This is a genomic window from Arthrobacter alpinus (assembly GCF_900105965.1).
Taxonomy (GTDB): domain Bacteria; phylum Actinomycetota; class Actinomycetes; order Actinomycetales; family Micrococcaceae; genus Specibacter; species Specibacter alpinus.
On record NZ_FNTV01000001.1, the window covers coordinates 975,651 to 1,033,321 of the forward strand.

At 62.4% G+C, this 57,671-nt stretch carries 50 protein-coding genes and 1 riboswitch (1 of these 51 only partly in view); of the genes, 23 read left to right on the forward strand and 27 right to left on the reverse strand.

Features of this window, described 5'->3' with window-relative positions:
• The 3 genes in view from BLV41_RS04495 to cydC are tightly spaced (at most 53 nt apart) and all read left to right on the forward strand, a layout consistent with a single transcriptional unit that may run on beyond the window.
• Positions 1-767 carry the end of a cytochrome ubiquinol oxidase subunit I gene (locus BLV41_RS04495; RefSeq protein ID WP_074710770.1) on the forward strand. The gene continues 820 nt to the left of window position 1, outside the view, so only the last 767 of its 1,587 coding nucleotides appear in the window; its start codon lies off the left edge, out of view; it ends in the stop codon at positions 765-767.
• Between the two features lie 53 nt (positions 768-820).
• A complete protein-coding gene (cydB, locus tag BLV41_RS04500) occupies positions 821-1,900 on the forward strand; it encodes a cytochrome d ubiquinol oxidase subunit II (RefSeq protein WP_074713100.1) in 1,080 nt (359 codons plus the stop codon).
• Between the two features lie 7 nt (positions 1,901-1,907).
• Positions 1,908-5,240 carry a thiol reductant ABC exporter subunit CydC gene (cydC, locus tag BLV41_RS04505; protein ID WP_074713101.1) on the forward strand — a complete coding sequence of 1,111 codons (3,333 nt, stop codon included), beginning with the start codon at positions 1,908-1,910 and terminating at the stop codon, positions 5,238-5,240.
• A gap of 12 nt (positions 5,241-5,252) precedes the next feature.
• On the opposite strand, the gene BLV41_RS04510 is transcribed toward cydC, so the two are convergent.
• Positions 5,253-7,022: a laminin G domain-containing metallophosphoesterase family protein gene (locus BLV41_RS04510; protein WP_074710771.1), complete on the reverse strand. Its 1,770-nt coding sequence runs from the start codon at positions 7,020-7,022 to the stop codon at positions 5,253-5,255.
• Between the two features lie 127 nt (positions 7,023-7,149).
• Here BLV41_RS04510 and BLV41_RS04515 point away from each other — a divergent pair, with 127 nt between their 5' ends.
• Entirely contained in the window at positions 7,150-8,148 is a 999-nt protein-coding gene (locus BLV41_RS04515) for a GNAT family N-acetyltransferase (RefSeq protein ID WP_074710772.1), read from the forward strand.
• On the opposite strand, the gene BLV41_RS04520 is transcribed toward BLV41_RS04515, so the two are convergent.
• Positions 8,145-8,663 carry a DinB family protein gene (locus BLV41_RS04520; RefSeq protein ID WP_074710773.1) on the reverse strand — a complete coding sequence of 173 codons (519 nt, stop codon included), beginning with the start codon at positions 8,661-8,663 and terminating at the stop codon, positions 8,145-8,147. The two genes, BLV41_RS04515 and BLV41_RS04520, sit on opposite strands and share 4 nt — an antisense overlap.
• Before the next feature lie 114 nt (positions 8,664-8,777).
• Positions 8,778-11,387, reverse strand: coding sequence for a DNA gyrase/topoisomerase IV subunit A (locus BLV41_RS04525; protein ID WP_083360597.1), 2,610 nt, complete (start codon positions 11,385-11,387; stop codon positions 8,778-8,780).
• 84 nt (positions 11,388-11,471) lie between these two features.
• Here BLV41_RS04525 and BLV41_RS04530 point away from each other — a divergent pair, with 84 nt between their 5' ends.
• The 3 genes from BLV41_RS04530 to BLV41_RS04540 all read left to right on the forward strand — a co-directional run bounded on the left by BLV41_RS04530 (position 11,472) and on the right by BLV41_RS04540 (position 16,127).
• Positions 11,472-14,147 carry a bifunctional acetate--CoA ligase family protein/GNAT family N-acetyltransferase gene (locus tag BLV41_RS04530; RefSeq protein WP_074710774.1) on the forward strand — a complete coding sequence of 892 codons (2,676 nt, stop codon included), beginning with the start codon at positions 11,472-11,474 and terminating at the stop codon, positions 14,145-14,147.
• Between the two features lie 65 nt (positions 14,148-14,212).
• Complete coding sequence (locus tag BLV41_RS04535) at positions 14,213-14,908, forward strand: DUF5998 family protein (protein WP_170835419.1); 696 nt, start codon at positions 14,213-14,215, stop codon at positions 14,906-14,908.
• 16 nt (positions 14,909-14,924) lie between these two features.
• Positions 14,925-16,127 (forward strand): alkaline phosphatase family protein, encoded by a 1,203-nt coding sequence (locus BLV41_RS04540; RefSeq protein ID WP_244516730.1) that lies wholly within the window; start codon positions 14,925-14,927, stop codon positions 16,125-16,127.
• A gap of 82 nt (positions 16,128-16,209) precedes the next feature.
• Here the strand turns inward: BLV41_RS04540 and sepH are convergent, their stop codons facing one another.
• Complete coding sequence (gene sepH, locus BLV41_RS04545; RefSeq protein WP_074710776.1) at positions 16,210-17,493, reverse strand: septation protein SepH; 1,284 nt, start codon at positions 17,491-17,493, stop codon at positions 16,210-16,212.
• A 255-nt stretch (positions 17,494-17,748) separates the two neighbouring features.
• Between sepH and BLV41_RS04550 the strand changes: the two genes are divergently transcribed.
• The gene (locus BLV41_RS04550; RefSeq protein WP_044573574.1) at positions 17,749-18,054 is read left to right on the forward strand and encodes a DUF4193 family protein; all 306 of its coding nucleotides are present in this window, start codon (positions 17,749-17,751) and stop codon (positions 18,052-18,054) included.
• Between the two features lie 4 nt (positions 18,055-18,058).
• Here BLV41_RS04550 and BLV41_RS04555 read toward each other — a convergent pair whose 3' ends face one another.
• Positions 18,059-18,556, reverse strand: a complete 498-nt coding sequence (locus tag BLV41_RS04555) for a DUF3093 domain-containing protein (RefSeq protein WP_074710777.1) — start codon at positions 18,554-18,556, stop codon at positions 18,059-18,061.
• Positions 18,557-18,697: 141 nt separating this feature from the next.
• Here BLV41_RS04555 and dut point away from each other — a divergent pair, with 141 nt between their 5' ends.
• From dut to BLV41_RS04575, 4 genes are all read left to right on the forward strand, one after another.
• Positions 18,698-19,186, forward strand: coding sequence for a dUTP diphosphatase (dut, locus tag BLV41_RS04560; RefSeq protein ID WP_044573567.1), 489 nt, complete (start codon positions 18,698-18,700; stop codon positions 19,184-19,186).
• A 93-nt stretch (positions 19,187-19,279) separates the two neighbouring features.
• A complete protein-coding gene (locus tag BLV41_RS04565) occupies positions 19,280-20,056 on the forward strand; it encodes a DUF3710 domain-containing protein (protein ID WP_074710778.1) in 777 nt (258 codons plus the stop codon).
• A gap of 11 nt (positions 20,057-20,067) precedes the next feature.
• The gene (locus tag BLV41_RS04570) at positions 20,068-20,397 is read left to right on the forward strand and encodes a single stranded DNA-binding domain-containing protein (RefSeq protein WP_044573561.1); all 330 of its coding nucleotides are present in this window, start codon (positions 20,068-20,070) and stop codon (positions 20,395-20,397) included.
• The gene (locus BLV41_RS04575; protein WP_050070199.1) at positions 20,398-21,168 is read left to right on the forward strand and encodes a DUF3159 domain-containing protein; all 771 of its coding nucleotides are present in this window, start codon (positions 20,398-20,400) and stop codon (positions 21,166-21,168) included.
• Between the two features lie 69 nt (positions 21,169-21,237).
• On the opposite strand, the gene BLV41_RS04580 is transcribed toward BLV41_RS04575, so the two are convergent.
• Both BLV41_RS04580 and BLV41_RS04585 read right to left on the reverse strand, forming a co-directional pair.
• Positions 21,238-21,897, reverse strand: coding sequence for a potassium channel family protein (locus tag BLV41_RS04580; RefSeq protein WP_074710779.1), 660 nt, complete (start codon positions 21,895-21,897; stop codon positions 21,238-21,240).
• A 2-nt stretch (positions 21,898-21,899) separates the two neighbouring features.
• Positions 21,900-22,571 carry a potassium channel family protein gene (locus BLV41_RS04585; RefSeq protein WP_044573555.1) on the reverse strand — a complete coding sequence of 224 codons (672 nt, stop codon included), beginning with the start codon at positions 22,569-22,571 and terminating at the stop codon, positions 21,900-21,902.
• A gap of 103 nt (positions 22,572-22,674) precedes the next feature.
• Here BLV41_RS04585 and BLV41_RS04590 point away from each other — a divergent pair, with 103 nt between their 5' ends.
• The 8 genes from BLV41_RS04590 to BLV41_RS04625 all read left to right on the forward strand — a co-directional run bounded on the left by BLV41_RS04590 (position 22,675) and on the right by BLV41_RS04625 (position 36,084).
• Positions 22,675-24,645 (forward strand): APC family permease, encoded by a 1,971-nt coding sequence (locus BLV41_RS04590; RefSeq protein WP_074710780.1) that lies wholly within the window; start codon positions 22,675-22,677, stop codon positions 24,643-24,645.
• A 5-nt stretch (positions 24,646-24,650) separates the two neighbouring features.
• Positions 24,651-26,099 (forward strand): class I SAM-dependent RNA methyltransferase, encoded by a 1,449-nt coding sequence (locus BLV41_RS04595; RefSeq protein ID WP_074710781.1) that lies wholly within the window; start codon positions 24,651-24,653, stop codon positions 26,097-26,099.
• An 8-nt stretch (positions 26,100-26,107) separates the two neighbouring features.
• Positions 26,108-28,663 (forward strand): HAD-IC family P-type ATPase, encoded by a 2,556-nt coding sequence (locus tag BLV41_RS04600; protein ID WP_342028172.1) that lies wholly within the window; start codon positions 26,108-26,110, stop codon positions 28,661-28,663.
• Positions 28,664-28,731: 68 nt separating this feature from the next.
• Positions 28,732-31,560 carry an aconitate hydratase gene (locus BLV41_RS04605; RefSeq protein ID WP_074710782.1) on the forward strand — a complete coding sequence of 943 codons (2,829 nt, stop codon included), beginning with the start codon at positions 28,732-28,734 and terminating at the stop codon, positions 31,558-31,560.
• Positions 31,561-31,815: 255 nt separating this feature from the next.
• Positions 31,816-33,807: a 1-deoxy-D-xylulose-5-phosphate synthase gene (dxs, locus tag BLV41_RS04610; protein WP_074710783.1), complete on the forward strand. Its 1,992-nt coding sequence runs from the start codon at positions 31,816-31,818 to the stop codon at positions 33,805-33,807.
• Positions 33,804-34,391, forward strand: coding sequence for a DUF402 domain-containing protein (locus BLV41_RS04615; RefSeq protein ID WP_244516732.1), 588 nt, complete (start codon positions 33,804-33,806; stop codon positions 34,389-34,391). Before dxs ends, BLV41_RS04615 begins: the two co-directional genes overlap by 4 nt.
• The gene (locus BLV41_RS04620) at positions 34,388-35,050 is read left to right on the forward strand and encodes a hypothetical protein (protein ID WP_244516734.1); all 663 of its coding nucleotides are present in this window, start codon (positions 34,388-34,390) and stop codon (positions 35,048-35,050) included. Before BLV41_RS04615 ends, BLV41_RS04620 begins: the two co-directional genes overlap by 4 nt.
• Positions 35,051-35,106: 56 nt before the next feature.
• Entirely contained in the window at positions 35,107-36,084 is a 978-nt protein-coding gene (locus BLV41_RS04625) for an aldo/keto reductase (protein WP_074710784.1), read from the forward strand.
• Here the strand turns inward: BLV41_RS04625 and BLV41_RS04630 are convergent.
• The 10 genes from BLV41_RS04630 to BLV41_RS04675 all read right to left on the reverse strand — a co-directional run bounded on the left by BLV41_RS04630 (position 36,081) and on the right by BLV41_RS04675 (position 46,773).
• The gene (locus BLV41_RS04630; RefSeq protein WP_074710785.1) at positions 36,081-36,533 is read right to left on the reverse strand and encodes a Rieske (2Fe-2S) protein; all 453 of its coding nucleotides are present in this window, start codon (positions 36,531-36,533) and stop codon (positions 36,081-36,083) included. The genes BLV41_RS04625 and BLV41_RS04630 overlap by 4 nt on opposite strands.
• A gap of 116 nt (positions 36,534-36,649) precedes the next feature.
• The gene (locus BLV41_RS04635; RefSeq protein WP_074710786.1) at positions 36,650-38,794 is read right to left on the reverse strand and encodes a 3-hydroxyacyl-CoA dehydrogenase NAD-binding domain-containing protein; all 2,145 of its coding nucleotides are present in this window, start codon (positions 38,792-38,794) and stop codon (positions 36,650-36,652) included.
• Positions 38,791-40,014 (reverse strand): thiolase family protein, encoded by a 1,224-nt coding sequence (locus BLV41_RS04640; protein WP_074713106.1) that lies wholly within the window; start codon positions 40,012-40,014, stop codon positions 38,791-38,793. The genes BLV41_RS04635 and BLV41_RS04640 overlap by 4 nt, the downstream gene beginning before the upstream one ends.
• A 223-nt stretch (positions 40,015-40,237) precedes the next feature.
• Complete coding sequence (locus BLV41_RS04645) at positions 40,238-41,674, reverse strand: HRDC domain-containing protein (protein WP_083360601.1); 1,437 nt, start codon at positions 41,672-41,674, stop codon at positions 40,238-40,240.
• A gap of 84 nt (positions 41,675-41,758) precedes the next feature.
• A complete protein-coding gene (locus BLV41_RS04650) occupies positions 41,759-42,337 on the reverse strand; it encodes a DUF3000 domain-containing protein (RefSeq protein ID WP_074710787.1) in 579 nt (192 codons plus the stop codon).
• A gap of 86 nt (positions 42,338-42,423) precedes the next feature.
• Positions 42,424-43,491 (reverse strand): threonine aldolase family protein, encoded by a 1,068-nt coding sequence (locus tag BLV41_RS04655; protein ID WP_244516736.1) that lies wholly within the window; start codon positions 43,489-43,491, stop codon positions 42,424-42,426.
• 61 nt (positions 43,492-43,552) lie between these two features.
• Positions 43,553-44,257 carry an SDR family oxidoreductase gene (locus BLV41_RS04660; RefSeq protein ID WP_074710788.1) on the reverse strand — a complete coding sequence of 235 codons (705 nt, stop codon included), beginning with the start codon at positions 44,255-44,257 and terminating at the stop codon, positions 43,553-43,555.
• 18 nt (positions 44,258-44,275) lie between these two features.
• Entirely contained in the window at positions 44,276-45,661 is a 1,386-nt protein-coding gene (locus tag BLV41_RS04665; RefSeq protein ID WP_074710789.1) for a DUF6421 family protein, read from the reverse strand.
• A 165-nt stretch (positions 45,662-45,826) separates the two neighbouring features.
• Positions 45,827-46,267 (reverse strand): peptide-methionine (R)-S-oxide reductase MsrB, encoded by a 441-nt coding sequence (msrB, locus tag BLV41_RS04670; RefSeq protein ID WP_044570745.1) that lies wholly within the window; start codon positions 46,265-46,267, stop codon positions 45,827-45,829.
• 14 nt (positions 46,268-46,281) lie between these two features.
• Positions 46,282-46,773 carry a hypothetical protein gene (locus tag BLV41_RS04675; RefSeq protein ID WP_044570748.1) on the reverse strand — a complete coding sequence of 164 codons (492 nt, stop codon included), beginning with the start codon at positions 46,771-46,773 and terminating at the stop codon, positions 46,282-46,284.
• Positions 46,774-46,898: 125 nt separating this feature from the next.
• Here BLV41_RS04675 and BLV41_RS04680 point away from each other — a divergent pair, with 125 nt between their 5' ends.
• Positions 46,899-48,116 carry an alpha/beta fold hydrolase gene (locus BLV41_RS04680; RefSeq protein ID WP_074710790.1) on the forward strand — a complete coding sequence of 406 codons (1,218 nt, stop codon included), beginning with the start codon at positions 46,899-46,901 and terminating at the stop codon, positions 48,114-48,116.
• A gap of 15 nt (positions 48,117-48,131) precedes the next feature.
• Here BLV41_RS04680 and ybaK read toward each other — a convergent pair whose 3' ends face one another.
• The 3 genes from ybaK to BLV41_RS04695 all read right to left on the reverse strand — a co-directional run bounded on the left by ybaK (position 48,132) and on the right by BLV41_RS04695 (position 50,259).
• Positions 48,132-48,647: a Cys-tRNA(Pro) deacylase gene (gene ybaK, locus BLV41_RS04685; RefSeq protein ID WP_074710791.1), complete on the reverse strand. Its 516-nt coding sequence runs from the start codon at positions 48,645-48,647 to the stop codon at positions 48,132-48,134.
• Positions 48,648-48,763: 116 nt separating this feature from the next.
• Positions 48,764-49,222, reverse strand: coding sequence for a SufE family protein (locus BLV41_RS04690; RefSeq protein ID WP_044570758.1), 459 nt, complete (start codon positions 49,220-49,222; stop codon positions 48,764-48,766).
• A 116-nt stretch (positions 49,223-49,338) separates the two neighbouring features.
• Complete coding sequence (locus BLV41_RS04695; protein ID WP_074710792.1) at positions 49,339-50,259, reverse strand: sulfurtransferase; 921 nt, start codon at positions 50,257-50,259, stop codon at positions 49,339-49,341.
• A 194-nt stretch (positions 50,260-50,453) separates the two neighbouring features.
• Between BLV41_RS04695 and zapE the strand changes: the two genes are divergently transcribed.
• Positions 50,454-51,509 (forward strand): cell division protein ZapE, encoded by a 1,056-nt coding sequence (zapE, locus tag BLV41_RS04700; protein ID WP_074710793.1) that lies wholly within the window; start codon positions 50,454-50,456, stop codon positions 51,507-51,509.
• A gap of 94 nt (positions 51,510-51,603) precedes the next feature.
• Here zapE and BLV41_RS04705 read toward each other — a convergent pair whose 3' ends face one another.
• A complete protein-coding gene (locus BLV41_RS04705; protein ID WP_044570766.1) occupies positions 51,604-51,798 on the reverse strand; it encodes an antitoxin in 195 nt (64 codons plus the stop codon).
• Between the two features lie 150 nt (positions 51,799-51,948).
• A riboswitch (guanidine-III (ykkC-III) riboswitch) is annotated at positions 51,949-52,010 on the forward strand.
• A 12-nt stretch (positions 52,011-52,022) separates the two neighbouring features.
• Here BLV41_RS04705 and BLV41_RS04710 point away from each other — a divergent pair.
• On the forward strand, positions 52,023-52,337 hold the full coding sequence (locus BLV41_RS04710; protein ID WP_074710794.1) for a DMT family transporter: 315 nt from the start codon (positions 52,023-52,025) through the stop codon (positions 52,335-52,337).
• 339 nt (positions 52,338-52,676) lie between these two features.
• On the opposite strand, the gene BLV41_RS04715 is transcribed toward BLV41_RS04710, so the two are convergent.
• From BLV41_RS04715 to BLV41_RS04740, 6 genes are all read right to left on the reverse strand, one after another.
• Entirely contained in the window at positions 52,677-53,906 is a 1,230-nt protein-coding gene (locus tag BLV41_RS04715; protein WP_074710795.1) for a tyrosine-type recombinase/integrase, read from the reverse strand.
• A gap of 33 nt (positions 53,907-53,939) precedes the next feature.
• Positions 53,940-54,344, reverse strand: a complete 405-nt coding sequence (locus BLV41_RS04720) for an ImmA/IrrE family metallo-endopeptidase (RefSeq protein WP_074710796.1) — start codon at positions 54,342-54,344, stop codon at positions 53,940-53,942.
• 30 nt (positions 54,345-54,374) lie between these two features.
• Positions 54,375-54,845: a hypothetical protein gene (locus BLV41_RS04725; protein WP_074710797.1), complete on the reverse strand. Its 471-nt coding sequence runs from the start codon at positions 54,843-54,845 to the stop codon at positions 54,375-54,377.
• An 18-nt stretch (positions 54,846-54,863) separates the two neighbouring features.
• Positions 54,864-55,772 (reverse strand): hypothetical protein, encoded by a 909-nt coding sequence (locus BLV41_RS04730; RefSeq protein ID WP_074710798.1) that lies wholly within the window; start codon positions 55,770-55,772, stop codon positions 54,864-54,866.
• 176 nt (positions 55,773-55,948) lie between these two features.
• On the reverse strand, positions 55,949-56,995 hold the full coding sequence (locus tag BLV41_RS04735) for a hypothetical protein (RefSeq protein WP_074710799.1): 1,047 nt from the start codon (positions 56,993-56,995) through the stop codon (positions 55,949-55,951).
• The gene (locus BLV41_RS04740; protein WP_074710800.1) at positions 56,995-57,609 is read right to left on the reverse strand and encodes a hypothetical protein; all 615 of its coding nucleotides are present in this window, start codon (positions 57,607-57,609) and stop codon (positions 56,995-56,997) included. Before BLV41_RS04740 ends, BLV41_RS04735 begins: the two co-directional genes overlap by 1 nt.
• Between the last annotated feature and the right edge of the window lie 62 nt (positions 57,610-57,671).

Below are 57,671 nucleotides of genomic sequence, written 5' to 3' on the forward strand. Positions count from 1 at the left end.
CCATGAAAATGGCCGCCGCCGAAGCCGCCTGCCATGACGGCACCAGTTTCTCCATTCTTTCCATCGGAGACCTGGGCAGCCGCGACTGCTCCGACGTCGTCGCCGTCATGGAATTGCCTGGCCTGCTCTCCTTCCTGGCCCACAACGATTTCGACACAGAAATCAAGGGCGTCAACACACTCGTCCCCGAGTATCAGGAAAAGTACGGCAAATACCTGCCCGATGATCCCATGTACGGCTCGAATGCTGGCCAGGAGATCAACTACGTCCCGGTCATGCCCGTCACCTACTGGGGCTTCCGGATGATGATCGGCTTCGGCGGACTTGCCGCCATGGCCGCTGCCGTTGCGCTCTTCATCACGCGCAAGGGCACCGTGCCGCGGTCCAAGGGGCTGATGCGTCTTGCCCTGATTGGCATCCTTGCTCCGTTCGGTGCCAATGCCGCTGGCTGGATCTTCACCGAAATGGGCCGCCAGCCGTTCGTTGTGGCCCCCAACCCATCCATGAGCGGTGTGGACCAGGTCTTCATGTTCACGGCCGCGGCCGTTTCCCCGGGAGTCTCTGCCGGTGAGGTGATCTTCTCCCTCGTGACCTTGGCGACCGTCTATGCGGTCCTGCTCGTGGTCGAGGTGGTCCTGCTAACCAAGTACATCCGCGGCGGAGTTGTCTCTGCCATGCCCGAACTCGACCAGACGAAGCAGAAGGACGACGGCGCCAGTGGCCCGGACGGGGAGTCCGGCGACGATGTTCTTGCGTTTGCGTACTAATTCACAGCCCCTGACACATTCCCTGATCTGTTGCTGAAGCCAAAGGACTAATGATGGATTTTCTGCCGACACTATGGTTCATACTCATAGCCGTGCTCTGGACCGGGTACCTTTTCCTGGAGGGCTTCGATCTGGGCGTGGGCATACTCATGAAGACCTTTGCCCGCGACGAAAAGGAACGCCGGCTCCTGCTCAATACCGTGGGGCCGGTCTGGGATGGCAACGAAGTCTGGCTCATCACGGCCGCCGGTGCCATGTTCGCGGCATTCCCGTTCTGGTACGCATCCCTCTTTTCCGTACTTTACATTCCGTTGGTGTTCGTGTTGCTTGGCCTGATCTTCCGTGCCGTGTCGTTCGAATACCGCGGAAAGGTGCATTCACACGCGTGGCGCACGGTCTGTGACTGGGCTATCGCCCTGGGCTCAACCGTGGCTGCCTTTGGAATTGGCGCCATGCTCGCATTGACCACCACTGGGTTGCCGCTGAATGAAAATGGTGACCGTGTGGGTGGACCCTTTGCGTGGTTTAGCGGGTACGCAATCCTTGGCGGGCTCGCCGTTGTGGGTTTCGCCGTGGTCCATTCCGCAGCATTTGTGGCTCTGAAGACCGACGGCGAGGTCCGCCACCGAGCACGCCGCCTGGTGGGCCGTTGGTTGCCGGTGGGACTACTGCCGATGGCTGTATGGGCCATTGCGGTGGCCGCCGAGAACGGCAAATGGTTCAGCTGGTTGTTGATCGCGGTTGCCGTGGTGGCTGCGATCGTATCGTGGGTTGCCAGCCGGGCGGGTCGAGAAGGATTCAGCTTCCTTTCCATGGGCGGCTTTCTCTTGGCCGGAGTCGCGGCCATCTTCAGCGCCGTCTACCCGGTTGTCCTGCCCTCTACCTTGAACCCGCTGTGGAACCTGACAGTTGAGAATGCCTCGTCCTCGAGCTACACGCTGGGCTTGATGTCCATTGTGGCTGCTGTCGGTGTACCCCTCGTCCTGGCGTATCAAGCGTGGACTTACTGGATTTTCCGCAAGCGCATCAGCGTGACGCACCTGCCCGAGCCGCATAGCTTCGCCCCGGCCGTAGGCCCGGAGCCCGTTTCGGCGGGTAAGGCCGGACCTGCCGCCACGGGTGGTGACTCCTAGAATGGGCATGCGACCCACACTCCCTTCCGGCCGGTCAACGAAGCTGGCCCTGGCTGGCCTCGGCGGACTGGCCGCACTCAAGGCCGTGGGCCTGGTCCTTGGCCTGGGTGCGCTGGCGCACGCCCTGGCCCAGTGGGCCGGCGGGGAAGCGCTGGATAGCACCAGGCTGCTCGTCCAGGGAGGTGTGGGCGCGGTCCTGCTCGCAGGCGCCGTGTGGGGCCAGTCCATTCTGGCCCGCCGCGCCGCCCTTGGCGCAAAGGAAGAACTGCGAGCCAAGCTCGTGGCCCACCGCCTGGACCGGCGCAACGCCGGGCTGGGCGGCGCCGTGGGCGCCGAAGGCATGCTCGCCAGCCGCGGGCTGGATGGCCTGGACAATTACTTCAGCGCATACCTGCCGGCACTGGTCAGCTGCGCCGTGCTTCCGCTGCTGCTCGGCTTGCAAATTCTCGTGTCCGACTGGGTCAGCGCCCTGATCGTGGCCCTCACGGTACCCCTCGTGCCCGTGTTCATGATCCTCATAGGCTTCCACACGCAGGAACGAGTCGAGGCAGCGGCAAGCGGCCTGGACCGGCTCTCCAACCACCTGCTCGAACTGGCCCGCGGCCTGCCGGTCCTCGTCGGCCTGCGCCGGGCCACCGCCCAGCGCAAGGCCCTTGCCGACGTCTGCGAGGCCTACCGCAAGTCGACCATGGCCACCCTGCGCACCGCCTTCATCTCCTCGATGGCGCTGGAACTCATCAGCACCATTTCCGTGGCCGTCGTGGCAGTCTTCATCGGAGTACGGCTGGTGGCCGGCGGCATGCCCCTGGAGGCCGGGCTGCTGGCACTCATGCTGGCCCCCGAATGCTTCCGTCCACTGCGCGACCTCGGTGCCGCTCACCATGGCAGCGAGGACGGAGTGGAGGCCCTGCGCCGGGCCACCGAAATTCTTGACGGCGAAACCCCGTCCAGGGAGGCCGCACCGGCCGCACCGGGCACCGTGCTGGAGGCCCGCGACTTCAGCGTCCGCTACCCGGGGCGCGGCGAGCCTGCCGTTGCCGGATTTAATGCCACGCTGGCTCCCGGCGGCACCCTTGTGTTGGCAACTCCCAGCGGCACGGGCAAGTCAACCTTGCTCGCGGCCATGGCCGGCATCCTGCCCGCAGCGGGAGCCGGCGCCGCCGATGTGGCCGGGCATCTGGCCGTGCGCAACCCGGACGCCGTGGTCTATGTATCCCAGCATCCGGCCTTCACCGAGGACACCGTCGAGGCCGAGGTGGCGCTCTATGCCGCAGGCCCCGAACAGCTGGAACTCTTGCCCGGCACCGTGCAGCATGCCCTGGCCCGGGTCAACGCCGCACACCTGGCGGGACGGGACGTGGCGGACTGCAGCCCCGGCGAACTGCGCCGTGTGGCAGTTGCCCGCGCGCTGGCCCGGATCGCCGTGGACCCGGCCGTTGAACTCGCGCTCCTGGATGAACCGACCGCCCACCTGGACCCCCTCTCCGCCCAGGCCGTCCGCGAGGCCGTGGCATCCCTGCGGGGGAGTGTTGCCGTTGCCGTGGCAAGCCACGACCCGCTTCTGGTGGCCGTGCTCCGCGGAGACAACGAAGGAACCGGGACCAGCAGCGAAACCTCAGTCCCAGTCGCAGCGGCTAGCGTCGATGAATCCCAGGTGGCCGCACCCGGACCGGGCAATGCCCCGGCCCGCTTCCGCTGGCGCCACCTGCGCCACTTGCCGCTGCGTTCGCCCCGCTTTGCTGCCGGCGTGCTGGTCTCAGCCCTGGCCACGCTCAGCGCCGCCGCCCTAGCCGGGATCTCCGGCTGGCTCATTGTGTGGGCAGCCGCGCAGCCGCCCATTCTGTACCTGCTGACCTTGATAGTTGGCGTCCGGGCCTTTGGAATTGGCCGCTCGCTGCTGCGCTATTCCGAGCGCCTGCTCACCCATGATGCCGTGTTTCGGTGGGCCGCCCAACTGCGCCTGCGACTCTGGGACTCCTTGGGCTCCTCCGTGGTCCACTGGGGCAAGCTGACCCGCTCCGGCGGTGCGCTGGGCACCCTCGTGGCCGATGTCGACGAACTGCGCGACGCCGTGCCGCGCGTCGTGGTGCCCATTCCCTCGGCCGTCATTTCCTACGGTGCGGTGCTGCTGACCGTCTGGCTGCTGGTGCCTGAGGCTGCAGGCGTGGTCCTGCTGCTCGGCGCGTTGACGCTACTGCTCCTGCCAGTGCTGGTGCTGCTGGCCCAGCGCCGCGCCTCAGCCGCGGCTGCCGTGCACCGGGTCTGGCTGGCCGGGCGCACCACCACCCTGTTCTCCGCCGCCGGTCAGCTGGCAGCCAACGGTGTTGGCCCTGCCGAGGCTGCCCGGTTCAGCCGGGCCGACTCCGCTGTGGCCAAGCCACTGCGGCGCCTGGCTTGGGCTGACGGCCTGGGCCAGGGCATGGTCACGTTGATCACCTCGCTGGCAGCCGTCGGCGCGGCGCTGGTCGCCATCACGGCCGGGGTGGACCCGCGCGCGGCCGCTGTGGCGGTGCTGCTTATGCTTGCCCTGGCCGAGCCACTGGGCCAGTACATTGAGGCAGTAAGCGCCCTTCCAGCCCTGGTGGCGCTCATGAATCGCACCCTGCCCCTGCTCGACGCCCCCGCCACGGTCCAGGAGGCTGTGGACGAGTCCGACGCAGGGGAGACCGTGGACACCCTCGCCGTCCAAGGCATCGCCGCACGGTACCCGAACGCCCCGCAACCAGTCTTCACGGGGCTGGACGGCGGCACCGAGCGCGGGCGGTGGTGGAGCGTCAGCGGCCCCTCTGGCTCGGGCAAGTCCACCCTGCTGGCAGTGCTGCTGGGCTTCCTGGAGCCCGAGGCTGGCCGGTACCTGCTCAACGGGCGGCCCACCAGCCCAGAAAGCCTGGGGCGGATCGCCTGGTGCCCGCAGGACGCTTACCTTTTCAACTCCACGCTGCGAGCCAACCTGGCCCTGGCCCGCCCGGCGGCAACCCCGCCGACGGAGGCCGAGCTCACCGCCGCCCTTGGGACCGTAGGCCTGGGCCCTTGGCTGGCGGGCCTGCCCCAGGGCCTGGACACGCGCGTCGGACCCGGCGGGCACCACCTCTCCGGCGGCCAGCGGACCCGCGTGTCGGTGGCCCGAACGCTCGTGGCGGGGGCCGACGTCGTACTTCTGGATGAGCCCACAGCACACCTGGGCGTGGACGAAGCGGCGGAACTGCTGTTGGAGCTGCGTGGGGCGCTGGCCGGCGCCGCCGTGGTCCTGGTGACCCACGACGCCGGGCTGGCCGCCACCGCTGATTCCCACCTTGAGTTGGGCGCGGAAATGGCGGCGGCACAGCCCGCGCGTGCCTAGCCGCAGCTGCCCTCAAGCGATCATGAACTCGCCCGGAGCGAGCGCGCGGGAGACGATGCGGATGTCACCGATGGAGCCGAGCCACATTTTGTCGAGCTCGCCCGCCCACGAGTAGGCGCCGACGGCCCAGGGTGCGCCGGTCTCCCCACCAGCCAGTCCCTTGTTGACGGTTGAGGGGTTGCGGACCACGGAGCAACCGTCCACATACATGGTGGTGTGCCGGCCGTCGTTGACCACGGCCACGTGCCACCAGCGGGACGACCGCAGCTCGTGGCCCCAGTTCGTGACCGAGCGCTCCAGGTTGGCGGGATAGATGCACCACTGCAGCTCGGGGCCACCGCTGACGGACAGTGTTGCGGCGGGCTCGTCGACCTCGCCTTTGACGCGCCCGGCCGCCTTGGCAGATACCCAGCGCGAGATGATGGCGCTCCAGGCGGAGTCGCCGGTGAACGGTTCCGGCAGCTTGAAGAACGCCTCGAAGGTGTATCCGTTGCCGAACGACGCCTTGTTGATGGGGGCGTTGTCAGCCGTGAGCAGGTAGGCGCCCGTTTCCTTGCTCCCAGAGAAGGTCAGTGAAGAACCGGCCGGCTGTGCGGGGTGGCTGTCGCTGGCGAAGGACAGCGGCACGGTTGACGGCCCTGCCACGATGAGCGCGTTTCCGCGGCCCGAGGCATCCGCAACCCGGCTGCCAGTGGCCAGGGGCCCTGTTCCCTCGAAGCGCCAGTACGCCTCGGTGCCGCGGATGAGCATTGCTGCCGCGGGCCGGGGCTCCCGGCGCACCGGAGGTGTCAGCGACGGCGGCAGCGCGAAGGAGAAGCGGTCGGTGGCCGCGGTCAGCTGCAATTCCTCGCGCTCCAACTCGTTGAGGCCGCCCGCTTCGATGTGTGGCACCTCGGTGGACACATCCACCACCCTGCGGTCCAGATCGAAGCGGTACAGGCGCACGGCAGCCGCACCACCGAAGTAGAGCTGCTGGTAGTTGGCCAGGTGCAGCTCAACCGGCCTGCCCGCGGCGTTCTCCCGGGTCAGCCGCCCGGAGGGCCAGAAGTGGCCGTTGATGCTGAGGAAGACCTGCGGGTACTCGTTAACGAGCTTTTCCCAGACCAGCTTGCCGTGCGTGCTCTGAACCCCGGTTCCGCTGTCGGCGCTGACGGAGTCGTGAACGGTAATGATGGTGGGGGTCCCGGCATTGGCTTCAAGAACGGAACGGGCCCAAGCAATCCCTGCCGTGGACAGGCGCCAGTCCAGGGCCAGCAGCAGGAATTGCGTCCCCGCACCATCAACGGTGTAGGCGGAGTTGTAGCCGCCCGCGTCCCGGGCAATGCGCTGCCTCGATGTGAGCGGTGCGAACGCGTCCAGGAACGGGGTGGGCCCGCGCTGGTCGTCCGTGTTGGAGTTTGGGAGATCGTGGTTGCCGGCAATGACGGAGAACGGGATCTTCTTCTTCACTAGGATGTCGAACGGCTTCTTCGCGGCCTCGACCTCCTGGGCCAGCCCATTTTGCACCACGTCGCCGAGGTGGGCCACGAAGACCAGACCCTTCAGGCCAGAGAGAGATTTCATGGTTTCGGCGAGGGGCTCGGGGTGGAGCGACTCGCCGTCGAACAGGTACTGCGTGTCTGGGATGACGGCCAGCGTGAACACGCGCCCGGAAGCGGATGCCGGGGCGGCAGGGGCTGCGGCGCGTGCATTCTGGGGCAGGAGGAAGGGTCCGGCCGCGGCGGCACCGGCACCGGCGAGGCCGCTGGCAAGCATGGAACGGCGTGAAAGTGTGGTTGACATGGCAGAGACCGTACGGGGCTGGGTTGAACGGGCGGACACGGCAGCGTAAACGGCAGGCGAAAATCCGCAGCGGGCGGCCCCACAACCGGTGGGGGAAAATTAACCTCTCACGGCCTAGGCTGGGGACATGACATCGACGCAAACTGTGCCCTGGCCCGTGGTTCCCGGACTGGTGTTTCGGCCATTGACCGTGGCGGATGCCGGCGCGTGGCTGGAGCTGGTGGTTCGTATTGCCGAGGCGGAGGACGCGCCTTGGCACGACCAGCTCTCGGACCTCATGGAGGTGTTGGGGTCTGCGATCAACCCCGCCGCGGAGAACACACTTGTGGGCGTGGATGAATACGGTGTGCCGCGCGTCTACGGCTATGTGGCAAAAAGTGTTGGTGGACCCGTGGCGTTCGTCTTTGGCGGCGTGGATCCGTTGTGGCAACGCAGGGGCATCGGCGCCGCTGTACTGGCGTGGCAGCAGGGTGCGTCGAGGGCCCGATTCGCCGCGGAGGGTCAGGCGGGCGCCGCCGCCCGTTGCTATTCCCGCGAAGGGAATGTGCCCCATGAAGCGTTGCTGGCGGCCTCCGGCTTTGGCATGGTCCGGTATTTCACCGAGATGGAGCGCCCGCTCACGGAACTTCCGGCACCGGTTCCCGTCAGTGGTGTAAGCCTGGTGCCGTTCACGCGTGAGCTGGGTGAGGCTGTGCGACTTGCGCACAATGAGGCCTTTGCCGACCATTGGGGCTCCGAATCCCGCAGCCCGGAAAAGTGGGAGTACTTTCTGGGGCATGAAAGCTTCCGGCCGGACCTGTCCTCCGTGGCGCTTGACGACTCAACGGGCGAGGTGGCCGGCTACCAAATGTCCATGTACGACGCCGATGCCTTCGCCAAGGAAGGCCGCCGCTGCGGATACACGGACATTCTTGGGGTGCGCCGGGCCTGGCGCGGGCGGGGCATTGCCCCGGCGCTCCTGTGTGATGCCATGGCCCGCTACAAGGTCGCCGGCATGGATGCGGCAACCCTTGATGTGGACACCGAGAACCCCAGTGGGGCAGTGGGCCTCTACAGAAATTTGGGTTACACAGCCATCCCTGGGCGAGTGACCATAGCGTGGGACAAGGAACTCCTGCCGGTTTAGGCGTTGACGTCGTGCAGGTGGTGGACCACGTCATGGAGAAAGTAGCCGGCCAGCGTCAGCACCGTGAATTCGGAGCCATTGCTGCGCAGGCCGCGACGGCCCCACTGGCCTTCCTCCACTGCACCAAAGGCGGCTGCGGCGTCGAGCCCGTTTTGGACCAGCTCCTGCGAGACCACCTCGGGGTCGAGTGCCGAGTAGTTGCCATCAAGGGCGGCCTGGTCCTGATCCCAGTTGGCAAAAGTGGGCGTTTCTTCGCGCAGCATGAGTTCCAGCCTTGCCGTGAATACGTCAAAGACGTCCCTGACATGGGCGCCGTACTCCAGAATCGACCACGTGCTGGCGTTGGGACGGATCTCTGCATCTGCCCGACGCAGGGCTCCCTGCCAGCGCGGGAGAATCTCCGGGAGCATGGTGGCCGCCGTGGAGGGGGTGGCCGTCGCTGCGCTGAATCCGCACTCGGGGCACGTCCGTTCCAGTACCCAGGTCCAGTCTTTGTCTTCAGAAATGATCGCCATGCGGCCATTCTAAGCTGACACCGAGAGATCATGCCGTGAGTTACCCGTCAGCCTTGGCTATCCGCTGCCGGTCAGGCAACTGCGGATGGCCAGGGCGCCATGGAAAGTAATATTTCAGTCCAGGGGCAACTCAAAAGCTTCCTGGGTGGTGGCCGGAATCGGCTCGGGATCAACCGCCGGTGCGGACACGGGTGGTGCCGCGGCGGCAGTCGTCGGAGCAACCCCGGGGTTGGCCGGAGCCGCTCCATCCAGGCTTGGTCCCACGAGGTCGATCGCGGCACCAAGGGCCACGCCGGATCCGTCCCGGTGACCATGCTCCACCGGCAGGGCACGCACCACACCCGAGCTTGTGGACGCCTTAGCCGGGCCATGCCCGGCCCACGCCACGAACAGCCGGTCCTCACCCTTGAGGAAACGGTGTGCCCGCACGCCACCGGTTGCGCGGCCCTTGGCTGGGTACTCGGAGAACGCCGTGACCTTGGCAGAGCCCGACGGCGTCCCGGGCAGTGCGTCCTGCCCGCCGGCCACCGTGACCACCACGGCCTCGGAATCGGTGGGGGATACCACCCCGAAGGACAAAACAACGTCCCCTGCGCCGAGCTTGATGCCGGCCATGCCACCGGCCGTGCGGCCCTGGGGCCGGACAATGCCGGCACTGTACCGAAGCAGCTGGGCGCCTTGCGTCAGGAACACGAGGTCGTCGTCGTCCGTGGCGACACCGGCCCCCACCACATAGTCCTTGGGCTTGAGGGAAATGTACTCCCAATCGTCACGGTTCAACGGATACTCAGGGGTCACACGCTTGACCACACCGGTGGCGGTACCTACCGCAAAGGTGCTGTTCAGCGGAACAAAGCCCACGAGCGATTCGCCCTTGGTCAGTGTGATGAAATCTTTGGCCCCGACGCCGCCAGCCAAGTTCGGCAGGGCTGCCGTGGGCGGCAGGACAGGCATGTCCACCACCTGAAGCCGGAGCATGCGCCCCAAGGAGGTGAGCGCGCCAATTTCGGCGCGGGCACTGGTCTTGAGGACGGAGGAGAAGATATCGTGCTTACTGCGCCCGCCGGATTCAACCAGCGGATCTCCCGTGCTGGTCCGGGCAATCTGGCCCGTGGCACTGAGCAGCACCCAGCAGGGGTCATCAGCAATTTCCAGGGCCAGCGGGGCAGCCTTGCCGGCCTTCCCGCCAGGACCGGCCGCAAGGGCCTTGGCAACCGAGGGAGCCATGGCCTCGGACTCCAACAGCACAGTGCGGCGCGGTGTGGCGTACTTCGCGGCCACTTCACCCATCTCATCCGAGACCAGTTGGTGCAGTAGCTCCCCGGAACCCAGAATGGCCTCGAGTGCGGCGATTTCGCGGCGAAGTTCATCCCGTTCGGTTTCGAGCTCCACCATGGAGAAACGGGTGAGGCGGCGCAGCTGCAGGTCCAAAATGTAGTTGGCCTGGATCTCGGAGAGGTCGTAGATGGCCATGAGCCGTTCACGGGCCGCGGCAACCTCATCCGAGGTGCGGATGATCTGAATGACCTCATCGATGTCCACAATGGCGATGAGCATGCCCTCCACCAAATGCAGGCGGTCCTGTTTCTTGCCCAGCCTGAAAGCCGTGCGACGCCGGACCACATCAATACGGTGTGCCACAAAGACCTGCAGCAGCGGCAAGAGTCCCAGGGTCTGTGGCTGGCCGTCCACCAAGCAGACGTTGTTGATGCCGAAGGATTCCTCCAGCGGGGTGTATCGGTATAGCTGTTCCATGACGGCCGCCGGGTTAAAGCCGTTCTTGATTTCCAGGACCAGGCGCAAGCCGTTTTTGCGGTCGGAAAGGTCGATGAAGTCGGCAATGCCCACCAACTTTTTGTTGTTGACGGCGTCCTTGACTTTTTCCTTGACCTTTTCCCCACCCACCAGGTACGGCAGTTCCGTGACCACCAGGCCCACCTTGCGCGGTGAGAGTTGTTCGACGGCGATCTTGGCCCGCGTCTTGAAGGAACCCCGGCCGCCTGCGTAGGCGTCCCGGATTCCCTGCAGCCCCACGATCCGCCCGCCCGAGGGCAGGTCCGGGCCCGGCACGTATGCCATGACGTCCTCAAGGGTGGCGTCCGGGTTCGCAATGAGGTGCTGGGCGGCGGCAATAACTTCGCCGAGGTTGTGCGGGGCCATGTTGGTGGCCATGCCCACCGCAATGCCACTGGCACCGTTGACAAGAAGGTTCGGGTAGGCGGCCGGCAGCACGGAGGGCTGCATCATCTGGTTGTCATAGTTGGGCACAAAGTCCACAACGTTTTCATCCAGGTTCCCGGTCAACTCCAGTGCCGCGGCAGCCATTCGGGCCTCGGTGTAACGCGGGGCGGCGGGGCCGTCGTCGAGCGAGCCGAAGTTGCCGTGCCCATCGATGAGCGGCAGGCGCAGCGTCCAGTCCTGGGCCATGCGGACCATGGTGTCGTAGATTGCCGTGTCACCGTGCGGGTGCAGCTTTCCCATGACCTCGCCCACCACACGGGCACTCTTGACATGCCCCTTGTCCGGGCGCAACCCCATCTCACTCATCATGTACAGGATGCGTCGCTGCACAGGCTTGAGGCCGTCACGGGCGTCAGGCAGCGCCCGGGAGTAAATCACCGAATAGGCGTACTCCAGGAAGGAGCCTTCCATTTCACTTGAAACATCGATGTCAACGATGTTTTCAACGAAGTCGTCGGCTGCGGGAGGTTGGCGCTTGGCCATGATGGCAGTGGTTCCTTTTCTACATGGGGTGTTGCGAAACAGGCATGGACGCTAAAAAGTGCATCATGTCGGTACAGTGATTCTATGGTGAAGCCAGAGCCCGCACCCGTATATCCGGCCCATTGGGAGGCCGATGTTGTTCTCCGCGATGGTGGAACCGGGAATTTGCGCCCCATGACCGCCTCCGATGCGGACGCTGTCCAGGCATTTCACATGTCCCAGTCCCAAAATTCCATCTATATGCGCTTTTTTACGTTCAAATCCAAGCTCACAGTGAAGGAATTGCGTCGCTTCACCGAGCTTGACTACTTTGACCGTGTGGCATTTGTCATAACCCGCGGCGGAGAGATTATTGGGATCGGACGCTACGACAGGCTCGATGACCCCACGGAGGCCGAGGTTGCCTTCAATGTCTCCGATGCCAATCAGGGCAGGGGTGTGGGGTCCATCTTATTGGAACACCTTGCCGCGGCCGCCCGGGAAAACGGAATCTCCAAGTTTTCCGCCGAGGTCCTCCCGGAAAACCGCAAGATGATTCAGGTATTTTCCGAGGCCGGTTACGAGGTTCATCGCCACTTTGACGACGGCGTCATCTCCTTGCACTTTGAGATTGATCCCACGGACAAGTCCCGGGCAGTCATGGAATCTCGCGAACACCGTGCCGAGGCACGCAGCGTTGCCGGTCTCCTCGCGCCCAAGTCCGTGGCCGTGATTGGTGCCAGCCGTGCCTGGGGCAGCATCGGGCAGCAGCTGCTCGAACATGTGGTGGAAGGCAAGTTTTCCGGGGCCGTGCACGCCGTCAACCAGGACGCGCTGGAGGTCTCCGGCATGATGCCTTATGCCAGCATCGCGGAGGTGCCCGGACCTGTTGACCTTGCCGTCATTGCCGTGCCTTACGATCAGGTTCCAGGCGTGGTGGACCAATGCGGGAAGGCGGGCGTCAAGGGTTTGGTGATTGTCACCGCTGGTTTCGCGGACGACGGCGAACGCGGCCTTGCGCGGCAGCGCGCCCTGGTGCGCCAAGCCCGGGCGAACGGGATGCGGTTGGTGGGTCCGGCGTCGTTGGGCCTGGCCAACACGGATCCGGCGGTATCGCTGAACGCTTCCATGGCACCAGTTCTGGCACGCCAAGGCGGGCTGGGGATCTTCAGCCAGTCGGCGGCGTTGGGTGTCTCGCTCTTTGCCTCGATGACGAGGCGTGAACTAGGCATGTCCACGGTGCTTTCCGCGGGCAACCGGGCTGATGTCTCCGGCAACGACATGATGCAATTCTGGGAGGACGATCCCCAAACAACCGCGTGCGCCTTATATCTGGAATCCGTGGGCAACCCGCGGAAGTTTTCCCGCATCTCACGCCGACTCTCACGCAGTAAACCCGTCATCGTCGCCAAATCCGATTCCATGGGTTTGCGCCTGCCGCCGGGCCACGCGGTGCGCACCACCGCGGCGCCCGCAGGTGCCCTGGACGCCATGCTGCGCCAGTCCGGCGTGGTGCGTGTCAATACGATCGAGGAGCTCTCCGATGTGGCCCAGATTGTGGCAGGCCAGCCGCTGCCCAAGGGCCCGGGGCTGGCCATCATCGGCAATTCCGCCGCGATGGGCACAGTGGTGGCCGATTCGGCCGAACGGCACGGGCTGAAGGTAGTGGCCGTCCATGCCCGGCTGGAACTGGACACTGGTCAATCGCGGGCACTGCCCCTGCTTAAACGAACTGTCCTGCGTGCGCTGGGGGAGCCGGGCGTGGATTCGGCCATCGTGACCCTGCTGCCCGTGATTGGGCTGACCCTCGAGGCCATCGCGAAGACGCTGCAGGAGTGCTCCGTGGACTCGGGGAAACCAGTCATCGCCACCTTTACCGGCAACATGAACCCGCAGATCCAGGTCAACCGCCAGATGGCCGGCTCACTGCCGGCGTACTCAAGCCCTGGCGCGGCCACCGCAGCCCTCGCCGCCGTGACCCGCTACGTCCATTGGCTGACCCTGGACGCGCCGGTCTATGAGCAACCTGCCGGCGTCAACCCGCAGGCCGCCGAGGCGCTCCTTGACGCGTGGCTCAAGGACGTCGCGGGCGATGAGCTGCTCACCCTGGCCCCGGCACAGGTCAAGGCTCTTCTGGGTCACTACGGAATTTCGGTGCTTGAATCGGTGCCGTTTCGCACAGTGGATGAGGCAGTCACCGCGGCGGAGCGGCTGGGTTGGCCCGTTGCCATCAAGACCCTGGACTCGAGCCTGCGGCACCGCCTGGACCTGGGCGGCGTGCGCATCAATATTGAGAATGCGCAATCGCTACGGCGCAACATTGTGCAGATGCGCAAATTGCTTGAACCCTACGGGCAAAAGGAGCTGGAGGTGCAGTCCATGGCGCAAGTAGGTCAATCGTGTACCTTGCGCGCCATCGAAGACCCTCTCCTGGGGCCCGTGGTCTCTTTTGGCCTCTCCGGCGACGCCGTCGACCTCCTCGACGATTGGGCTCACAGGGTGCCGCCCCTGTCCACCGCGGACACCGCAGAGCTGATCAGGTCACCCCGGGCCTCCATCAAACTTTTTGGTTACGAAGGTCTGCCGCCGGGAAACATTGCGGCGTTGGAGGACCTTGTGGCCAGGGTTGCCATGCTCAAGGACGAACACCCCGAGGTTGCGTTTGTGGAATTCCGGCCCATCCTGGTGGGTCCCACCACCGTCACCGTCCTGGCCGTTGATGTGCGGATCGGCAATCCGGCCCAACGAACCGACAGCGCGCGGCGGGCCATGATTTCCTGAGGTCGTGGCCAGCGGCTGTCACTTCTGAGCCGCCCGGTTCGCAACGCTGCCGGCAAAGTGCGAAAATGGAGCATATGAACAGCTTCGGAGCCGGTGCCCCGGCCAACACGACGGCCCGTGAATTGGAAGCCGCTCTCCAGCGCTCGGGGTTTTATCCCCGACTTGTTGCGGATGTGGTCAATGACGCCTTGGACGGCCAGGAAAGCCTCTCGCACCTGGTCCATCTGGAAACCCACTTTGAGCGCAACGAAGTGCACCGGCACATCACGGTTCTGGCACTGACCGCGGAAATGCTCGTCATCACCCACGTTGACGATCATCAGTTGGATGAATCAGGCGAGCAGATGGTGGCCCAGGTGTCCACCGAATCCGTGCCGGTCAGCCAAATCAAATCAGTGGTGCTCAGCTATATTTACGCGCAACCACAGGACTACAAGCCTTCCGACCCCGCCCGTGAGCTCACGCTCGCCATCGCCTGGTCTGGAGGACAGCGGGTGGAGATGGGTCCGTCGTCGTGCGGGGATCCGGACTGCGACGCTGACCATGGCTACTCCGGCACCATCGCCCAGGAAGACATCGCCCTGCGCATCAGCGCCGAGGCGGAGGGCCTCCAGGCTGTTGCGGATGCCAAGGCCTTTGCTCGTGCCCTGCGTGCGGTGAACACGGGCGCGGTCAATGCTGGATCCAGCCATGCCCCGTTGCCCGGAAGTAAATTCCCGGTCTTCGGTGCACGTTTGGGCCGTTCCCATTACCGGCGCTAAGGGCGTGGCGCAGGCAGTGCTGACCACGCAACCGCAGTTGCCGGCTGCCCCGGGCTATGGAAAATCCAGTATTGGCGATGTGCTCACCAGCGCAGCAGCCGCCCTCGGTGCTCCCGATTTTGCGAATGTTTTGAAGTTGCCGGCAGCACCACGGATCTGTGTTGTGCTGGTGGACGGCCTGGGCAAGTCGCTGTTGAAACAACGGGCCTCCCACGCACCGTTCCTGCGGGGCGTCATGGCCCAGGACTCGGCGGGGGAATACACCCGGACCCTGCAAGCGGCGTTTCCGAGCACCACGGCAACCTCGATCACCGCCCTGGGTACCGGCGTCGTGCCCGGCCTGCACGGCATGGTTGGTTACGATATCCTTGATCCGCGCCAGGACAAAGTTGTGAATCTTTTGGGCAACTGGGATGCCGGGGTGGACCCGCTGACATGGCAGCCGTACCCCACCATCTTTGAGAAACTCGCACCAAGTGTTCCCGTGACCACTGTGAGCCTGCCGCACTTTGCCAACTCGCCCATGACGCGCGCGGCTCTGCGAGGCAGTGACTTCCGGGGGGTCCAGTCCACCACGGATCGGGTGGAGGTGGCAGCAGAGGCGTTGGCTGCCACACCCACCTCGCTTGTGTATTTGTACTGGAGTGAGTTGGACAAGGCCGGCCACGCCCATGGCTCCGACTCACCCGAGTGGGAACACAAGCTGGAAGAGCTCGACGCCGGCATGAAGCGGTTGGCGGCTGCGGCACCGGCCGACGCCTTGATCCTGCTGACGGCGGACCACGGCATGGTGGATGTTCCCCGCTCGGCCCGCATTGACTATTCCTTGTTCCCGGAACTGATCGACGGCGTGCGCCACACGGCGGGGGAGCCGCGCATGGTCCACCTGTACCTGGAAGCCGAATGTACCGAGGGTCACCGGCAACGGTTGATGGCCGCCTGGCTGGAGAAATTTGGCAAGAAGGCCTGGGTTGTCACCCGCGATGAGGCAATCGAGGCCGGATACTTTGGTGAGGTGAGTGAGAACGTTCGGGCCCGCATTGGTGACGTGCTGATCCTGGCCCGTGAATCCATTGCCTTCTACGACCTCCGCAGAGTGCGTCTGCAGGCCATGGACGTGGTGGGCCAACACGGTTCCATCACCAAGGCCGAACGGGAAGTTCCACTCTTGCGGATCCCCGTCACAGCCAAGCAGGCAAAAGGTAAAAAGCGGCGTTAGCAAATGGTGCTGCAGCAAGAAACAAGAACAGGACACCTCGAACTCTCTTGAGGTGTCCTGTTCTTTTTAGATTTGCGGCAGCTCAGTCGCCCTTGGTGCCGAAGACGATCTCATCCCAGCTGGGAACGCTTGAGCGTTTGGGCTTGCCCGCTGCCTTGCGCTCCAACCGTGCGGCGACTTCGCTGTCACTGGGACCGCCCTCGTCCGGGTCGCTGCTGTGGATGGATTTCGCAGCTACCTCAAAGACCGGTTCAGCCGTTGTTCGCATGGGGCGAAGACTCGTGGTGGGTTCCCCGGACAGGACAATTTCACGAGTCTCGGTGCTGACGTCGGAGACGCTGTCCAGCTCAGGCTCATCCTCTTCCAGGCGGGGAGCCAACTTCAGGAAGGGGATGGAACGCAAGCGTTCCCTGGGGGCCTCCGCCTCGACGTCCTCAACCGGTTGCTCAGCGGTTTCGGTTTCCGCGGTAGCCCCATAAAGAGCCTCGTCCCGTGGGTGTGCCCCCGGTACATGCGTGCCAAGCATCGCGGCGAGTTCGTCGTCGCCGTCTTCGTTAAGGCCAAGGCGGACGCCGCGGCGTGAACGCAACATGTCCAGCAGGCCTCCCTGGGCTGGGTAGGCCTCGTCCGTTTCGGTTGTGGCCGCTGCTTCTTCGGCTTCGCCTTCGGCAACCTCTGCCTCAACATCAAAGGGCTTGTCCATGACGGCGCTCAGTCGGCGTTCCGGAACCGGGCTGTCCAGCGGCTCGAGCTCACTAAGCTGCTGAGCCCAACGGTTGGCGTTATGCAGGGCCTTGCGGCTTGCATGGAAGCGCCACAGAGCCGGAGCCGGTTCGCCAATGCTGCTTGCGGCCCGTTCCGTGCCCGGGTCAAAGTCGGCGCTGATGGACCAGGCGCCAGCGCTGTCACGCCACGCGTCCCAGCGCAACGTTTTCGGATCGATCCCGAACGCGGCGAGGCGGTGCCTGACCATCTCGTCCAGGGATGCCGGAGCGTCGCCAAAGGCGGACTTGTAGCCATCATTATGCGGGGCCGGGGTGGCAACCTCGACGGCGCGGGCCTGGCTCGCGATGTATTCGCGTTCTGCCAGGACAGGTCCCTCATAGCGGCGGACCTGCTCCAGCGAGAGTCCGGATTCCTCGGCCACGTCAGCGGCACTGGATCCTCCCCGGATCATGCTCTGAATTTCCCGGGGTGTCATCCGGGTGCCTGAAGATTGAGCCACGCGTGAAGAGCGGTGGGCTGACTTGCCCACCGCTGTACGCAGCGCCTCGTCCAAGGGGAGAAGATAGATGTCCCCATCGGGACCACTAAGAAGCAGATTTCTGCCGTCATCGTGGACACCCACCAGCCGCAGATCAGCCATGCCGTCCTCCCAAAAAGTCTTTTAGTTCACTTCGAAACTTTGCCACCGATGTGCATAATTTCCTACTACCCGTGCAGGCGTGGCGTGAGAAGCCTTGAAGAATATGCCTCGCAGCACTCCAGATCGTGCCGGTACAGCTTAAGCCTGCTGCGAACGCGGGGTTCGTGCTGGCTGCCAAGAGACGCTTTCAGGTCTAGGGTATTTGCAGTATTTATTGTCCGCCACGGGTGGGCGGCTACTTTAAGGATAAGAACCATGACTACCGGCTTCCACCGGCCACGCGCATCCCGTCGGCAGACCGGGCCTGCGGCGGCAAACAACGCTCACGGAACGGTGCCGAACAAAGCGGCGCTGAACGCTGTGATTGATGTGGCAGATACCGAACTCGCAGAGTCCTATGAACTTCCTGGTGGAGAGCTGCCGCCGGACGAGCTGGCACTGGAAATTTTGGCAGAACAGCTCGATGAATTTACCTGCAGTTCCTGCTTCCTTGTGCGGCACCGTTCACAGCTGGCCCGCGAGAAAAACGGGCTCAAATTCTGCAAGGATTGCGAAGGCTGATGCTCTAGTCCTGATCGGGCTGAGCTTTTGTTGCCCCGCCCAGGGCTGCTGCCAGGTACTCGGGGTTGCGGGAGGACGTCAACCAGTACGGTGTACGGTCGGCCGGATCTGTAATCTCGATCTTCACAACGGGCTTGATCCAGCCGCGAATGCACAGGTACGCCAAGCCGTTCAGCAGCCGGCCGCGCTGTTCGAACGCCGCTTCACCGGTGTAGATGCTCACCTCGCCCACATATTGGCGCTCAATCTGGGCGCGGCCCACCCGGAGGGTATCGGCGGTGACCGAGATGGTGGGGGTGGTGGTTATCAGCATGGTCGAGAGCCCGATCAGCATAACGAAGAACGCAATAAAGCCGGCCGTGGGGCTAATGGGGATGAAAATCAGGATCGACGCCGCTGATAGTCCGACGACAATCACCCAGCCCCAAAAATTAGGCCACAGCTTCTCGGTGTAGTTTGCCGTTGAAGGGGATGTGGCGTTCTGCGGAGAGTGTGAAGACATGGGACTAGCTTTCCACCTTTTCACGAGTATTACACTTTGAGCCGAGCGGGCCGTCCGCGCCACATGGGGTGCCGGATCACGATAGAGTTGGCTGTTGTGACCCATGAGACTTTCCCAGCAGACCCCGTACACGCAGACCAAATGACGAACGGCCAGGAGCGCCAGGAGCAAGGCCGCCCAACCCTCAGCGTGCAATTGCGCATGCTCGACGACGGGATCGCGCCTCCCAGCTACGCTCACCCGGGCGATGCCGGGGCAGACCTGCGCACGCGCATCGACGTTGTTCTGGCGCCGGGAGAACGCGCGCTGGTGCCCACCGGTGTCAGCATCGCACTTCCCTTTGGCTTTGTGGCCCTGATCCACCCCCGCTCCGGCCTGGCCACCAAGTCCGGCCTGACCATCGTCAACAGCCCCGGTACGGTTGACGCCGGCTATCGCGGCGAGTTGTCCGTGACGCTGTTGAACACCGATTCCCACCATTCCATCTCCTTGTCACGGGGCGATAGAATTGCGCAAATGGTGATCCAGCGGGTGGAAACGGCAGAATTCATTGCTGTGGACGAGTTGCCGGATTCGGTCCGCGGCACCGGTGGATTCGGATCCACCGGCGGTTTCACGCCGTCGGCCTGAGGCTCCAGCTTCACAAGGTGCCGCAGGTGGCGCCCACGTCTTGACTGCTTCATCATTTACTTCAACAAAAAACTTCAAGGAGTCTTTAATCCCATGGCTTTTGGGTTCGGTAAGAAAAAGAAGAACAGCGTCAACGATTCCGAGGATATCCAGACTGAATCTGGTGCCCCGGAAGGGAATGCGAATCAGGCGGCGTCCTTGAGCCTGCCTCCCAACCCCGCGGACACCGCCTATGAGCGCAGCGTCCACGGTCCCTTGGACGAATCGGAAGTTCCCGCCACGGACGGCTATGTGGATCTGGGTGCGCTGCTCGTCACGCCCCGTGAAGGCCTCTCGCTGCGTCTTGAAGTTGAAGAGAGCACCTCACGGGTTATTGCCGTGACCCTGGACCTCAATGGTTCGAGCTTGCAGTTGCAGGCTTTCGCCGCCTCCCGCTCTGAGAAGCTGTGGCGCGATATCCGCGAGCAGATTGGCCTTTCCGTGGGTTCACAGGGTGGCGAGATTGAGATTCTCGATGGCACCTTTGGCAAGGAAGTTTTGGCCAAGGTCCCGGCTCAAGCCTCCGACGGCAGCAAGGGATTCCGCGTTGCCCGCTTCATTGGCGTTGACGGTCCGCGTTGGTTCCTCCGTGGCGTCCTGGGCGGCACCGCCGCAGTTGACAGTGACGCCGCAAAGGACCTGGAGGACCTGTTCCGGGGCGTTGTGGTGGTGCGCGGCGAAACACCGCTGCCCCCGCGTGACCTGTTGCTGCTGCGCCTGCCCAAGGACGCCGTCGCAGGGCCACAGGGACAGGTGGCTGCCGACCACGCAACCCCCGCACAGGGTGGCGAGCCGTTCCGTCGCGGACCTGAAATCACGGCGATCGGCTAACTTTGGCGCCCATGCACCAAGGTGACTGGCCCGAACCCGTTGCCATTAGTGACCTGCCACGGCGTGGCCGGGCTATTTGCACGGGAGTCATTGACGCCGTCACGATCCTGCCGGCGTCGATCGCCCCGGCTTACACGGTCATCATGACCGACAGGGAATTTCACCGTGTCGCCAACGATGGCGGCAGTCACCGCCTACGCCTGGTCTGGATTGGCCGACGCCGGATGCCCGGTATTATTGCCGGCACCCGATTGCGTGTTGAGGGGATGGTCTCGCTCCGCGATGGCCTGCCCACAATGTACAACCCACGCTACGAAATCATTGGAATTCAGGAGAGCTAGTTGAGTCAGCAGAGCCCCGAGGAAACCTCGCCCAGCGATGAGGCCAGCAATTCCAGCGGCGACGGCGCATCTGTGCCGCCCGAACGCCCAATTGCCGAGGGGCAGCCGGCCGGAGCCTTTGCCGGGATCGCCCAGGAAATGGCCGCCAAAAATCCACTGGTCCGCAAGGACAATGGGCATATTGACCTATTGGCCGCTGCCGGGGGAGTCAGGGGAATCGCCGAGAGCATTCTGCCTGGCCTGGTCTTCCTCGTAGCGTTCACCGTGACCCGAGACCTGACCACCGCCCTGGTCGGTTCCGTTGCCATGGCAGCGGTATTTCTCGTTGCCCGACTGATCCAGCGGACACCCTTGACGCAGGCCCTGGCCGGTATTGTCGGCGTCGCACTTTCAGCGTTTCTGGCCATGAAAACCGGCAAAGCCGAGAACTACTATCTGGTGGGTTTTTACACCAACGCCGGATACATTGCGGCCCTGGTAGTTTCCATTGCCGTGCGCTGGCCTGTTTTGGGACTGTTGTTTGGCTATGCCCGAAACGAAGGACTGCGCTGGCGCGGCGAACCCGAGCGGTTGCGTGCCTACCGTGCCGCCACCTGGATTTTGGTGGGGGTCATGGCGGCCCGGCTCGTGGTTCAGCTGCCGCTGTACCTGACTGAACACGTCGATGCGCTCGGCGCCATGCGGCTGATCATGGGTGTGCCGCTGTACGCGTTTGGGCTTTGGATCGCCTGGCTCATCAGCAGGCCCGTTGGCCAAGCCAAGGACTCTTAGCAAAGTGAAGGGCCTGGTTAGTCGAGAATCTCGACCAACCAGGCCCTTCGTATATCCAAGCTGGGTGGGCTACTGGGTTGAGAGCAGGGCACGCAGATCGTTTTCCGCGGCGATGGTGGTGACGAAGAACAGTTCATCGCCGCCCTCCACAACATCGTCGGGGCTGGGAGTGATGGGGGCTTCATCGCGCAGAATGGCCACCAGTGTTGAATCCTGCGGCCACTCGATCGCACCCACTGTCTGCCCAATGATGTGAGATTCAGAAGGAACCGTGAACTCCACGAGCGACGCCACACCTGCCTGAAGCGTCAGAAGACGGACCAGGTCACCAATCTCCACCGCCTCCTCCACAAGTGCCGTCATGAGCCGCGGGGTGCTCACGGCCACGTCAACACCCCAGGAATCGTCAAACATCCAATCGTTCTTGGGGTTGTTGACCCGGCCCACGGTGCGCCCCACCCCAAATTCAGATTTAGCCAGAAGGGAGACCACAAGGTTGACCTTGTCATCTCCCGTTGCTGAAACCACCACATCGGCGTTTTCAAGCTTGGCCTCCCGCAGCGTGGTGATCTCGCAGGCGTCGCCCACCAGCCACCTGGCACCCCGCAGCCCGCTCTTGCCGATGACCTCAGGCTTGGGGTCAATCAGCAAGGTGTCGTGGCCGTTGGAGAGAAGTTCCTTGGCAATGGAACAGCCAACGCTGCCCGCACCAACAATGACGACCAACATGGTTAGGACTCCTTCGCTGGCGGCGTGGACAAAATATGCATGACATCGGCCGATTGGGTGCCAACCACCATGGCGTGGACGGTATCGCCTTGTTGGTAGCTCGTGTCCGGACCGGGAAGCATCCCTTCACCAAACCGGGTCAGATAGGCGACGCGGACCTGGGCGGCGTTTTCAATATCAAGAACGTGCCGACCAATCCAGCCCGGGTGCAACGAGAGTTCGGTCAGGATCAAGCGGCCTGAAGGTTCCCGGAAGTCGCCCTTGATGGCCGATTCCGGAAGGATCCGGCGCAACACCTGATCGGCGCTCCACCGCACGGCAGCCACCGTGGGGATGCCCAGGCGCTGGTAGATCTCCGCACGGCCAGGATCGTAAATGCGGGCCACGACGTGCTCAACATGGAAGGTCTCGCGGGCTACGCGGGTGGCCAAAATGTTGGAGTTGTCGCCGCTGGAAACGGCTGCAAAAGCGTAGGCATTTTCAATGTCTGCCTGCTTGAGTGTGTCCTGGTCAAATCCAACGCCCGTCACCTTGCGCCCGGTGAATCCAGTCCGCAGGCGGCGAAAGGCGCGTTCGTCCTGATCGATGATGGCCACCGAATGGCCGGAATCCTCCAAGGCGTGGGCCAAGGTGGCGCCTACGCGTCCGCAACCCATGATCACGAAATGTGCCACTGATGCTCCTTGTTGTTTCGGTACCCTCGTTGTATCACTACATTCTCGCATCAGTTCATGCTGGCGCAGACCCACGGGGCAAGGTGGTGCTAGCGTTACCCGCGTGCTGAACTTCTTCAACGCGTTTAAGCGGATCCTTGTGGGGCGTCCCTACCGCAACGACAAACTTGCCCACACGCTGCTGCCTAAACGCATCGCCTTGCCCGTCTTCGCCTCGGACGCGCTGTCATCGGTGGCTTACGCCCCGGATGAAATCCTGCTCACCCTGGCCTTGGCCGGCGTGGCGGCGGTGTCACTGTCACCATGGGTGGGCTTGGCCGTCATGGTGGTCCTGCTGACTGTTGTGGCCTCATACCGGCAGAACGTGCACGCCTATCCCTCAGGTGGCGGTGACTACGAGATCGCCACCGTCAATCTTGGCAAGCGTTCGGGACTCACCGTGGCTTCGGCGCTCCTGGTTGACTATGTGCTGACCGTGGCCGTGTCCATGTCCTCCGCGGCGAACTACCTGGCCACGGCGGTGCCCGGCTGGCACGGCACCCAGGCCTTGATCGCCGTCGTAGGTGTCATCATCCTGGCCCTGGTCAATCTGCGCGGGGTGCGCGAGGCAGGCAGTGTTTTCGCCGTCCCCACCTACATTTTTATGTTCTGCATCTTCTCCATGACGGCAGCGGGCCTGTTCCAAGCCCTGACGGGATCCCTGGGCAAGGCGCCGTCGGCCGAGTTTGAGATTGTGCCCGAAGCTGCCTTCAACCAGGGACTTGTTGGCCTGGCTGGCGCGTTCCTGCTGCTGCGTGCCTTCTCCTCGGGCGCCGCAGCCCTGACAGGTGTTGAGGCCATCAGCAACGGTGTACCGAACTTCCGCAAGCCCAAGAGTAAAAATGCGGCCACAACGCTGCTGCTACTCGGAGCCATCGCTGCCGGCATGATGGCCAGCATTTTGTTCCTTGCCAATGCCACAGACGTTCACATCGTGGCGGACCCCCACACCGAGTTCTTGTTGAACGGCGTGGCGCTGCCCGAAGACTATGTGCAGAACCCGTCGATCAGCCAGATCGCGTCCACTATTTTTGGTGCCGGGTCCATCCCGTTCTTCATCATTGTTGCCGCAACGGGCGCCATTCTGGTTTTTGCCTCCAACACGGCCTTCAACGGTTTCCCGGTCTTGGCCTCCATCTTGGCCAAGGACGGCTACCTGCCCCGCCAGCTGCGTACCCGCGGCGACCGTCTGGCCTACAGCAATGGCGTACTGCTGCTGGCAGCAGGCGCCCTGGTGCTCATCATTTCCTTCAATGCTGATGTCACCCGGTTGATCCAGCTCTACATTGTGGGCGTTTTCATCTCCTTCACGGCCAGCCAGCTGGGCATGATCCGGCACTGGGGCCGGGAGCTGCTCAAGGTCAAAGACAAATCCGTGCGGTTCAAAATGATGCGCTCCCGGGTCATCAACTCCATCGGATTCTGCATGACCTTGACAGTCCTGCTCATTGTTTTGGTCACGAAATTTGAACAGGGCGCCTGGATTGCCCTGCTTGCCATGGCGGTCTTGTTTGTCATCATGTGGAGCATCCGCGCCCACTATGACAACGTCGCCAAGGAGTTGGCGGTCGAAACGGACTCGGCCATCAAGGCCCTTCCCGCCCGCATTCACGCGGTGATCTTGGTCTCGCACGTACGCAAGCCAGTCATGCGCGCAATAGCGTTCGCACGGGCGTCCCGGCCGTCAACACTGGAGGCAATCACCGTTGATTTGGACCCGGCAGAGACCGAAGCGACCATCGCGGATTGGGAGAGGCTGGCCATCCCGGTACCGTTGACTGTGTTGGCGAGTCCCTACCGGGAAACGCTGACGCCGCTGATCAGCCACGTTAAGGCCATGCGCAGGGATTCCCCGCGGGACTTGATTGTGGTCTACATCCCGGAATACGTGGTGGGCAAATGGTGGGAGCAGCTGGTGCACAACCAGACGGCCCTGCGCATTAAGACGCGGTTGCATTTTGAACCAGGAGTAGTGGTTGCCAGCGTGCCTTGGCAGCTGAAATCCTCCACTGACGCGAAGAAATATCAGGAATAGAGCCTATGAGCGAGCCCACCAGCACCCCCAGCCCCACCGTCACCCCCCGCCTCACCGTGACCGTGGGACCGGTGGCCCACGGCGGCCATTGCGTTGCCCGGCATGATGGCCGGGTCATCTTTGTCCGCCACGCCATTCCGGGTGAAACCGTTGAAATCGCGTTGACGGATCAAGGCGAGGAAGCAAAATTCTGGCGCGCGGATGTCACCCGCGTCGTGGAAGCCGCACCGGAACGTGTGGAGCACTTCTGGCCCGAAGCTGATGCATTGCGTGCAGGTGCCCGCAATGCTGCCCCCATCGGTGGTGCAGAATTCGGCCACGTTTCCCGCACCGGTCAGCTGGCCCTGAAAACTTCGGTGGTCCGTGAGCAGCTCGAACGCCTGGGCGGCCTCTCCGCTGAATTGGTCGATGCACTCTTTGCTGCCGGCGTTGAGGATGTTGATACCGCAGGTACGCCCGAGCAGCAGGCCGGGCTGGGCTGGCGCACCCGCGTAGGCTTCGCGGTTACACCGTCGGGCAGGTTGGGCATGCACGCCCACCGTTCACACGCCATCTTGCCGGTTCAGGAGATGCCGCTGGCGCTGCCGGCCATCAATGAGCTGCGCTTGTGGGAAATCGACTTCACCGGAATCGAACGTGTTGAGGTTGCCGCCCCCGCCAACGGCTCGGGCACCCTGGTGCTGCTGGCGCCGACGGCCGGACTGAGTGAAAAGGCTGCCGGAGCCGCCGTTAAGCGTGTGGCCCGTGCCTTGGCCGCCCTTGAACCTGCCCCCTCCGTGGCGCGCTGGAACCCTGAAAACAGTGCCATCGAGGTCATTAACGGCCGCGGCTGGGTCAGGGAAACAACCGACGATCACGAATTCCGTGTCACTGGTGACGGATTCTGGCAGATTCACCGCAAGGCCCCCAAGGTTCTCACCGACGCTGCCCTGGGTTACCTGCTCGAAGGCGGCTACCTTAACGACGGCGCCGATGTTGCCGATCTGTACGCCGGAGCCGGCCTGTTCACCGCACCGCTGGCAGACGCCGTTGGCAACGACGGCAGCGTGCTGTCCGTGGAAGGTTCCCCGGGAACCAGCCGGGACGCCAGGAAGAACCTGCACGCCAGCGAGCAGGTCGAAATCCTGCAGGGCCGTGTTGAGAAGATTCTGGGCACCCAGTCCCGCGCCTCGCACACGGAGGCAGGACAACGCCGCCGCTTTGACGCAGTGGTTCTTGATCCGCCGCGTGCAGGTGCCGGAAAGGCTGTGGTGCGCGCCCTCGTGGCCACCTCGCCGTCGGCCATTGCCTACGTTTCATGCGATCCGGCAGCCTTTGCCCGGGATGTAAAGTACTTCACCAACGCCGGATGGAAGGTTGAAAAGCTGCGTGCCTTCGATCTGTACCCGCACACCCACCACGTAGAGACCGTGGCATTGTTGGTTCCGGCAGCGAAAGTCACCACCACGAACTAGGAACGCCCTTGAACCACAGCGAATCCAAGGTCAGCCCTGCCCGGCGCGACCTCACCCGCAGCAAGCCCAAGGTCACGCTTCTGGCGGAACGGCGCGATGAACATCGCCGTTCCGCCATGGCGGCGGCGCGCGGCAAGCTGGCGCCCGTGGATCCCCTTGCCTTGGCGCGCGATGGGCTCACCACGGCCCAAGTTCATGAGCGGCACACGGCCGAGCTCAGCAACGCGGTGGCGCATGAAAGCAGCCGCAGCGTGTGGGCCATTGTTCGGGCCAACGTGTTCACGCTGTTCAACACGGTGCTGGGCAGCTGCCTGGTCTTGGTGCTGCTGGTGGGGGACCCCCGCGATGCCCTGTTTGGATTCATTGTGGTGGCCAATGCCGCCATTGGCGTGGTTCAGGAATACCGGGCAAAGCACACACTGGACAAGTTGGCCGTCCTCCATGCTCCCCGAGCCAGGGTGCGCCGCGGCGGCTCAGTGTTGGAACTCGCTGTGGCCGAGGTCCTCCAAGACGATCTCCTGCTGCTGCGGACCGGTGATCAAGTTCCCGCCGACGCTGTGGTGGTTGCCTCGGAGGGGCTGGAACTCGACGAATCACTGTTGACGGGGGAGTCGGATCCAGTGGCAAAGTCCGCCGGCGATTTAACCTTGTCGGGTTCGGCCGTGGTGGCCGGTCACGGTTCGGCACGCGTGCACCGGGTGGGCGCCGAGTCCTATGCCGCGGCGTTGACGGCCGAAGCCAGACGGTTCTCGCTGGTCAACTCGGAGATTCGCAACTCGATCAACCGAATCATCCTCTACATCGCATGGGCCCTGATTCCCATCATCGTGCTGGTTGTCAACGGCCAGATGAGCGCTCACGGCGGGTGGGCTGCCGCGATTGCCTCGGGGGATTGGCGTATCGCAGTAGTTAGTGCCGTGGCCAGCATTGTGGCCATGATTCCCGAAGGACTGGTGTTGCTGACCAGCATCTCCTTCGGCATGGCCGCCGTAACATTGGCCCGAAGCCAAGTACTCGTGCAGGAACTGCCGGCGGTGGAAGGGCTGGCCCGCGTCGACATGGTCTGCCTGGACAAGACCGGAACGCTCACCGAGGGCCGGATGGAGCTGGCAGGCACCACCGTGTTTGAGGAGGTCCCGGGATGGCGGCAGGTTCTGGCCTGGCTGGGCTCCCACCCCAACGCCAATGCAACCGCGGCAGCCTTGACCGCCACCTACAGCGAAAGCGTTGAGCAGACCCCCGCGACTGTGCTGGACTTTAGCAGCGCCCGAAAATTCGGCGCGGTGACCTTTGGTGCCGCTCCTGTTGCCGGCGATTGGGTGCTGGGTGCCCCTGAGATGGTCCTGCAGCCCGATTCCCACACCGAACCCCTCACGGCGGCTTTTGAGGCCGCTGGGCGCGGGCTGCGGGCCGTCGTTTTGGCGCACCGGGAGCAGCGACCCGCCACTAACGGAACTGGTGATCCCGTCTTTGACTTGGCGGGCCTGAAACCCGTGGCCCTGTTGGTCTTCAGGGAAAAGGTGCGCCCCGACGCCGCCGAGACTCTGGCCTACTTCCGTGAACAAGGTGTAGCCCTGAAAATCATTTCCGGCGACAACCCCAGGACGGTTGCCGCCGTGGCCAGGGACGTCGGTTTTGAATTTGATGGCGACGGATACGACGCGCGTGAATTGCCGGAGGATCTTGACGCCTTGGGCGATGTGCTGCAGCGCGAGAGTGTGTTGGGCAGGGTCACGCCCGAGCAGAAGAAAGCCATCGTGCTGGCCTTGCAAGGCGCAGGCCACGTCGTCGCCATGACGGGCGACGGCGTCAATGACGCTCTGGCTCTCAAACACGCCGACATCGGCATCGCCATGGGAAGCGGGGCGGCAGCCACCAAGGCCGTCTCGCGACTGGTGTTGCTCGATGGCCAGTTCTCACATCTGCCCGCAGTCGTGGCCGAGGGTCGTCGAGTCATCGCGAACGTGGAGCGTGTGGCCAACCTGTTCCTCACCAAAACCACCTACGCCATCATCATTTCGATCGTGATCGGCATCTTGATGTGGCGCTACCCGTTCCTGCCGCGGCAACTCTCGATCGTCAGTTCCATGACCATTGGCATACCTGCCTTCTTCCTGGCCCTGTTGCCCAACGCGCGCCGCTATCAACCCGGTTTCTTACGGCGAACGCTCATGTTCGCCATCCCCTCCGGCACCATTGTGGCAGCATGCATTATGGCCGTGTATTCCTACGCCGTTGCCTTCCCCAACCCCCTGTTGGAGCAAGAGCTGGCCGTGCGGGAAGCCCAAACTGCCGTCACCATGACTGTGCTCCTTGTAGCGCTTTGGGTTCTTGGCGCCTTGGCCCGCCCCTTCGACAAATGGCGGGCCCTGCTGGTGGCCGCCATGGTGCTGGGCCTGGCCTTGGTCATGGCTGTCCCGTTCGCCAGAAACTTCTTTGCCCTGGACATACCCCAGGGGTCCTTGTTAGCGGTTACTATTGCCGTGACTGCAACGGGATGTTTGGCGATCGAGTTGCTCTACCGTTTTCTGAAGAAGCGCGGGGCGGTCTCCGAGCGCGAGTAAGGCGTGCCTAACTGGCATCCTGCCCCGTGCGTGACCAAGATAAAAGCAGTGGCGAGAGGAGTCCATCAATGACAAATGTGGACAGTTTTGGTTCCAAGGGCGTACTTAATGTCGCCGGAACCGACTACGAGATTTTCCGACTGAACTCGGTAGAAGGCGCCAAGAGCCTTCCGTTCAGCCTCAAGGTATTGCTGGAAAACCTGCTTCGTACCGAAGATGGTGCGAACATTACAGCCGACCACGTACGTGCGTTGGCAGGTTGGGATCCCAGTGCGGAACCCGACACCGAAATTCAGTTCACCCCGGCACGCGTCATCATGCAGGACTTCACAGGAGTTCCCTGCATCGTTGACTTGGCCACCATGCGTGAAGCCGTCAAGGAACTCGGCGGAGACCCCACCCGTGTCAACCCCTTGGCGCCGGCCGAAATGGTCATTGACCACTCGGTTCAGATCGACGTCTTCGGCAACTCAGATGCCGTTGAGCGCAACATGGATATCGAATACCAGCGCAATGGTGAGCGTTACCAGTTCCTGCGCTGGGGCCAGACCGCCTTCGAAGACTTCAAGGTTGTTCCCCCGGGAATGGGCATTGTCCACCAGGTCAACATTGAGTACTTGGCCCGCACCGTCATGACCCGCGAGGTCGACGGAGTTCTTCGCGCCTACCCGGACACCCTGGTCGGAACCGACTCACACACCACCATGGTCAACGGCCTGGGCGTGTTGGGTTGGGGCGTTGGCGGCATCGAAGCTGAGGCAGCCATGCTTGGCCAGCCCGTCTCCATGCTCATCCCGCGCGTCGTCGGCTTCAAGCTGACCGGGTCCATCCCGGCCGGCGCCACGGCAACCGACGTTGTTTTGACCATCACGGAGCAGCTGCGCAAGCACGGCGTCGTTGGCAAATTCGTTGAGTTCTACGGCGAAGGCGTTGCCGGTGTGCCGTTGGCCAACCGCGCAACCATTGGAAACATGAGCCCGGAGTTCGGCTCCACGGCTGCCATGTTCCCGATCGACGAAGTCACGGTTGACTACCTGCGCCTGACCGGCCGCTCGGATGAGCAGCTGGCACTGGTTGAGGCTTACGCGAAGGAACAGGGCCTCTGGCACGATCCTTCCGTGGAGATCAAGTTCTCCGAGTACCTCGAGCTGGACCTGTCCACAGTGGTTCCCTCCATCTCCGGACCCAAGCGTCCGCAGGACCGGATCGAGCTGACCAACTCCAAGGAGCAGTTCCGTTCGGATCTGAAGAACTACGTCTCGGCAGATGCAAACGCTGACGGCAACACGGTTGATGAGTCCCTGGAAGAATCCTTCCCGGCCTCGGACGCCCCGTCCTTCACGCACCCGGACACGCACCAGCACGACACCGAGCGCACAGTGGTCTCCGCCGCCTCCGGTTCCAACGGTCGCCCGTCCAGCCCCATTCACGTCAAGAACGAATCAGGCGTTGAATTTGAGCTGGACCATGGTGCAGTCTCGATCGCCTCGATCACTTCTTGCACCAACACTTCCAACCCCTCAGTGATGCTCGCTGCAGCCGTTTTGGCCCGCAACGCCGTCAACAAGGGTTTGTTGTCCAAGCCGTGGGTCAAGACCTCCGTTGCTCCGGGCTCCAAGGTAGTCACCGACTACTACGAGAAGTCAGGGCTTGTTCCGTTCCTGGAGAAGCTGGGCTTCTACACGGTTGGTTACGGTTGCGCCACGTGCATCGGCAACTCCGGCCCGTTGGACACCGAAGTTTCGGCAGCTATTGCCGAAAACGATCTGTCCGTCACCGCTGTGCTCTCCGGTAACCGTAACTTCGAAGGCCGCATCAACCCGGACGTGAAGATGAACTACCTGGCCTCACCGCCGTTGGTTATCGCTTACGCCCTGGCCGGTTCCATGGACTTCGATTTCGACACCGACGCCCTGGGCCAGGATGCCGACGGCAACGATGTATTCCTCGCGGACATCTGGCCGAACCCGGTTGAGGTCCAGGAAGTCATGGATGCCTCGATTGACCGTGACATGTTCACGAACTCCTACGCCACCATCTTCGATGGCGACGATCGCTGGAAGGCCCTGGAAACACCCGAAGGCAACACCTTCGAGTGGGATCCCAAGTCCACTTACGTTCGTAAGCCCCCGTACTTCGAAGGCATGAAGGCAGAAGCCGATCCCGTCTCCGACATCGCCGGTGCACGTGTTCTGTTGAAGCTGGGCGATTCGGTCACCACCGACCACATCAGCCCCGCAGGTTCCTTCAAGTCCGAGACCCCGGCCGGCCAGTATCTGCTGGCCAACGGTGTTGAGCGCAAGGACTTCAACTCCTACGGCTCACGTCGTGGAAACCACGAGGTCATGATTCGCGGAACCTTCGCGAACATCCGCATCCGCAACCAGATCCTGGACAACGTCGAAGGTGGCTTCACCCGCGACTTTACCCAGGAAGGCGGCCCGCAGTCGTACATCTACGATGCGTCCGTCAACTACCAGGCTGCCGGCACCCCGCTGGTTGTCTTGGCTGGTAAGGAATACGGTTCGGGCTCCTCACGTGACTGGGCCGCCAAGGGCACCGCACTGTTGGGCGTCAAGGCTGTTGTTGCCGAGAGCTACGAGCGCATCCACCGCTCCAACCTCATTGGCATGGGCGTCCTGCCGCTGCAGTACCCGGCCGGTGTGAACGCTGCATCGCTGGGCCTGACTGGCACGGAAACCTTCTCCGTTGAAGGTGTGACCGAGCTGAACAACGGCACCACGCCCAAGACCCTCAAGGTCACCGCCGTTGCCGAAGACGGCACCTCGGTGAGCTTCGATGCCGATCTGCGCATCGACACACCAGGTGAAGCGGATTACTACCGTAACGGCGGCATCCTGCAGTACGTACTGCGTCAGATCTCCGCCAAGGCATAATCCCCACGTCCTCCCTGGATTGAGCCGCTAGCGCGACTTGATCCGGGGACCTCGGACGCGTGGGCACTTGCAAGACGCATGCAGGGCGGTCTTCGGGAAACCGAATACCCGCCCTGCATGCGTCTTGCCGCCGTTAAACGGTAGCGCCGGGGCGCGATTCGCGCCACTTATCGACCCGTGTTAGTCGCGTTCGGCAGTTGCAGCGGCGTGGACGCGATATTGTTAGACGTTGACTGTGGACCCAGGGAGGTACCAATGGGACTTTTAGAAACCATCACGCATCCGCGCGACCTGAGAAAACTCAGCGAAGGCCAAATGGAAGAGCTGGCCCAAGAGGTCCGCGATTTCCTCGTTACCAACGTTTCCCAGACGGGCGGCCACCTTGGCCCCAATCTTGGAGTGGTGGAACTGACCCTTGCCATTCACAGGGTTTTCCAATCACCCAAGGACAGCGTCATTTTTGATACGGGCCACCAGTCCTATGTTCACAAACTGGTCACGGGGCGCCAGGACTTCTCCACGCTGCGCCAGGAAGGCGGCCTCTCCGGCTACCCGGACCGTGGTGAATCCGAACACGACATTGTGGAAAGTTCACACGCGTCCTCCTCACTTTCCTGGGCAGACGGTATTGCCCGGGCCCGTCAGCTCAATGGTGAATCTGACCGCCATGTTGTTGCTGTCATTGGTGACGGCGCCCTGACCGGTGGCATGACCTGGGAAGCCATCAACAATATTGCAGCGGACAAGAACCGCAAGCTTGTGATTGTGGTCAACGACAACGGCCGTTCCTATGCACCCACCGTCGGTGGCGTGGCGGACTACCTCGCCTCCCTGCGCCCGGCACTGGATCAGGTACGGACCCACCGGCGCTACGAGGCGTCCATGTCCTGGGGCAAGAAGCGCCTGCAAGAAGGAAATACCGTGGGGCAGCTGGTCTACAAGAGCCTGCACGCCGCCAAGAAGGGCGTCAAGGACTGGTGGGCGCCCCAAGGACTCTTCGAAGATCTTGGCATCAAGTACATTGGCCCCGTTGACGGACACGACCAGAAGGCCATGGAATCGGCCCTTTCCGCCGCCAAGAACTATGGTGGACCGGTCATTGTCCACGCGTTCACGGAGAAGGGCCGCGGCTATGCCCCGGCCCGGGCGGATGTTAACGATCAGTTCCACGCAGTGGGAGTGATCGATCCAGAGACAGGTGCCTCGGTAGAAGAACCGAGCGGCAAATCCTGGACGGGTGTTTTTGGTGATGAAATTGCCAAGATCGCCCAAGAGCGTGAAGACATCGTGGGTATCACGGGAGCCATGCTGCTTCCCGTTGGTCTGGCCAAATTCGCCAAAGAGTTCCCGGATCGCGTGATCGATGTTGGCATTGCCGAACAGCATGCGCTCACCATGGCGGCCGGTATGGCCTTCGGCGGCCTGCATCCCGTCGTTGCCATCTACGCGACCTTCTTGAACCGTGCCTTTGATCAGCTCCTCATGGATGTGGCGTTGCACAAGGCAGGCGTGACCATTGTCCTTGACCGCGCCGGTGTCACCGGTCCGGACGGTCCAAGTCACCACGGCATGTGGGACATGTCCATGCTGCAGATCATTCCCGGCCTGCATCTGGCCGCACCCCGCGACGCCGTGCGCCTGCGTGAAGAATTGCGCGAGGCCGTTGCCATTTCCGACGCACCCAGCGTTGTTCGCTATTCAAAGGGCAAGGCCGGCCCCGAGATAGCGGCCCTGGAACGGCTGTACGACGGCGTTGACGTTCTAGCCCGCAATCACCACCACATGCCTGACACGCCCAAGGATCCGCAGACGGACGTGTTGATCGTCAGCGTGGGCGCCATGAGTGAGTTGTCTCTTGAGGTGGCTCAGCGTATTGGTGATCAAGGGATTAGCTCCACCGTGGTCGATCCGCGTTGGGTCCTGCCCGTACCGCGTTCCATTGTGCAGCTGGCGTCGCAACACCGCATTGTCATTGTGGTGGAGGACGGCGTACGCGCCGGTGGCGTAGGTTCGCGCATCCGCCAGGAACTACGCGCTGCAGGCATCGACACAGCCTTGAATGAGGTGGGCCTCCCGGTGGAATTCCTGGCACATGGAACGCGTGCCCAGGTGCTTGAGCGCGTCGGTCTGACGGCGCAGCGGGTGGCCCAGGACGTCGTCGAACAGGTCCTTGGCACCAAGGTTCCCTTCGCTCGTCCACTGCCGGGCCAGCCTGCTCCACGCACGGGACAGCTGCCGATCCTGTGACGGCTACAAAGGAATCCGTTGTTCTGCGGCGTGAGTCGGAAGATCCCCGTCCGGGTGACCTGGTGGTTGCCCGCAACCGCAAGTATGACGGAACCGCCCACTGGGTTGTTCCCGGGCGATACCTGGGAAGCGATGAGTTTGGCCACTGGATTTTTCAGGGCACCAATGAATTCATCTCGCGCCCCGGGGCTGCCCTGTACACGGAATCCGATGCCGTCCTGCTGATCCCGTTCACGGGTGATTGGGTGGCCACGTTCTACGATGAGTCCCATCCTGGCGGCGTGGAGTTGTACATTGACCTGGCCCTGGATCTCCAGTGGCGGCGCATTCGTCCCAACGTGGTCGAGTTCCACATGATCGACATGGACCTGGACGTAGTCCGGACTGCCTCGCGCGGGCTCTACGTTGACGACGAAGACGAATTTGCCCAGCACCGCGTTGAGCTGTCGTACCCCGACGAGCTGTGCACACGCATGGAATCCGCCTGCGCGGACCTCGTTGCGGAGGTAGGCGCCGCCAATGCCCCATTCGACGGCCGCGATGCGGCCTGGTTCACCCTAGGAAGGACATCGCCATCAGCATGAGCGACAACAACAGCAGCGAACAGAGCAACCAGACCATCTTGGCGGGGCTGGACCCCAATATTGTGCGCATGTACAAGAAGGACGACGCCGGAGCCCTGGTCTTCCGCGAAGCGTGGGTTGAGTCCTTCAGCGGCGAAGAGACGGACGGTGCCGACGCGCCGGAGACGTACTTTGTTGTCAACCATGGCACCGTGGGACACGTCAGCACGTCCAAGGAAGTTTCCGTGGAAACGCTCGAAGAGGCCGAAGGAATGTTGGCCGCCTTCACCGAACAGTGCATCACGGATGGCTATGCTGTGCTGGCCCGGGAAGAGCAGTCACTTGTGGTTGCCCAGTTCGCGCTGAAGAGTGACCGCGTCTCAGACCGGGACAAGCACCTCGCCAACCGGGTCAAGGAAACCTTGACGGCGCACCTTGCATGGCGCGGCAGCGGAGTGCTGGAGAAAATGGAATTCAACCCGGCCGGCCATGGCCTGGGCAAGCTCAATGTGTACATTGTGGCGCCCGACGCCGCCCGCGCCGTCGCCAACGTCAAGGTGTGCATCCGCGAGGAGAAGCTCGACTTCACCAAGCTCACGGTAGCCACGGGACCCATTGATGATCCCAGCGCGCTGCGCGCCAAGCACAGCCCCACCGGAGGCACGGCCTTCAGCTTGTAGTATCTTGGGGACGGCCTGTTGACAGGGACACTGAGCATTTTCGGTACAGTGGAACCATGATTGAATACCGACAAGTAGGCCGTTCCGGACTGACCGTTTCCGCTGTGGGCCTCGGGTGTAACAACCTGGGCCGCAGCGGGACCGTGACGCAGACGCAGGAGGGGAGCAACGCCGTGGTGCATGCCGCACTTGATGCCGGCATTACGCACTTTGACGTCGCAGACGTGTACGGCATGACGCCGGGGCTGAGTGAATCCATTCTTGGCAAGGCGCTGGGCGTGCACCGTGAAGACGTTGTGGTTGCCACCAAGTTCGGCATGGACACGCAGGGTGCCAACGGCGCCGACTGGGGCCGACGCGGCTCACGCAAGTACATTTTGCAATCGGTCGAGTCCTCGCTGCGCAGGCTCAACACAGATTATTTGGACCTGTATTACTATCACACCCCGGATGGGCACACCCCCATGGCGGAGACACTCTCGGCCCTGGATGACCTGGTCCGTTCAGGCAAGGTGCGCTACATTGGGCACTCAAATCTGTCCGGGTGGCAGATTGCCGATGCCGAATACACGGCCCGCGGCCAAGGATCCGAGCGCTTTGTGGCAAGCCAAAATCACTACAACCTGCTTGACCGCCGTGCGGAGCTGGAAGTAACTCCCGCCGCTGAGGCATACGGCTTGGGTGTCATGCCGTACTTCCCGCTAGCCAACGGACTGCTGACCGGTAAGTACAGTGGTGGCGTGGTGCCTGAAGGCAGCCGCCTGTCACACACCCGCCAGCACATGGTTGCGGACGCCGATCAAGACCAGTTCACGGCGTTTGGTGCCTTCGCGGCTGCCCGCGGCCTGAGCGAGGTTCAGGTGGCCTTCTCGTGGTTGGCCGCCCAGCCATCGGTGGCCAGCGTGATCGCCGGAGCCACCAAGCCCGAACAAGTGCGTCAAAATGCACAAGCGGCCGGATGGAAGCCCACGGCAGAAGACCTGGCCGAGCTGGATTCGATCTTCCCGAAGGTCCCGCGCGTCGCACTGTTCTAGAGGGAAACGGTAATCCATTCGCCGTCGATGGCGGCTGCGTAGCGGGGGAGGGCTTCCTTGGCGGGACCCGACACTACGGTCCCGTCGCTGCCCTTGAAAACGGAGCCGTGGCAGGGGCATTTGAAGTCTTCGCCTTGCGGGGCCACCTTGCAGCCGGCATGCGTGCACACATCGGTGTAGGCCAAAATGGTGGTTTCGTCGGCGCGGAACAGGACAACCTCGACGCCGTTGGCCGTACCCGCCGCCGTCGTACCAACGGGAAGTTCCGAGAGCTTGCCCACCTGATAGCGCGTGCCGCCCGTGGGAATCTCTGAGGGGACCTCGCCATTGCCGGAGGCCGCGTTTCCGGCCGGTGTACAGCCCGCGAGGGCCAGCGCGCAAGCAGCTCCCGTGGCAGCAGTGGTGGCGCGCAGGGCAGAACGGCGGGTCAAAGTTGGTTCAGGAGTCATGGTCCCATTGTTTCAGGTGTGGCCGTCCCCAGGCCAACCGGCCAATACCCGAACGTCCAGTTGATGCTGATGTCACTGTGCAACATCAGCATCAACTGGACGTTCGGGTGGGCTGATCAGTTCGCCGGGTGGAAGGGCTTGCCGTTGACTCGCTCGGAGGCGCCAACCCGGTCAAGGTACGGCGTGATGCCGCCCAGGTGCATGGGCCAACCAGCGCCCAGAATCATGCACAAGTCGATGTCCTCGGGGCCAGCAACAACGCCTTCCTCGAGCATGAGGCCAACCTCCTCCGCCAGGGCATCCTGCGTTTTGAGCAGAAGCTCCTCGCTTGTGGACGGGGTACTGCCGAACGTCAACAACGCCAACGTGTCCGCCGGAATGGAAACCGAGCCGTCAGCGCCCGTTTCCCACAGGCCCTTCTTGCCGGCATCGATGAGCGCCTGCTGATTGGCGGAGACATGGAAGCGGTCGCCAAAGGCGGTGTGCAACGACTCGGTGACATGCTGAGCCACCGGAATTCCCACCATGGCCAGCAGCGTGAACGGGGTCATGGGCAGGCCCATGGGGCGCAGTGCGGTATCCGCGGTGTGAGCGTCGGTGCCCTCGTCGAACGCCTTGGAAACCTCGGCCATGAGCCGCAGGAGTACCCTGTTGACCACGAACGCGGCGGCATCCTTGACGAGTACGGCGCTCTTGCGCAGGGCCTTGGCCGTGGCGAATGCGGTGGCGAGCACGGCGTCGTCGGTCTTGGGGGCGCGGACAATCTCCAACAGCGGCATGACCGCCACGGGGTTGAAGAAGTGGAAGCCCACGAGGCGTTCGGGATGCAAAAGGTCCTCAGCCATGGCCGTGACCGACAGCGAGGAGGTATTTGTAGCGAGAATGCACTCGGGTGAGACGATGGCCTCCACCTCTGCAAATACCTGCTTCTTGACGTTAAGTTCCTCAAACACAGCTTCAATAACAAAGTCTGCATCGGCGAAGACCTCCTTGGAGACCGAGCCAGTCACAAGCGCCTTGGTGCGATTCGCGGCGTCCTGACTGATCCGCCCCTTGGCCAGCAGTTTCTCCACCTCGCCGTGCACGTAGGAAACACCCTTGTCCACGCGCGCCGCATCGATGTCCGTCATGACCACCGGCACCTTGAGCTGGCGGGCAAACAACAACGCAAACTGCCCCGCCATGAGGCCAGCTCCCACCACGCCAACCTTCGTGACCGGCCGGGCCAGCTTGGGGTCGGGGGCGCCGGCCGGCTTCTTGGCCCGCTTCTGGACCAGATCAAGGAACGCGTAGACGGTGTCCTTGAACTGCGGTGTGCCCATGAGTTCAGCCAGCGCCTCATCCTCGGCCACGAAGGATTCCGCCTTCGTGAAGTTTTTGCCCTTCTCCAGCAACTCGATCACCTTTGCCGGTGCCGGAGCCGCATTGGAGGTCTTGGCCTCAACAAAAGCCTTGGCACGAACGACGGCGGCATCCCACGCCGCGCTGTTTTCCTCGCTCAGGGGTTCGCTCACCGCGTTGGGGCGGCTCACGCTTTCGGCGCCTGCAAGAACGCGAGCGGCCCAGCTCAGTGACTGTTCAACGAAGTCGGCGGGTTCGAACATGGCGTCAGCTATGCCCAGCTTGTAGGCCGCGGGCCCACTGAGCGTGCGGTTGTTGCTGAGGGCATTCTCAATCATCACTGTCACGGCGTTGGCCGGGCCGATCAGGCGGGGGAGCAGGTACACGCCGCCCCATCCCGGAACCAATCCGAGGAATGCCTCCGGCAGTGCCAGGGCGCCCGCGCCGGTTGAGACTGTGCGGTAGTTGGCGTTGAGGGCAATCTCAAGTCCGCCACCGAGAGCCAAGCCGTTGATGAAGACAAAGCTGGGCACGCCGAGATCATTCAAGGTGGAGTAGACATCGTGGCCGAGCTGGGCCATGAGCAAACCGGATTCGTGGTCCTTGAGGCTCTTGACTGCCGAGAGGTCTGCCCCGGCCACGAGGAAGAACGGCTTGCCTGTGACGCCTACACCCACAATCTCGCCCTTGGCCGCCCGGTCCTGTTGGGTTTCCAAGACGGTGCCCAATTCCACAAGGGTGTTGGGCCCCAAGGTAGTGGGGCGGCGGTGATCCAGGCCATTGTCGAGCGTGATGAGGGCAAAGGTGCCAGCACTCGGCGCCCCATTCACTGCGGGCAGGGCGATGTCCTGGACGTGAGAGTGAGTCACCACCTCATCGGGGAACAGGGCCGTGAGCTTGCTAAAATCCTGGGCGCTCATGCGGCGCTCCCTTCAGTGTTTGCGTTGAAGTTGGGGTTCTCCCAGATGACTGTGGCCCCCATGCCCAGACCAATGCACATGGTGGTGATGCCGTACTGCACGGAATGATCTTCCGCGAACTGTCGGGCCAACTGGTTCATGAGGCGAACACCGGAGGAGGCCAAGGGGTGACCCACGGCGATGGCACCGCCATACCGGTTGACGCGAGGATCGTCATCCGCGATTCCGAAGTGGTCCAGGAAGCTTAGAACCTGTACGGCAAAGGCCTCATTGATTTCGAACAAGCCAATGTCCTCGATGCCAAGTCCGGCCAGGCGCAGGGCCTTTTCGGTGGCGGGAACGGGGCCGATCCCCATGACCTCCGGTGCGACGCCGGCGAAGGCGTAGCTGACAAGGCGCATCTTGACCGGCAGGCCCAACTCTTCGGCGGCCTCGGAGGAGGCCAAAAGTGCCGCCGTAGCGCCGTCATTCAGCCCTGCCGCATTACCGGCGGTGACACGGCCATGGGCCCGGAATGGCGTCTTCAACGCGGCCAGGTCTTCTACTGTGGTGCCGGGGCGCGGGGGCTCATCCACCGTGTTGACGGTCCAGCCGGCTCCGGGCTTCATGGTGGCCACGGGGACCAGGTCAGCCTGGATTTGATCCTTGGCGTAAGCGGCCGCCAACTTGTTTTGGCTGGCAACGGCGTAGGCATCCGTGCGCTCTTTGGTGATCGCCGGGAAACGGTCGTGAAGGTTCTCGGCCGTATTTCCCATATTGAGGGCCGCGGGATCAACAATGCGCTCGGACATGAAGCGCGGGTTCGGATCCGCGCCCACCCCCATGGGGTGATGGCCCATGTGCTCCACACCGCCGGCGATAACGATGTCGTATGCACCAACGCCAATGCCCGACGCCGTGGTGGTCACAGCCGTCAGGGCCCCAGCGCACATCCTGTCAATGGCGAATCCTGGGACGGACTGGGGGAGACCTGCCAAGAGCGCCGCCGTGCGCCCGATCGTCAAACCTTGATCGCCGGTCTGGGTGGTCGCGGCGATCGCAACCTCATCGATGCGATCGGCCGGCAGCTCCGGATTTCGGCGCATGAGTTCTCGAATGCACTTGACCACCAGATCGTCCGCGCGGGTGTTGGCGTAGATGCCCTTTTCCCCGGCGCGTCCAAAGGGTGTGCGGACGCCGTCCACAAAGACAACATCTCTAATCTGCCGGTTTTGGCGCATGCTTAGCTCCTCGAGTGCAAACAACGGGTGCCGAAGCCCAAAGACCTTGGGGACGACTGTGTCACACATCATGTTACCCATGAGTAACTTAGAGGTCAAAATTCCTGCCCAGCCTTCCGAATGCCGCATCAGTTGATGTCCATTAACGCCAAACGCTCCAGCAGTGACTGCTGGAGCGTTTGGAAAAACCCGACATTAAGTGATGCCGCGTTGGTGGGGAGGGTTAGGCGTTGCCGTCCTTGGGACCCTTGGCTTCCTTGGTGGCCAGGGGCTCAGGGTTGACCATCGACTCGGTGAGAAGTGCCGCAGTGAGTTCAATCTGCCAGGGCCGGGCACCGAGCTCGGCCAGTTGCTCAGTGACGGACTCCACTGTGATGTTCGACGGCGGGCGCCAGCAGACGCGGCGCAGGAAGTCAGGGGTGAGGATGTTCTCCGCAGGGATGTTGATCGATTCGGCCAACTCGGCCAGACGCGGACGCACCGTTGCCAAACGAGCGGCGGCCTCCACGTCACGCTCGGCCCACACGCGCGGCGGCGGGGGCGCATTGTTGGACACCTGCAGTGGCGGCAGATCCGAGCTGTTCTTGGCAGTTTGGATGGCATGGAGCCACTTGGGGGCATCACGCTTGGCGGCGCGGCCGTGGAAGCCGGACAGGGCCAGCAGCGCCGGAACCGTGGTGGGCATTCCCTTGGCTGCGGCGACGATGGCCGAGTCCGGAATCAAACGGGACGGGGCAATGTCGCGGTGCTCGGCGAGCCTCTCCCTGGTCTGCCACAGCTCGCGAACGGCGCCGAGCTGGACACGATTGCGGACGGTATGTGAACCCGACGTACGGCGCCAGGGATCAACACGTGGCGCGGGAACGCCGGAATCGATTAGGTGCGTGAATTCCTGGGCGGCGTAATCGAGCTTGCCGTCATTCTCCAGGAGGGCAACCAGTTCCTCCTGCAGATCAACGAGTACCTCCACATCCAATGCCGCATAGCGAAGCCACGGCTCCGGCAGGGGGCGTGTTGACCAGTCCGCTGTGGAATGTTCCTTGGCAAGATGGAAACCAAGGAGAGATTCCACCACGGCACCGAGGCCAACGCGGGGGAGCCCGGCAAGGCGGGCAGCAAGTTCCGTGTCAAAAAGTTTGTCGGGCCACATGCCCACGCCGGCAAGGCATGGCAGGTCCTGGCTCGCCGCATGCAGGATCCATTCAACGCCGCGCAGGGCATCGTCGATGATTTTCAGGTCGTCGAAGGCCTCGGGGTCAATGAGCCAGGTACCGGCGCCTTCACGCCGAATCTGGACCAACATGGCCCGCTGGCCATAACGGAAACCGGAGGCGCGCTCAGTGTCGACGGCGGCCGGGCCGGTGCCCGCGGCCAGAGCGGCAGCGCAGCGCTTCAAGGCCGGTTCGCTCTCCACTACCGCCGGAATCCCGTCCCGAGGCATGTCCAGTTCCACGAGCTCGGGCAGTTCGCCCAGCTCCAGGCGGACGCCGTCAATGACAACACTGGTCAGTGGAGCTTGGGCGAGTTCGGTGCTGGTCCCGCCCGTGGTGGGGGACGTTGCAGCGTCGGTGCCGGACGTCGCTTTGGAGTCGTGGCTTTGACGCGTGGTGGACAATTTGGTCCTGGCGCGGCTGTGCGTGCTTGATTCTGGGTTGGTCATGATGCCTTTAGTCTACCGAATGGCCAGTATGTCCCTGGGACCATGTACCGGAAACGAGGAACCGGCGGCTGCAATCGTGCGGCCTTAGTCGTTCGTGTCCCCGCGCCGGCGCGGCAGCAAGGTCACGCCTTCCTGCACGGGAGGCAGTCCCGCAAAAGTGCACACGATGTTGGCCCACGCTTCCAGGTGCGGGCTGATGGCGGTCCCCGCAGGTGTCCAGGATGCACGCAATTCAATATCCACGGCGTCCGGGCGAGTCGCAAGGGAGCCGTAACTTTCGGACAATATCCGGGTGGCCGTGCCGCCTGCGTTGGTGTACTGGGCACCTTGTTCAGCCAAGGCTTCAACGAGCCACGCCCAGGCGACGTTACCCAATAGGGAGTCGTTGCCGATGTCCGCCTCCAGCTGCGCGCGGACGTAGGTGACAATCCTGAACGTGCCGCCCCACAGGGTGGAACCTTGTGGGTCGTGGAGCAGAATGAAGCGGCCGGTGGCCAGCTCTTCGCCCTCGATCATGATTTCGGCACCAAGGGCCACGCCGAAGGGAGCCAGCCGGGCCGGGGCAGGCACTTCGGCCAACTTCAATTCACTCCGGTTCCGCGCAGAGCGCAGTGAGGCCAGGGCGGCTTGGAAGTCAGCGGGTAGCTGCGGAATTGGGCTCACACTGGCAGATTATGACGCCTTGTGGCCAAACGGTGGCAGGCGCGCCGAAAAGGCACCCCGCCCTGAATCAGGGCGGGGTGAGCTGCCTAGGACAATTCAGCCTTCAACGCGGCAACAAACGCGTCAACGTCTTCCTCAGTGGTGTCGAAGGAGCACATCCAACGTACTTCCCGTGCGGCTTCGTCCCAGTCATAAAAACGGAACTTGGTGCGCAGGCGCTCGGCCACACCTTCGGGCAGTATCGCGAAGACGCCGTTGGCTTCGGTGGCCTGGGTGCACTGCACTTGGGGGAGACCTTCGACGGCGGCGCGCAGCTTTGCAGCCATGGCGTTCGCATGTCCGGCCGACCGGAGCCACAAGTCGCCCTCAAGCAGCGCCAGCAACTGGGCCGAGATGAAGCGCATCTTGGAGGAGAGCTGCATGTTCAGCTTGCGCAGGTAGATTAGTCCGTCGGTGGCTTCCGGGTTTAGCGCAACAATGGCTTCGCCAAAGATGATCCCGTTCTTCGTGCCGCCAAAGGAGAGCACGTCCACACCGGCGTCGGAGGTGAACTCGCGCACCGGGACGCCCAGGTAGGCGGCCGCATTGGCCAGGCGTGCGCCGTCCATGTGCACCTTCATGCCCAAGGAGTGGGCGTGATCGCAGATGGCGCGTACTTCCTCAGGGGTGTAGCAGGTCCCCAGTTCGGTGGTCTGGGTGATCGAGACGGCCAGTGGCTGGGCGCGGTGCTCGTCGCCAAAGCCCCATGCTTCCTTGTCGATCAGCTCGGGTGTCAGCTTGCCATTGGGTGTAGGCACGCTCAGCAGCTTCATGCCGCCGACGCGCTCCGGTGCGCCGTTTTCATCCATATTGATGTGCGCCGTCGAAGCACACACCACGGCGCCCCACCGCGGCAGGAGCGATTGCAGGGCCACCACGTTGGCTCCCGTGCCATTGAACACCGGGAAGACATCAACCTCCTTGCCAAACAACTTGCCCATTTCGGCGCGCAGCGAGGTGGTGTACACGTCCTCGCCATAAGCCACCTGGTGTCCACCGTTGGCCGCGGCTAGCGCCGTCAGAACCTCGGGATGTATTCCTGAGTAGTTGTCCGAGGCGAAGCTGATCACGTTCGGGTCGTGAAGTTGGGTGAATTCGGTGCTGCCAATGCTCACAATGTGCCTTCGATTGTCGATGCTGAAAACTAAAATGCCGAGATCCGGATGATGTTCCGGTCTAAAGGATAATGCGGGCGCCGTTGAGTCCGGGCTTGCCGAACAGCGAGGTGACGGCCTGGGCCAACACGGCCACGTCGGTGAAACCGGGGAAAGAGCGTTCCGGAGAGCGTGCCCGCATGGTGTCATCGACGAGCGCTTTTACAACAAGGACGACGGCGGCGCTTTGCTCGGGTGCCGTCGAGCTGCCGAACCCCTGGGCCACGGACTGAACCCAAGTTTCTGCCGCGGCCTTGACGGACGCATAGCTTGCGTTCCCGGCCGTAGGGGCCGTGACCGAGGTGGAGGACACGATGGCCAGACGCCCCTCAGGAGAGGCCGCAAGGTCCTCATACAGCGCACGGGTGGTGTTGCGCAGTGTGGACAACACCGAGGTGTGCAGGAAATCCCAATCGGCATCGGATTGGGCCGTGATGCCGCCCCCGCCGCGCCACCCACCTACCAAGTGGACCAGGCCGTCAACAGGCCCAAAGTCTGTGTGAATTTTTGCCACCAGGGCCGAAACAGCGTCAGGGTCGGCTAGATCGCAGCTGAAGGGGACGGCTCCGCCTGTGAGGTTGGCTGCCGCCGTGATGCGTCCGGCGTCGGAACCAACCGTGACCACGCGCATGCCGGCCGCGACAAGGGAAGCCGCCACGGCAATGCCGGCGGCGCTGCTGCCGCCGGCGATCACCACCAAGGGTCCCTGGGAAGTGAAAGATGTCATGGAACTTACAGTACCCACTTACGCGGCGCTGGCGCCGGTGATGCCGGCCGTGGAATCGATCACGCCACGCATTTTCTTCTCCAAGGCTTCGTAAAACATGGAGAGGGGGAATTCATCGTCCATGACCTGATCGGTGATTTCGCGCAGCGGCGCGGTCAGGGGCAGGGCTTGGGGTCCCTTGGCCCAGGTTGACGCCGGGTTGGGAGTCACGGTGGCCGAAACTAGTTCGTAGGCGGCAAGCCAATGAGCCAGCTTGGGCCGGTCGATGGAGCGCCAGTACAGCTCCTCGATCTGCTGGCCCAGGGCGATCACCACGTCCGGCACCTGATCCCAATCGATGGAAAGCTTGGTGTCCGTCCAGTGCAGTACGTGATGCTGGTGCAGCCAGGCAAAGAGCAGCTGACCGCCCAGGCCGTCGTAGTTGCGCACCCGGGAACCGGTGATGGCGAAGCGGAAGATCCGGTCGAAGATGACGGCGTACTGGACCAGCTTGGCTTGCTTCCGGGCCTCCGGTGAGGCCTTGTCATCATGTTCCACGGCAACAGATTCGCGGTAGGCCGTCAGGTCACAGCGCAGCTCCTCCAAGGAGTACAGGAAGTACGGCATGCGTTGTTTGATCATGAATGGGTCAAAGGGCAGGTCCCCGCGCATGTGCGTCCTGTCGTGAATCAGATCCCACATGACAAAGGTTTCCGTGGTCAGGGCCTGATCGTCCAATAGCTCCAGGGCGTCGGCTGGCAATTCCAGTCGAGTAACAGCGGCGGCTTCCCGCAGAACACGGCGGAAGCGGGCGGCTTCGCGGTCCTGGAAAATTGCTCCCCACGTAAAGGTGGGAGTTTCGCGGACGGAGACGCTTTCGGGGAACAGTACGGCGGAGTTTGTGTCGTATCCGGCGGTGAAGTCAATGAATCGCAGCGGGACAAACAATTTGTTGGAGTAGTTGCCGGCTTCGAGTTCGCCAATGAATTCGGGCCAGATGACGTCCACCAGGACCGCCTCCACGTGGCGGGAGGTCGATCCGTTCTGGGTGTACATGGGGAACACCACCAGGTGTCCCAGGCTGTTGACGCGTTGTTCCTGCGGGTTGAAAGCCAGAAGCGAATCAAGGAAATCCGGAACACCCAATCCCGACTCCGCCCAGCGGGTGAAATCCGCAACGAGCAATTCCAGGTAGCTGCAATCGTGCGGGAAGTACGGTGCAAGTTCCGTGACAGCCGTCTTGATTGCTTCGATTAACGCAGAGGCGTGGCTGTGGTCAGCAGTATCCGGGACGGAACCGTCCTTGGCCTGGAGTGTGGCCAGCTGCGTGGCTGCCTGCTTGAGGGATAGCCACGCAGTGTGGTGGGCCAGGGTGCCGTAGTCAAAGTCATTGGCAATGCCAGTGCTTTCCAGAGTGGTGTTCATGGTGTCTCATCCTCGCTGCGTAGTGCCTTGTGGGCATTTTTTCGAGCGTATCAAAGGAACAGGAAGACTAATCTGAAATAGTCCTAAGCATAAGTAACTGTCATGCTCAAGGCCATTGCGGAGCGTTTGGCGAAAGCTCCGCAAGACCTTGCTGCATGGTCAGGCTCAGGGTTGTTGCCGCAGGGTCAGGGCAATGGAGTTGATGCAGAAGCGTTCATCCGTTGGGGTGTCATATCCTTCGCCCTCGAAGAGGTGACCCAGGTGCGAATCGCAGGACGCGCACCGGACCTCAACACGCTTCATGCCCAGCGTGTTGTCATGCAGGTATCGGACGGTCCCGTCGGCCAGCGGCGCGAAAAAAGACGGCCACCCACAATGAGATGCGAACTTCTCCTTGGAGGTGAACAATTCAGCGCCGCAGGCCCGGCACGCGTAGACGCCTTCCTGCGTGGAGTCCCAATACTCGCCCGTGAACGGCCGTTCGGTGCCAGCCTTGCGCAGTACCTGGTACTCGGCCGGGCTCAATTCCTGGCGCCACTGTTCATCGGTCTTTACAACAGTTGTCGCAGCGGCTGGTTGTTCAGGGGATTCTTCAAAAGTGCTCATGCTTTCATCAACGCCTAGGAGTCGCCAATAAATCCCGAACCGGTGTACAAATGCAAAACTGGCAGCCCCAGCTTTCGCTGAGCCTGATGTGCCCAGTCTTGCCGGAACGTGTCGGCAACGGCGTGCGGGCGGGTGACCACCACTGCCTGGCTTGCCCCCACCTCGGTGACCTTGGCAATCAGGGAGGCAACGGCGTCGCCCTCCGCCACGGAACCGGTGGCCTTTGCCCCGGCGTCAGCCAACACCGCCATCGATGTTGCGAGAATTTCCTCCGCCTCGGCCCTGACAGCCTCGGCGTTGGGCTTCTCACGAAGTTCACGCAGCACACCGGGCAGGTCCAGCATGGTCAGCTGGTCCACCACGTCCACGAAGAGGTTTCGCTTGGTATTGGCGGGAACCAATAACACCAGCTCAACATCGTCCTCGGGGCCGTAGAGGTCGGAGATGTTCTCCACGTCCACGGCGGTCAGGGGTTCTTCGGTCAGAATGATGATCGTCTCGCTCATGGCACCAGCATAGGCTTCCGGACCGCAGAAACAAGGAGCAACGGCGCCGGACACGATGTGAAAGTTGTCAGGGCACGCGGTGTGCCGCACTTCGCAGCCGCACGGGGATAGGCAAGAATAGGGGCATGGCTACCTCGGAAACACAGTCAAGTGCATGGCTCAAGTGGGGTGCCCTCGGCGCCGGAGCAGTGGGGGCTGGTGCAGTTGCGGTTGTGACCGCCACGTCCGGGCTCGCCGCGTACTTCGCCAGGCGGGTGGTGACGCCGGATAAACACCGCCCGGACGATTTAGCCATCCTTGCCGTTATCGCCGATGGTCCCCGACTGCAGGTGGTCCTGGAAGCCACGCCGGACACCATCATCGAGGGCAATTACGGGCTGTTCTTCAGTGGGAGCCAAGGACACGCCATCATTGGCCCCATCATTTCCTATGTACCCCGCGAAGGCAGCATCACGCGCGAGGTCGTCACGGTTCACAGCGGCGACCTGCGCACGGCAACGGCAGGCTGGTGGTCCGGCAACCTCTACTCACACCCTGAACAAATGGGGCTCGAGAGCGAAGACGTCACCCTGAACCTGCCCGATGGCCCGGCCCCGGCCTGGCTGGTGCCGGCACCCAACCCCGGGCACACATGGGCCATCATGGTTCACGGGCGCGGTGCTACCAGGATCGAGGGCCTGCGGGCGGTCCCCACGGCCCACCGATTGGGCATGAACGCCCTGTTGATCTCCTACAGGAACGACGGCGACGCCCCCAAAGCCTCCGACGGCCGGTATGGGTTGGGGGTCACCGAATGGGCCGATGTTGAGGTAGCGATCGACTTTGCCATTTCCCGCGGTGCCAAGGATGTGGTGCTGTTCGGCAACTCCATGGGCGGCGCCATCAGTTTGCAGACGGCCGATGTAGCCCGGAACAGGAAGCACGTCCTGGCGATGGTCCTGGACGGGCCCGTCATTAACTGGATCGACGTTTTGGCCCATCAGGCCCAGCTCAACAAGATTCCCAATTACATTGGCCGGTACGCGCAACTGATGCTGACCCATCCGCTGGGGCGGCGCATCACCGGACTGGCCGCGCCGGTCAACTTCAAGAGTTTGGACTGGGTGAGCCGCGCCGTGGAGCTGCGCACGCCGTCGCTCATTTTGCACAGCATTGACGACGACTTTGTACCCTACGGCCCCACGGCGGAACTGGCTAAGCGGAATCCGGAAATGGTCACCTTTGAGCCGTTCAGCAAGGCCCGCCACACCAAGGAATGGAACGTGGAGCCGAGCCGGTGGGAGAACGCCGTGGAGGCATGGCTGCGACCCCGGCTCGGCAGATACACGCTGCCGAGGGAGTGAACTGGCCGCCGTCAATTAGCGCTCCAGCAGCGGTTGGCTTTTCGCGGCGCCGATGTTCGCCGTCGTGCCGTGGGTGAGAGCCAATAGATCCTTGGGCGAAAGCTCCACGTCGAAACCGCGCCGGCCACCGGAGACGTAAATTGTCTCGCATGAGAGCGCTGAGGCGTCCAGCACCGTGGGGGAGTGTTGGCGTTGGCCCAGCGGCGAGATGCCACCCAAGACGTAGCCGGTCCGTCGCTGGGCGGCGGCAGGATCGGCCATGGCCGCCTTTTTCTGGCCCAGGGCCGCGGCCAATGCCTTCAAGTCGAGTGTGCCGTTGACGGGCACAACGGCCACGGCCAGAGTGCCGGCAACATCGGCCATCAAGGTCTTAAACACCCGCTCCGGGGAAATGCCAAGGGCAGTTGCCGCCTCCATCCCGTAGCTGGTGGTGGCGGGATCGTGGGCATAGCTGTGGGCTGAGAAGGGGATTCCGGCCGCCGTGAGTGCCACGGTTGCCGGGGTCCCTGCCCCTGAAGTCTTTTTGGCCATACGGCAATTATGGCAGTTGCGGCCTCGCGAATGCGGGTACAAACCAGGGCGCACAATGCCCCGTCACCTCACATGCTCGGGGAGGTGACGGGGCAGGTGGTGCGGCACTCGTGTGCCTAGACGGCCGGGCGGACTCCGCCGGCAATCTTGCGCTTGACGCGTCCCAACATGGCGGACATGCCGCGCATGCGAAGCGGTGAGATGGCCCTGGTCAGGCCCAACTGCTCGGGCATGTCATCGGGAACCGCCAAAATTTCTTCGGCGGTCAAGCCATCCAAACCCTCAAAGAGGACCGAAGCGAAACCACGCGTTGTGGGTGCCTCCGGTGGCGCCTGGAAAAACAGGCGAATGACATCGCCCTTGTCAGTCTTTTCTGACTCAACCGTCAAGAAGAGCGGTGACTGGCATTCAACCACCTGCTCCAGCAACTCGGGATGGTTCGCCAACCGCTCCGGAAGAGGCGGGAGCGAACGGGAGAATTCCAGAAGCAGTGTCAGACGGTCGCGTTCTTCGAGTTCCTTGAAATCATTGACGATCTCAGCCAATGCCGGGGGGAGTGCTTGTGAAGTAGTCATCGACTAAAGCGTACTTTTCTTTCGTGGCGAATGTGAAAAAAGACAGGCCGTTGTGGGGCCCACGCGCCCCAGGTGCCAGACGCGGCAGCGGCTGACCCCTGGGGAGGGATTGGAGACTAGTTGGAGCTGGGCAGCTGGCCACGCTCGGGCCCAACGGCGATCGGCACCCGGACAGCGTTGCCCCACTCGGTCCAGGAACCGTCATAGTTGCGCACGGTTTCAAAACCGAGCAGGAACTTGAGGGCAAACCAGGTGTGGCTGGAACGTTCGCCGATGCGGCAGTAAGCCACAACATCGTCACCGGCCACCAGGCCAGCCTCACCCAGGTAGAGCGCCTCCAACTCCTCACGAGTTCGGTACGTTCCATCTTCGGCGGCCGCCCGGGCCCACGGGATGGACGCCGCCGTGGGGATGTGACCGCCGCGCAGCGTTCCTTCCTGAGGGTAGGCAGGCATGTGGGTGCGCTCACCGGTGTATTCCTCGGGGGAGCGGACATCGATCAACGGCTTGCCCAGATGGGCCAAGACATCATCCTTGTAGGCGCGAATGGGTGCGTCATTGCGCTGCACCACGGGGTAGTCGGCCGCCGGGGTGACCTGCGTGGCGTCGGTGGTGAATTCGCGGCCCTCGGCGATCCACTTGTCACGGCCACCGTCGAGCAGGCGAACATCTTCGTGTCCGAACAAGGTGAAAACCCACAATGCGTAGGCGGCCCACCAGTTGGACTTGTCACCGTAAACCACCACGGTGGTGTCGCGAGAGATGCCCTTGGCCGCAGCGAGCAACGCGAAAGCGGCGCCGTCAATGTAGTCGCGAGTGACGTCGTCGTTCAGGTCAGTGTGCCAGTCAATCTTGACTGCACCGGGGATGTGGCCCGTCTCGTAGAGGAGGACATCCTCGTCGGACTCAACCACAACCAAGCTGCCGTCCGCCGTGGCTCCATTGGCCAAGGCCTGGGCCAACCACTCGGTAGAGACCAGGCGCTCGGGGTGTGCGTAGGCGGCAAACTTCTCATTCGATTCAACTGCTACAGGCATGACGCCCCTTCGTGTAGATCGCTCGTGCCGGAACCTCTCCGGCCGTTGGTGTTCCTTACAGTAACCAGCCGCGGTGCAGGAAACTTCCCTCACGTTAACGAAACGCAATATGCGGTGGGTATTCTGGTATCCGTGAGTCCTGCGGCTGTTTCCCAACGGCCCGGCAAAAAATTCTTCATGATCGGAACACTTTCTTGGTACAAGTTGAGCAACTTTCCACGCGCCGCCCTGCAGTCTCGGTGGAAGAACTCTTAAAGGGCTTTGTTCCGTCGCCGCGATTTGGCGAGGTTTCCTTCAATACTTACCGACCAGATCCGTCCCAGCCCTCGCAGGCCGAGGCCGTGACAATGCTGCAGGAATTCGGTGAGGCAACCATGGCCAAGCCAGCCAGTGGACTGCGGAAGTTCTTTGGCGGCAAGTCCAAGGCCGCCGACTCCCGAGCCGGAATCTACCTGGACGGTGGCTTCGGTGTGGGTAAGACTCATCTGTTGTCCTCCTTGTGGCACCAGGTGGAGGGACCCAAGGCCATTGGAACCTTTGTGGAATACACCAACTTGGTGGGTGCCTTGTCGTTCCGCAAGACGGTGGAAGCGTTGAGTACCTACAAGCTCGTGTGCATTGACGAATTTGAACTTGATGATCCCGGAGACACCGTGCTGATGTCCCGGCTCATGCGCGAACTGGCCGACGCCGGAGTTAAGTTGGCCGCAACCTCCAACACCCTGCCCGGGTCCTTGGGCGACGGCCGCTTTGCCGCTGTTGACTTCCAGCGCGAGATCCAGGTGTTGGCCGACCAGTTCGATATCCTCCACATCGACGGTGAGGACTTCCGTCACCGCGGGCTGCCCACCCCGCCCGAGCCAGTTCCCAATAGTGACCTTGACTCTCGCATGCGCCACGACTTTGCCGGTCGCACGGTAGCCGTGGACGACTTCGCGACGTTGGTTGATCACCTCGCCGGTGTTCACCCGTCGCGCTATCGGCAAATGCTGGCAGGCGTGGATGCTGTGGTGTGGCGCAATGTCCACACCATCACGGAACAATCGGTTGCGCTGCGCTTTGTTGTCCTCGCGGACAGGCTCTATGACAAGGATGTTCCGATCCTGGCGAGCGGCGCCCCTCTGGATCAGTTGTTCACCCCGGAAATGATGACCGGTGGCTACCAGAAGAAGTACTTCCGTGCCGTATCGCGCTTGACGGCTTTGGCTCGAGAAGCCCAAGAGGCCAGTACTGCCGTTCCTGTGAGCTAATTCCTGTTGCCTTAAAGCCAAAAGGCGTCGGTGCCGTCTCTCGACGGGACCGACGCCCCCTTTGACGCCTTGATTTAAGGGCGAAGGGTTCGGATTACTGTCCGGCCTTGTTCTGACCATCTACGAAGTCAGAAGCGGCGTTCTGGACACCATCAACCTTGTCGGCGAACTTGCCGCCGGTCTTTTCGTCGACAAAATCACCGGCTTTCTCGATGCCGTCCTTGATCTGGTCGCCGTGGCTGCCGATCAATCCTTCGGCCTTGCCCTTAATATCGTCAAAAATAGACAATTGGCACCTCCCTTCACTCCTGGGGCCATTGGCGCCCCAACTTTTTCCAGCATAGTGCGCCCCGTCACGATGTCAACGGTTTGAGCCAAGAGCGAAGTTGTTCCACCGCCCCGGAGAGCTTTCCCGCCTCATGGGAATGTGCCATCATTGGTTCTGCCACAAGGCACCCGGACGAGGTGCGCCGTACCCGGACAGCGACAAGACGGCGTCGAGGAGTGTTTTTCATGGCATGGTTAATTTTGGTTGTCTCAGGCGTATTGGAAGCTGTCTGGGCCACCGCATTGGGCAAGAGTGAAGGGTTCTCCAAACTCGGCCCCAGTGTGGTCTTTGGAGTTTCCCTCATAGCAAGCATGGCCGGCCTCGCCTGGGCCATGCGCACGCTTCCCATAGGCACCTCCTATGCCGTTTGGGTAGGCATCGGCGCAACGTTGACCGTTGCCTACGCCATGGCCACCGGAGCAGAAGCTGTCTCGGTCATCAAGGTCCTGCTCTTGCTTGGCCTGATCGGCTGCATCGTGGGGCTCAAGCTGGCGCATTAGTCCCCAGCTCCTCCCACGCTGCAGCCGCTGGCGCGTCTGTAGCGTGGGGCCCTCGGAGCTGTGGGCCCACCCGGCTCCTGTCGGTCTGCAGCCGCTGGCGCGTCTGTAGCGTGGGGCCCTCGGAGCTGTGGGTCCATCCAGTTCCTGGCTTTCAGACATGAAAAAGCCCTCCTGCTCAGCGTTTGTGCTGGTCAGGAGGGCTTTTCTTTCAGGTGGGCGATACTGGGTTCGAACCAGCGACCTCTCCGGTGTGAACGAGCGACAGCCCTCAAAGCGGGGTAGAGCCCGGTGTAGCGCTGAAGCACTAAACCGGGGTCTGACCTGCGTGGATACACATTCTTATTGCACTAGGCGAAGTCCCGTGTAGCGCGCCGGAACTTCCGTTTGTGGCACGTCTGTGGCATGGCCCGCAGTTCGAACACTAGGGAGCCGGAGCGCTGCGGACACATGTTCGACTGGCAGCTCGGCCAGATGAGCGTACCTTTGCGTCGTCGTTTGCGAGGCGTGGCCCAACAGGCGGGAGACTTCCGCCAGAGAGACGCCGGCCTGCAGCAGCCACGAAGCGTAGGTGTGTCGAAGATCATGCGGACGTAGCGGGTCAAGCTTTGAAAGCTTAGTTGCCGGCGTCCACACACGTTTGCGCCAGTTGTCCAAGATCGTCATCCGGCCCGGACCATGAAGCGCCAACCCGGACCGGCACCGCCCAGCTGCATGAACGTGGCCACAGCTCGCCGTCTCAGACAGTCCGAGCTCATCCAGCAGTTCAGCTACCCAACTCTCCAGCGAGACGCTTCTTGCTAGCTTCCCCTTCGGGTAGGGCTTGATCTGCCCGGACGTACTGTCCCACGTCTCCACGATATGGATCATGCCGCGCTCGCGGTCAATGCGGTGGGTGTGTAGGCCCATGGCTTCACCCCATCGCATGCCAGTTCCAACGAGCAGTCCGACGATGGCCGCGTCACGCTTGGAATCCAGCACCGCATCCAATGATTGATACTCGGCCTTGGTGAGATAGCGTTCCTGAGCCGGCGGCCGCTGGGGGAGAGCCAGCTTGTAGAGCGGGTTGGCCTGAATGATCTCCGCATCAACGGCAGCCATCAGCGAGGCCGAGAAGATCCCAAAGATCCGCTGCACTGTTGACGCCGCCAGAAGCTTGACCACCGGCTTGTACTCAAGTTCCTCCCGACGCTTCAACTCGGCCGCCGTGGGAGCCCGCTCGGTAACCTTCAGCTCGGCAATCCACTTCCGTCCGTCCTGCCTCGTGATCTCACCCAAAGGGGTCTCGCCCCACTTCGGCATGATGTGCTGCTCCAAAGCCGAGCGCTCATTCTTCTCCGTCGAGTTCTCAAGCTTCCTCGTCGGCCACCATTCCTCACACCAGTCACCCCACGGGCGCTCGCCGGCCGCTGGGTCGCGCCAACCGCCCGTCCTGGAGGCTTCTTCCTTGACGATGGCGGCTTTCAGCGCTGCCTTCTCGCGGGGGAACACTCCTGCGGATTGGGGTTTCCCGTTGCCGTCGCGGTAGCGGCCTTGATACTTGCCCGATGGCAGTCGCCTGGTTGAGGCCATGGTGTCCCCTCGATTCTTAGCTGCCCCGGAAGGCTAGCGGTTTTGATGCTCGACAAGAGACAGCTGTGCCGTCTCGTCGGCTGTGAGTGAGCCCAGACGGTCTGTGAGAACGTCTGCCGTGACCCATAGTTCCTCGGCCAGCTCCTGGACGCTTCGCGCCCAGGCAGCATGCTGACAGAGGTTCCCTATAGGGATTAGGTTCCGCGCGGTTACAACGCGCACCTCGTGTTCGATGCATGGCCGTTGGCAGCCGTCGTGTCCGAGCTCGATATGGACAAGCTCGTGAGCGAGTGCACAGCGGCGTTCGACCTGCTGGAGTTGCTTGTCCAGCCAGATCACGCGGAGGCCATCTGTTCGCCCTGGCGCGCCATCAGGCATGCGGACAAAAGAGACGTGGATATGCGTTAGTCGCCGCAGCGTCCCCCAAGGATCGAACATTCATCTGACCCTAGGGGATACCTCTGACATTCAGGCTGTGGGGTTGAGGTCTTCCGCCGGGCCTGAGTGATGCCACTTGAATGCACTATTGATAAAGAGCGCGGTTACAAAAAGCCCGGCAAAGATAACGGCCGCACTTGATGAAGCAAGCCAGGCGGCCCCTTGCCAGGTCGCAAATACGGCACCTATGCCGGCAACAAATGAAGCAACGATGGTGACTAGGTATCCGCCGAACAAAATGGCACGTATCCAGGTCCCGTATCGTTCGACCAGGTGGTGGACCGCTGACCCCGTTAGCGACAGGATTGCCGCCCCGGCCAGTGAGAGCCCTGCGGTGACACCACCGAGGGTAGCAATATTTGTCAGTCCGGTTTTTAGGTCATCAGGGTGGATTCCGGACAGTAGGAATCCTCCACCAACACTGACGCTGGCAACGACGCATACAAGCAGGATGAGCGCAATCCAGAGCCCCTTGAAAGATGCCTCTCTATTTGTAGCCATCGTGTGCCTCGCCTTCAGCTAGCGGAGTTTTAGAAGTTCATCAAACTCTATTGTGTAGGTCTTCACTATCTCAGACAGGGCTGACACTGCAGAGAAGGATTGGAAAGATCCCTGTCTCATGAGAATGGTCCGTTTGCGTGTTAACTTGTGGTCCAAGAGGTTTACAACGCCAGCAGGCAGGTCGTCGCCAGGGTGGCGGTTGAATTGGACTTGGGCCGCATCGAGAGATGTGTAGTCAAGGCCGAAGGTGTCATCGAGCCAGTCCCGGAGTTCCTTGGCATCCTCTTCGAAGAACTTCTGCCCTTTTTCCTTGATTGGGCGAAGCTTGATTTCGAGCTTATATTTGCCTTCGAAAACAGGGCCGGCCATGAGGTCCCTCAACGGCGACTGACTTGCTGGGGTGATTGTCTCCGCGACGAACACGCTTTTGAGCTGTTTCGCTCTGGCCAGAGCCTGGCGCCGGCCCTTGTCAATGACAGGCACCACACCCCATTCGAAGTTGTGCTGAGAGAGCGTGCCTTGGTCACGCATGACTCTGGTGAGCCAACTTGCAAAAGCTTGAGGCCTGGCCGCAGATTGCGTTTCCATCAAGACGCCAAATATGTTTCCAAAAGGCAAGAACCAGACGAAGAGGTTGTCAATGGGGGAGAATCCATCCTCAATCGTGACTGGCTTCTGCTCGCCTGTGCCCCGCTTGCCTTGGCTCGGGACATGGTCTTTGTCTGTGGCCACCACGACGCCGTACGTGGCGTTATCATCTACCTCTTGGACAAGGTTCTCAACACCCTCAGGGGGAAGTAGCCCCGTCCAGTCGCTTTCAATATCCAAAGCAACCACGGAGCACGTTAGCTCCTTCTTGAGGATGTGGTGGGTAATTGCAGTTGTTCCCATTTTCCGAAGGATGGCATGCCAGTCCTGCTCAGACACAGTCTTCTTAGATTTATTGTCTACCAGTCGCCAAAACTGGACTGTCCTTACAACTCCGCGTGGCCTTGCTGGTGGCAATGGATTGTCTGAAGGTGTCATGGGTCCCCAATGGTCGGATGAGTTGCACTCGTGGTTGGTTGTCTTAGTTGGTAGCTTGCGATTCTAGGCCGATGAAACTAGGCGGTGGAATCTCTGTTGATGCGTGTCAGAATCGAGTCAACGGCAGGACTGCCCGCGGTCACTCCAGGTTCACCTTTTAGCTTCGGGTGTGGCCCGAAAACTCGCCGCGCAAACTCGGTCCTTAGCTCGTCTCGAATGGCATGATCTGTCATAGGAGAAATGAAACCGTCGAAAGTTTGAAGCTGGATGCTGATGGTTTTGGACCAAGTCGCTAGCGTCCGATGAAGATGAGCCTGTCGTGCGCAGTACGTGGCAACACCGAAAATTCCTCCCGAGACGACGAGCGGATAGAGCAGGGCTGGCCAATTTACTAGGCCCGGGGTCATTCCTTCGGCAAGCCACAGATGAAGGAAGACGCTAGTGCCTACTCCCGCTGCCACGAGAAGGATTGTCGCCCACCGAAAGAAAGATGAGGACTTCTCATTGTCTGCTGCGAAAGTGTCATAGCTTCCGGTAAGTCGGGCGCTTGAGCTCACGCCGGCGGCGATCTGGGCGTTCCTCATCGCTTCCTCAGCACGTTCCGCAGCGACATTGGATTCCAAAAGTGACCACGCTGCATTGCCAAATGACTCGCATCGCTCAACTCTTACGCTGAGACTTTCCGCTAGGTGAGTGAGGTCACTCTCCCATAGGAGGCCCATCCGGTCTGATGGGAGCTTCAGCAAGCCTCCGAGGGCTTCTCGAAGAGTCCACGTCAGTGACATCCACGATCCGCGGAGTGCAGGAATTTCTTTCGGGATCTCGGTGTCCGTGAGGATGGCAAGGTATGCAAGCGAGCTCTTGACGCGCTCAGTTGCATCCTCAGGGACGAGCAGGAGATCCAAGGAGAACTTGTCGATGTCTTGATAAATGGCCTGCAACCCTGGCAGTCGAGTGTAGGCAGACCACAGATTTAGGATTTCCTCAACAAAGGCAAATTCGTCCGGCAGGGGCTTCTTGGGTTGGTTTGGCTCAGCGCTGTAGAAGCTCCCCAGTGCCATCTGAACTAGTCCAAGGTTCGAAATATAGGTCAGCGTCGGCGTCATGCGTCCAGTAGCTGCCATTATTTCGACTCTCCGTCTGTCTCTTGTGTTTCTTCGCCGCGGACTGAGGTCCGGGCAGCTTCTTCGGCGCCAAGATTCCTGTGGCCACTGGCGGCCAGCTCGAAGTAGTTAGCCGGCAGCGGGATATGCCCGTACTCGTCTGCATCTGGATGAGCGTGCGGGTCCTTCTTCGCCTTGGGGCTGGCAGGGCTTTCCCCTGCCTGGTTCATATAGGTGGGATGATCTCCATTGCCCACCACCTCCTCTTGCGTGGTCGCGTCAAGAGTTCTAATCGTGTCCACGAGACCTTGAATGATCTTGCGGTCTCGTGAGCTGAACTCTGGCGAATCGCGGACTACATCCTCGAGGCTGGGACGGTTGGACTGAACCTCGACGCCCATGCTGGCCATAGCTGCTTGGGCAACTCTCTGAACTGATACTTGGAGGACATCCGAGAGCGCATGGATTACTGCGCCCTTGATAGAGATGAGTTCCTGGTTCTTCAGCCGTGAGAAGTTCGAGTGCTTCATGTCCAGTCCGAGGCCCTGAGCACGTCGCTCTAAGTCTCGGGTGGACCAGCCGTTCTTGTCCTGGGCTGCTTGGATCAGTTCGCCAAGTGGATGTGTTGCGTTCACAGCGTCAGTCTTTCGAATGGCCGGGCAGCCACCTAATCGGGCGGACACTGGCAAGATGTGCA

Excerpts from the sequence above, each read along its gene's own strand:
- cydB (WP_074713100.1), top strand. The coding sequence starts at position 821 with ATGGATTTTCTGCCGACACTATGGTTCATACTCATAGCCGTGCTCTGG.
- cydC (WP_074713101.1), top strand. The coding sequence starts at position 1,908 with ATGCGACCCACACTCCCTTCCGGCCGGTCAACGAAGCTGGCCCTGGCT.
- BLV41_RS04510 (WP_074710771.1), bottom strand. The coding sequence starts at position 7,022 with ATGTCAACCACACTTTCACGCCGTTCCATGCTTGCCAGCGGCCTCGCC.
- BLV41_RS04515 (WP_074710772.1), top strand. The coding sequence starts at position 7,150 with ATGACATCGACGCAAACTGTGCCCTGGCCCGTGGTTCCCGGACTGGTG.
- BLV41_RS04520 (WP_074710773.1), bottom strand. The coding sequence starts at position 8,663 with ATGGCGATCATTTCTGAAGACAAAGACTGGACCTGGGTACTGGAACGG.
- BLV41_RS04525 (WP_083360597.1), bottom strand. The coding sequence starts at position 11,387 with ATGGCCAAGCGCCAACCTCCCGCAGCCGACGACTTCGTTGAAAACATC.
- BLV41_RS04530 (WP_074710774.1), top strand. The coding sequence starts at position 11,472 with ATGGTGAAGCCAGAGCCCGCACCCGTATATCCGGCCCATTGGGAGGCC.
- BLV41_RS04535 (WP_170835419.1), top strand. The coding sequence starts at position 14,213 with ATGGAGCATATGAACAGCTTCGGAGCCGGTGCCCCGGCCAACACGACG.
- sepH (WP_074710776.1), bottom strand. The coding sequence starts at position 17,493 with ATGGCTGATCTGCGGCTGGTGGGTGTCCACGATGACGGCAGAAATCTG.
- BLV41_RS04550 (WP_044573574.1), top strand. The coding sequence starts at position 17,749 with ATGACTACCGGCTTCCACCGGCCACGCGCATCCCGTCGGCAGACCGGG.
- BLV41_RS04555 (WP_074710777.1), bottom strand. The coding sequence starts at position 18,556 with ATGTCTTCACACTCTCCGCAGAACGCCACATCCCCTTCAACGGCAAAC.
- dut (WP_044573567.1), top strand. The coding sequence starts at position 18,698 with ATGACGAACGGCCAGGAGCGCCAGGAGCAAGGCCGCCCAACCCTCAGC.
- BLV41_RS04565 (WP_074710778.1), top strand. The coding sequence starts at position 19,280 with ATGGCTTTTGGGTTCGGTAAGAAAAAGAAGAACAGCGTCAACGATTCC.
- BLV41_RS04570 (WP_044573561.1), top strand. The coding sequence starts at position 20,068 with ATGCACCAAGGTGACTGGCCCGAACCCGTTGCCATTAGTGACCTGCCA.
- BLV41_RS04580 (WP_074710779.1), bottom strand. The coding sequence starts at position 21,897 with ATGTTGGTCGTCATTGTTGGTGCGGGCAGCGTTGGCTGTTCCATTGCC.
- BLV41_RS04595 (WP_074710781.1), top strand. The coding sequence starts at position 24,651 with ATGAGCGAGCCCACCAGCACCCCCAGCCCCACCGTCACCCCCCGCCTC.
- BLV41_RS04605 (WP_074710782.1), top strand. The coding sequence starts at position 28,732 with ATGACAAATGTGGACAGTTTTGGTTCCAAGGGCGTACTTAATGTCGCC.
- dxs (WP_074710783.1), top strand. The coding sequence starts at position 31,816 with ATGGGACTTTTAGAAACCATCACGCATCCGCGCGACCTGAGAAAACTC.
- BLV41_RS04620 (WP_244516734.1), top strand. The coding sequence starts at position 34,388 with ATGAGCGACAACAACAGCAGCGAACAGAGCAACCAGACCATCTTGGCG.
- BLV41_RS04625 (WP_074710784.1), top strand. The coding sequence starts at position 35,107 with ATGATTGAATACCGACAAGTAGGCCGTTCCGGACTGACCGTTTCCGCT.
- BLV41_RS04630 (WP_074710785.1), bottom strand. The coding sequence starts at position 36,533 with ATGACTCCTGAACCAACTTTGACCCGCCGTTCTGCCCTGCGCGCCACC.
- BLV41_RS04635 (WP_074710786.1), bottom strand. The coding sequence starts at position 38,794 with ATGAGCGCCCAGGATTTTAGCAAGCTCACGGCCCTGTTCCCCGATGAG.
- BLV41_RS04640 (WP_074713106.1), bottom strand. The coding sequence starts at position 40,014 with ATGCGCCAAAACCGGCAGATTAGAGATGTTGTCTTTGTGGACGGCGTC.
- BLV41_RS04645 (WP_083360601.1), bottom strand. The coding sequence starts at position 41,674 with ATGACCAACCCAGAATCAAGCACGCACAGCCGCGCCAGGACCAAATTG.
- BLV41_RS04660 (WP_074710788.1), bottom strand. The coding sequence starts at position 44,257 with ATGACATCTTTCACTTCCCAGGGACCCTTGGTGGTGATCGCCGGCGGC.
- BLV41_RS04665 (WP_074710789.1), bottom strand. The coding sequence starts at position 45,661 with ATGAACACCACTCTGGAAAGCACTGGCATTGCCAATGACTTTGACTAC.
- msrB (WP_044570745.1), bottom strand. The coding sequence starts at position 46,267 with ATGAGCACTTTTGAAGAATCCCCTGAACAACCAGCCGCTGCGACAACT.
- BLV41_RS04675 (WP_044570748.1), bottom strand. The coding sequence starts at position 46,773 with ATGAGCGAGACGATCATCATTCTGACCGAAGAACCCCTGACCGCCGTG.
- BLV41_RS04680 (WP_074710790.1), top strand. The coding sequence starts at position 46,899 with ATGGCTACCTCGGAAACACAGTCAAGTGCATGGCTCAAGTGGGGTGCC.
- ybaK (WP_074710791.1), bottom strand. The coding sequence starts at position 48,647 with ATGGCCAAAAAGACTTCAGGGGCAGGGACCCCGGCAACCGTGGCACTC.
- BLV41_RS04690 (WP_044570758.1), bottom strand. The coding sequence starts at position 49,222 with ATGACTACTTCACAAGCACTCCCCCCGGCATTGGCTGAGATCGTCAAT.
- BLV41_RS04695 (WP_074710792.1), bottom strand. The coding sequence starts at position 50,259 with ATGCCTGTAGCAGTTGAATCGAATGAGAAGTTTGCCGCCTACGCACAC.
- BLV41_RS04710 (WP_074710794.1), top strand. The coding sequence starts at position 52,023 with ATGGCATGGTTAATTTTGGTTGTCTCAGGCGTATTGGAAGCTGTCTGG.
- BLV41_RS04715 (WP_074710795.1), bottom strand. The coding sequence starts at position 53,906 with ATGGCCTCAACCAGGCGACTGCCATCGGGCAAGTATCAAGGCCGCTAC.
- BLV41_RS04720 (WP_074710796.1), bottom strand. The coding sequence starts at position 54,344 with ATGTTCGATCCTTGGGGGACGCTGCGGCGACTAACGCATATCCACGTC.
- BLV41_RS04725 (WP_074710797.1), bottom strand. The coding sequence starts at position 54,845 with ATGGCTACAAATAGAGAGGCATCTTTCAAGGGGCTCTGGATTGCGCTC.
- BLV41_RS04735 (WP_074710799.1), bottom strand. The coding sequence starts at position 56,995 with ATGGCAGCTACTGGACGCATGACGCCGACGCTGACCTATATTTCGAAC.